The organism is Selenomonas sp. oral taxon 920 (assembly GCF_001717585.1).
GTDB lineage: Bacteria > Bacillota > Negativicutes > Selenomonadales > Selenomonadaceae > Centipeda.
This window is the reverse complement of record NZ_CP017042.1, coordinates 2,270,001-2,327,671: the sequence shown is the minus strand read 5'-3', so window position 1 is coordinate 2,327,671 and position 57,671 is coordinate 2,270,001. Positions and strand designations below refer to the sequence as shown.

Annotated in this window: 47 protein-coding genes and 1 riboswitch; of the genes, 31 read left to right on the top strand and 16 right to left on the bottom strand. The window is 59.8% G+C overall.

All coding sequences use genetic code 11. From position 1 onward, the window contains the following. Positions 1-86: 86 nt before the first annotated feature. Positions 87-362, bottom strand: coding sequence for a hypothetical protein (locus tag BCS37_RS11105; RefSeq protein WP_006696457.1), 276 nt, complete (start codon positions 360-362; stop codon positions 87-89). A gap of 32 nt (positions 363-394) precedes the next feature. Continuing rightward, positions 395-619 (bottom strand): V-type ATP synthase subunit D, encoded by a 225-nt coding sequence (locus tag BCS37_RS11100; RefSeq protein ID WP_069181464.1) that lies wholly within the window; start codon positions 617-619, stop codon positions 395-397. Positions 620-711: 92 nt separating this feature from the next. Here BCS37_RS11100 and BCS37_RS11095 point away from each other — a divergent pair, with 92 nt between their 5' ends. The 23 genes from BCS37_RS11095 to hypE all read left to right on the top strand — a co-directional run bounded on the left by BCS37_RS11095 (position 712) and on the right by hypE (position 26,282). Continuing rightward, positions 712-2,511: a MutS-related protein gene (locus tag BCS37_RS11095; RefSeq protein WP_069181463.1), complete on the top strand. Its 1,800-nt coding sequence runs from the start codon at positions 712-714 to the stop codon at positions 2,509-2,511. A 111-nt stretch (positions 2,512-2,622) separates the two neighbouring features. Next, positions 2,623-3,573, top strand: a complete 951-nt coding sequence (locus BCS37_RS11090; protein ID WP_069181462.1) for a YybS family protein — start codon at positions 2,623-2,625, stop codon at positions 3,571-3,573. 44 nt (positions 3,574-3,617) lie between these two features. After that, on the top strand, positions 3,618-5,630 hold the full coding sequence (locus BCS37_RS11085; RefSeq protein ID WP_069181461.1) for a DHH family phosphoesterase: 2,013 nt from the start codon (positions 3,618-3,620) through the stop codon (positions 5,628-5,630). After that, positions 5,602-6,045 (top strand): 50S ribosomal protein L9, encoded by a 444-nt coding sequence (gene rplI, locus BCS37_RS11080; protein ID WP_069181460.1) that lies wholly within the window; start codon positions 5,602-5,604, stop codon positions 6,043-6,045. The genes BCS37_RS11085 and rplI overlap by 29 nt, the downstream gene beginning before the upstream one ends. Before the next feature lie 214 nt (positions 6,046-6,259). Continuing rightward, the gene (locus BCS37_RS11075; RefSeq protein ID WP_069181459.1) at positions 6,260-8,407 is read left to right on the top strand and encodes a S16 family serine protease; all 2,148 of its coding nucleotides are present in this window, start codon (positions 6,260-6,262) and stop codon (positions 8,405-8,407) included. After that, on the top strand, positions 8,373-9,695 hold the full coding sequence (dnaB, locus tag BCS37_RS11070) for a replicative DNA helicase (protein ID WP_069181458.1): 1,323 nt from the start codon (positions 8,373-8,375) through the stop codon (positions 9,693-9,695). The genes BCS37_RS11075 and dnaB overlap by 35 nt, the downstream gene beginning before the upstream one ends. Positions 9,696-9,825: 130 nt before the next feature. Further along, positions 9,826-10,809, top strand: a complete 984-nt coding sequence (gene pfkA / locus BCS37_RS11065; protein ID WP_083205798.1) for a 6-phosphofructokinase — start codon at positions 9,826-9,828, stop codon at positions 10,807-10,809. A 34-nt stretch (positions 10,810-10,843) separates the two neighbouring features. Further along, a complete protein-coding gene (locus BCS37_RS11060) occupies positions 10,844-11,608 on the top strand; it encodes a ParA family protein (RefSeq protein WP_069181456.1) in 765 nt (254 codons plus the stop codon). Then, entirely contained in the window at positions 11,595-12,614 is a 1,020-nt protein-coding gene (locus BCS37_RS11055; protein ID WP_069181455.1) for a ParB/RepB/Spo0J family partition protein, read from the top strand. The genes BCS37_RS11060 and BCS37_RS11055 overlap by 14 nt, the downstream gene beginning before the upstream one ends. A gap of 37 nt (positions 12,615-12,651) precedes the next feature. Beyond that, positions 12,652-13,173, top strand: coding sequence for a DUF4446 family protein (locus BCS37_RS11050; RefSeq protein ID WP_069181454.1), 522 nt, complete (start codon positions 12,652-12,654; stop codon positions 13,171-13,173). Positions 13,174-13,271: 98 nt separating this feature from the next. Continuing rightward, complete coding sequence (locus tag BCS37_RS11045; protein WP_069181453.1) at positions 13,272-14,180, top strand: M23 family metallopeptidase; 909 nt, start codon at positions 13,272-13,274, stop codon at positions 14,178-14,180. 11 nt (positions 14,181-14,191) lie between these two features. Then, on the top strand, positions 14,192-14,950 hold the full coding sequence (locus BCS37_RS11040; RefSeq protein ID WP_069181452.1) for a hypothetical protein: 759 nt from the start codon (positions 14,192-14,194) through the stop codon (positions 14,948-14,950). Positions 14,951-15,027: 77 nt separating this feature from the next. Continuing rightward, positions 15,028-15,195, top strand: a riboswitch (molybdenum cofactor riboswitch). Between the two features lie 255 nt (positions 15,196-15,450). Further along, positions 15,451-16,539, top strand: coding sequence for a hydrogenase small subunit (locus BCS37_RS11035; protein ID WP_069181451.1), 1,089 nt, complete (start codon positions 15,451-15,453; stop codon positions 16,537-16,539). Beyond that, positions 16,536-18,449: a nickel-dependent hydrogenase large subunit gene (locus tag BCS37_RS11030; RefSeq protein ID WP_069181450.1), complete on the top strand. Its 1,914-nt coding sequence runs from the start codon at positions 16,536-16,538 to the stop codon at positions 18,447-18,449. The genes BCS37_RS11035 and BCS37_RS11030 overlap by 4 nt, the downstream gene beginning before the upstream one ends. 12 nt (positions 18,450-18,461) lie before the next feature. Further along, positions 18,462-19,145, top strand: coding sequence for a Ni/Fe-hydrogenase, b-type cytochrome subunit (gene cybH, locus BCS37_RS11025; RefSeq protein ID WP_069181449.1), 684 nt, complete (start codon positions 18,462-18,464; stop codon positions 19,143-19,145). A 289-nt stretch (positions 19,146-19,434) separates the two neighbouring features. After that, positions 19,435-19,677, top strand: coding sequence for a hypothetical protein (locus tag BCS37_RS11020; RefSeq protein WP_069181448.1), 243 nt, complete (start codon positions 19,435-19,437; stop codon positions 19,675-19,677). 1 nt (position 19,678) lies between these two features. Further along, positions 19,679-20,017: a hydrogenase maturation nickel metallochaperone HypA gene (gene hypA, locus BCS37_RS11015; RefSeq protein ID WP_006692431.1), complete on the top strand. Its 339-nt coding sequence runs from the start codon at positions 19,679-19,681 to the stop codon at positions 20,015-20,017. Positions 20,018-20,019: 2 nt separating this feature from the next. Then, positions 20,020-20,682: a hydrogenase nickel incorporation protein HypB gene (hypB, locus tag BCS37_RS11010; RefSeq protein ID WP_069181447.1), complete on the top strand. Its 663-nt coding sequence runs from the start codon at positions 20,020-20,022 to the stop codon at positions 20,680-20,682. A gap of 16 nt (positions 20,683-20,698) precedes the next feature. After that, on the top strand, positions 20,699-21,232 hold the full coding sequence (locus BCS37_RS11005; protein ID WP_069181446.1) for a HyaD/HybD family hydrogenase maturation endopeptidase: 534 nt from the start codon (positions 20,699-20,701) through the stop codon (positions 21,230-21,232). Continuing rightward, a complete protein-coding gene (hypF, locus tag BCS37_RS11000; protein WP_069181445.1) occupies positions 21,229-23,556 on the top strand; it encodes a carbamoyltransferase HypF in 2,328 nt (775 codons plus the stop codon). Before BCS37_RS11005 ends, hypF begins: the two co-directional genes overlap by 4 nt. A 383-nt stretch (positions 23,557-23,939) precedes the next feature. Further along, entirely contained in the window at positions 23,940-24,179 is a 240-nt protein-coding gene (locus BCS37_RS10995) for a HypC/HybG/HupF family hydrogenase formation chaperone (RefSeq protein WP_069181444.1), read from the top strand. Continuing rightward, entirely contained in the window at positions 24,176-25,285 is a 1,110-nt protein-coding gene (gene hypD, locus BCS37_RS10990) for a hydrogenase formation protein HypD (protein ID WP_069181443.1), read from the top strand. The genes BCS37_RS10995 and hypD overlap by 4 nt, the downstream gene beginning before the upstream one ends. After that, positions 25,275-26,282, top strand: coding sequence for a hydrogenase expression/formation protein HypE (gene hypE / locus BCS37_RS10985; protein WP_069181442.1), 1,008 nt, complete (start codon positions 25,275-25,277; stop codon positions 26,280-26,282). The genes hypD and hypE overlap by 11 nt, the downstream gene beginning before the upstream one ends. A 340-nt stretch (positions 26,283-26,622) precedes the next feature. Here hypE and BCS37_RS12120 read toward each other — a convergent pair whose 3' ends face one another. Continuing rightward, positions 26,623-26,787, bottom strand: coding sequence for a hypothetical protein (locus tag BCS37_RS12120; RefSeq protein ID WP_173862603.1), 165 nt, complete (start codon positions 26,785-26,787; stop codon positions 26,623-26,625). Between the two features lie 255 nt (positions 26,788-27,042). Between BCS37_RS12120 and BCS37_RS10980 the strand changes: the two genes are divergently transcribed. The 6 genes from BCS37_RS10980 (at position 27,043) to csaB (ending at position 36,098) form a co-directional block, all read left to right on the top strand. Continuing rightward, on the top strand, positions 27,043-27,963 hold the full coding sequence (locus BCS37_RS10980; RefSeq protein ID WP_069181441.1) for a LysR family transcriptional regulator: 921 nt from the start codon (positions 27,043-27,045) through the stop codon (positions 27,961-27,963). A gap of 123 nt (positions 27,964-28,086) precedes the next feature. Then, on the top strand, positions 28,087-30,729 hold the full coding sequence (gene secA / locus BCS37_RS10975) for a preprotein translocase subunit SecA (protein ID WP_069181440.1): 2,643 nt from the start codon (positions 28,087-28,089) through the stop codon (positions 30,727-30,729). Between the two features lie 321 nt (positions 30,730-31,050). Further along, on the top strand, positions 31,051-32,157 hold the full coding sequence (gene prfB, locus BCS37_RS10970) for a peptide chain release factor 2 (protein ID WP_069181439.1): 1,107 nt from the start codon (positions 31,051-31,053) through the stop codon (positions 32,155-32,157). 12 nt (positions 32,158-32,169) lie between these two features. Next, positions 32,170-32,844, top strand: a complete 675-nt coding sequence (locus tag BCS37_RS10965) for an LmeA family phospholipid-binding protein (RefSeq protein ID WP_069181438.1) — start codon at positions 32,170-32,172, stop codon at positions 32,842-32,844. Positions 32,845-32,854: 10 nt separating this feature from the next. Then, the gene (locus BCS37_RS10960; RefSeq protein WP_069181437.1) at positions 32,855-34,906 is read left to right on the top strand and encodes a DUF5693 family protein; all 2,052 of its coding nucleotides are present in this window, start codon (positions 32,855-32,857) and stop codon (positions 34,904-34,906) included. Positions 34,907-35,000: 94 nt separating this feature from the next. Then, entirely contained in the window at positions 35,001-36,098 is a 1,098-nt protein-coding gene (gene csaB, locus BCS37_RS10955; protein ID WP_069181436.1) for a polysaccharide pyruvyl transferase CsaB, read from the top strand. A 380-nt stretch (positions 36,099-36,478) separates the two neighbouring features. Here csaB and BCS37_RS12305 read toward each other — a convergent pair whose 3' ends face one another. From BCS37_RS12305 to trpS, 12 genes are all read right to left on the bottom strand, one after another. Next, positions 36,479-37,198 carry a L,D-transpeptidase gene (locus tag BCS37_RS12305; protein ID WP_237142712.1) on the bottom strand — a complete coding sequence of 240 codons (720 nt, stop codon included), beginning with the start codon at positions 37,196-37,198 and terminating at the stop codon, positions 36,479-36,481. Between the two features lie 17 nt (positions 37,199-37,215). After that, on the bottom strand, positions 37,216-37,737 hold the full coding sequence (locus tag BCS37_RS10945; RefSeq protein ID WP_069181435.1) for an SH3 domain-containing protein: 522 nt from the start codon (positions 37,735-37,737) through the stop codon (positions 37,216-37,218). Between the two features lie 213 nt (positions 37,738-37,950). Then, the gene (aepY, locus tag BCS37_RS10940; protein ID WP_069181434.1) at positions 37,951-39,063 is read right to left on the bottom strand and encodes a phosphonopyruvate decarboxylase; all 1,113 of its coding nucleotides are present in this window, start codon (positions 39,061-39,063) and stop codon (positions 37,951-37,953) included. Next, a complete protein-coding gene (locus BCS37_RS10935) occupies positions 39,060-41,228 on the bottom strand; it encodes a sulfatase-like hydrolase/transferase (RefSeq protein ID WP_069181433.1) in 2,169 nt (722 codons plus the stop codon). The genes aepY and BCS37_RS10935 overlap by 4 nt, the downstream gene beginning before the upstream one ends. Continuing rightward, entirely contained in the window at positions 41,228-43,330 is a 2,103-nt protein-coding gene (locus BCS37_RS10930) for a sulfatase-like hydrolase/transferase (RefSeq protein WP_069181432.1), read from the bottom strand. Before BCS37_RS10930 ends, BCS37_RS10935 begins: the two co-directional genes overlap by 1 nt. A gap of 17 nt (positions 43,331-43,347) precedes the next feature. Then, positions 43,348-45,453 carry a sulfatase-like hydrolase/transferase gene (locus tag BCS37_RS10925; protein ID WP_069181431.1) on the bottom strand — a complete coding sequence of 702 codons (2,106 nt, stop codon included), beginning with the start codon at positions 45,451-45,453 and terminating at the stop codon, positions 43,348-43,350. Positions 45,454-45,480: 27 nt separating this feature from the next. Then, complete coding sequence (locus BCS37_RS10920) at positions 45,481-47,640, bottom strand: sulfatase-like hydrolase/transferase (RefSeq protein WP_069181430.1); 2,160 nt, start codon at positions 47,638-47,640, stop codon at positions 45,481-45,483. A gap of 25 nt (positions 47,641-47,665) precedes the next feature. After that, the gene (locus BCS37_RS10915; protein WP_069181429.1) at positions 47,666-48,760 is read right to left on the bottom strand and encodes a 2-aminoethylphosphonate aminotransferase; all 1,095 of its coding nucleotides are present in this window, start codon (positions 48,758-48,760) and stop codon (positions 47,666-47,668) included. 3 nt (positions 48,761-48,763) lie between these two features. Further along, on the bottom strand, positions 48,764-49,471 hold the full coding sequence (locus tag BCS37_RS10910) for a class I SAM-dependent methyltransferase (RefSeq protein ID WP_069181428.1): 708 nt from the start codon (positions 49,469-49,471) through the stop codon (positions 48,764-48,766). Beyond that, positions 49,471-50,766: a phosphoenolpyruvate mutase gene (gene aepX / locus BCS37_RS10905; protein ID WP_069181427.1), complete on the bottom strand. Its 1,296-nt coding sequence runs from the start codon at positions 50,764-50,766 to the stop codon at positions 49,471-49,473. The genes BCS37_RS10910 and aepX overlap by 1 nt, the downstream gene beginning before the upstream one ends. 98 nt (positions 50,767-50,864) lie before the next feature. Further along, positions 50,865-51,584 carry a phosphocholine cytidylyltransferase family protein gene (locus tag BCS37_RS10900; protein WP_069181426.1) on the bottom strand — a complete coding sequence of 240 codons (720 nt, stop codon included), beginning with the start codon at positions 51,582-51,584 and terminating at the stop codon, positions 50,865-50,867. Beyond that, positions 51,584-52,594, bottom strand: coding sequence for a tryptophan--tRNA ligase (gene trpS / locus BCS37_RS10895; RefSeq protein WP_069181425.1), 1,011 nt, complete (start codon positions 52,592-52,594; stop codon positions 51,584-51,586). Before trpS ends, BCS37_RS10900 begins: the two co-directional genes overlap by 1 nt. A 159-nt stretch (positions 52,595-52,753) precedes the next feature. On the opposite strand from trpS, the gene BCS37_RS10890 reads away from it, so the two are divergent. Both BCS37_RS10890 and BCS37_RS10885 read left to right on the top strand, forming a co-directional pair. Continuing rightward, positions 52,754-55,018 carry an anaerobic ribonucleoside triphosphate reductase gene (locus BCS37_RS10890; protein ID WP_069181424.1) on the top strand — a complete coding sequence of 755 codons (2,265 nt, stop codon included), beginning with the start codon at positions 52,754-52,756 and terminating at the stop codon, positions 55,016-55,018. Between the two features lie 88 nt (positions 55,019-55,106). After that, a complete protein-coding gene (locus BCS37_RS10885) occupies positions 55,107-55,859 on the top strand; it encodes a nucleoside/nucleotide kinase family protein (RefSeq protein ID WP_237142711.1) in 753 nt (250 codons plus the stop codon). 376 nt (positions 55,860-56,235) lie between these two features. Here the strand turns inward: BCS37_RS10885 and clpX are convergent, their stop codons facing one another. Then, complete coding sequence (gene clpX / locus BCS37_RS10880; protein WP_069181423.1) at positions 56,236-57,528, bottom strand: ATP-dependent Clp protease ATP-binding subunit ClpX; 1,293 nt, start codon at positions 57,526-57,528, stop codon at positions 56,236-56,238. Positions 57,529-57,671: the final 143 nt, after the last annotated feature.

The window sequence follows — 57,671 nt, the reverse complement described above, 5'->3', positions numbered from 1 at the left end:
ACTGAATGCGTCCGTGATTCCCCTCGCGGACGAGCACACGACCGCTTGCGTAACGAGGCGTTCTGCGAGGAGCACGCGAGGATGCCTTACTCCCGATAGGACTTTACATCCTCGGGGAAGGCGTAGATCTCGCCGACGGTGTCGAGCTCGCCCGAGAGATAGCGGTCGATGTCGTCCACGTCGATGTAGAGCTTGCACTCGATGTCGAGATAGCCCTGCTCGCGTCCGTCGGAGAGGTCGCGGATCGCCATGAGCTTCTCGCGGAGCTTCAGGAGGTCGGTGCGCGTCGCGTGCACATCGAGGCGCAGCTGCGGCACGCCGTATTCTTTGAGGACTTCATCCATGGTCATGCGTTGTGACATTGTATTTTCCTTTCGTTTTACCGAGAATCTGACTATTTGTCTTTTATACTATCCAGTGATGCTGAATTTTGACTGAATGCTTCCGCAGAGGCTGTGTTCCCGCGCTGTTTTCGCAGGGCGAGGAGGGCAGCGGTGAGAGCACGCTTCTCGTGAAGGCAGCTTTCGTAGTCGAGATCGCCTATGGCGCACTGCATCCGAGCATCGAGGGCGCGCACCGCCGACTCCGTACGCCGTATGGCATCATTCAGATCAGACATGGCGCTTCCTCCCTCTGTCGTATTGTAGCAGTTTTGGGAAAAATTGTCTACATTTGCCTATCAACCTATGGTATAATGAGAATTATTGCAAAATGAGAAGAGGTTTCGCTTTGAAGAAGCTGTTCTATGAGAACGTACGTGAAAATACGCTCGCGCTCGAGCGCTCGCAGAAAGTACAGCGCACGCGCTTCATTCTTGCGCGCACGCTTGTCTTTCCCGCGATGCTGATCGTTCTGATTCACGGTTATGATATGGGCTCGGCAGCAGAACTCCTGATCGGCGGGTTTCTGCTGCTGCTCTTTGCCGTGCTTGTCGCGCGGCATCGGAAACTGGAGCGCCTGCTCCTTCTGACGAAGGCATACCTCGCGGTGACGGCGGGCTACCTTGAGCGCTTCTCGGGTGCGTGGAAGACGCTGCCCGAGGATGGTGCCGCCTATGGGAAGGAGAAGCGGCCGCCGGATCGGGATCTGCATATCTTCGGCACGGCATCGCTCTATCAGTACCTCTGTGCGGCGCGGACGCAGGCAGGGCGGGAGCGCCTTGCGGCGGCACTCACGGCAACGCCGCGTGATCTCGAACGGACGCGGCGGCGGCAGGCGGCGGTGGCAGAGCTCCTCGCACATCCTCTGCTCTGCATCGAACTGGAGGCGCGCGGGGCGCGCCTGCCTGACGGGCACGATACGCGCGCGCTGGCGGAGGAGTTTGCACAGCCCCTCAAAGGTTCATTAAAGCTTATCTCTTGTATTGGCATTGTATTTGCAGTCGCCTGCACGATATCGTTTCTCTGGGCGGCTTTCCTGCACGGCCCGTGGGCACTGCCGCTCATACTCTTCATGTTCAACCTGACGGTCGCGATGGCGTTCTATCCGCGTACCCAGCGCGAGCTCGCGCCGCTTGGCCGTATGGCGCGTGAGCTCAGGCTCTACGGCAGGATTTTCTATGCCCTTGAGCGTGCTCCGCTGCGCGGGGAGGCATTCGCGGCAGTGCTTGCGCCGCTCTTTGCGCCCGTCCGTGCGCGGCAGGCACAGAGCAGACTGACGACGCTCGCCCAGTGTGCGGCGATGCGGCGGAACTTTGTCTTTTTCGTCCTTGCCAACGGACTTCTCCTCTGGGATCTGCACTGCATGGCGTATTTCTCACACTGGCGCATCCAAGCGGGGGCTGCGGCGGCGGGGTGGCTGAAGGTCTGGGCGGAGGTGGAGGTGCTGCTCTCGCTCGCACGGATCGGGCATACACGTGAGGTGCACGCATTTCCACGATTCATCGACGGAGATGCACCGCAGCTCATGGCAGAGGGCGCGATGCCGCTCGTGATTCCCGAAGAGGCGGCGACGCCGAACGATGCGCACCTCACGGCGGGCACGCTCGTCATTACGGGATCGAATATGTCGGGCAAGACGACGTATATGCGTACGCTTGGCTCGAATGCCGTACTTGCATACGCCGGCGCGCCTGTATGTGCAAAGTCCTTTGCGCTGACGCCGATGGCGGTCTACACGTCGATTCAGATCAGTGATGATCTCGCGGGCGGGATTTCGACGTTCTATGCCGAGCTGCTGCGCATCAAGAAGATGATGACGTACAGCAAGCGCTGCAAGCCGATGCTGATTCTCATCGACGAGATCTTTCGCGGGACGAACTCCGCCGACCGCATTGTCGGTGCGCGCGAGGCGATCCGCCGCCTGACACTGCCGCACGCGATCACGATTGTGACGACGCATGACTTCGAGCTGTGCGACCTCGAACGCGAGGGCGTTCCTGTGACGAACGCGCATTTCGAGGAACACTATGAGGGGGACAAGATCCTCTTTGACTTCAAGATTCGCGAGGGACGCTGCCGCACGACAAACGCGCAGTACCTGCTGCGGATGGCGGGCATCATGGGGGAGTGAGGGAGGCGCTTGTTGCTTGCTGTCGTGACATCCCTTGTAAAATCTGCTATAATAGGGAAGACTTTTACATAAGGAAGAGAATACGGCAAATTACCGCTGAAAGGATATGGAATGAGTGAGCAAGGTGCAAGACCCGCCGCAACGGCGGGGGTAATGACCGCTGCTGCGGTGGTCTATGCGCTCGCGGCGATCTATCTGCCCATGCTGACAATGATGATGGGGCTGCTCTGGCCGGTCTTTATCGCTCTTGTTACAGTGCGTGAGGGGCTCCGCTGGGGCATGCTCGCAGCTGCGGCATCACTCCTCCTGACGATGCTGTTTGCGACGCCGGTGACGGGGGCGTTTTTCGTGCTCTCGTTCGCGCCGACGGGACTGGTGCTCGGGGCGCTCTTCCGGCGTGGAGCAGACCCCATGCGTGCACTCGTGGGCGGTGGACTCGCCTCCCTTGCCGGGAAGGCGGCTGCCGCCGGAATGATGTTCCTCATCTTCGGGCTGAACCCGTTTGACATCTCCATGGCAAATGAGACGATGGACGAGACGCTTGCGGTGTACCGCTCCCTCGGCATGAACGAGGCACAGCTGGAGGAGACGCGCGCGGCATCGGCGCAGGTGCTCGAGTTGTTCGTACTCATGCTGCCAGCGCTCTTTCTCGGCAGTTCCGTGATCGAGGTGACGGCGTGCTTTGTCGTTCTGCGCAAGGTGCTCCACCGTCTCGGAATTCCTGCGGCACGGCTGCCCGCATTTACGGAGTGGCGGCTGCCCGTATTCTTCTCCTACCTCTTTGCGTTCTCCCTGATCGGCATTTACTGGGGGACGACACGCGATATTGCGTGGCTCTATCAGGCGGCACTCAACGGATATCTGATCTCGTTTATTGCGGGACTCGTGCAGGGCATCTCCCTCATGCAGTTCCTGATGCAGCGCTTTCAGGTATCGTCCTTTGTGCGCGTTCTGATCTATGTATTCATTGCTCTGAACGGTTTTATGGCACAGATCATCTCGTGGACGGGGCTGTTCGATATCGCAGTCGACTATCGGAAAAAATTTCGTAAAAGCCAATAAGCAATACTTTGTATATACATTATCCATATAAAGAAGGTGTTTCTATGCCGCGGAATCTATCCGCGTGGATCGATCTCACGATCCATCTGATCGTCATGCTCGCGCTTGCGCTCGTGACGTTCTGCTATAATTCCTACGTTGGAGCGTCGGCACTCCTCGTCTGGGCGCTTCTTGCCGCATTCGCGTGGGAACGTTGTCGAGACAGAGAACGGCGATTTGATCGCTACTGTACGGGCATTATCCGCAATGTAAACGATGTGATGAACTATGCCGTGGATCGGCTCCCGCAGGCAATCCTCGTTGTGGAGAAGGAAGGACATCTTGAATGGTGCAACCGGCAGGTCGCGGAGTATCTTGGCGGCGTGAAGCCGGAGCAGGGAACGCCGGTGGCGGACTTCTGGCAGGATTTCAAGATCGAGGGCATCTGGGGGACGGAGGGCGAGTATCGCTTCGCACATGAGGGACGCACCTATCATGTCTATCATCGTACGGTGCCGACACCGCCCCAGATGGATCCTCTGATGGCGTTCTATGTCGAGGACGAGACGGAGCTCGCCGATCTGGAGAAACGGTTTCACGCGAGCCGGACAGCGCTCCTCTACATTCAGATTGATAACTATGACGAGATCATGCAGGGGCAGACGGAGACAGAGCGGTCCATGCTCCTGCTCGCTGTGCGTGAGCGTCTGGATGCGTGGATGAACGCCCTTGGCGGGTTCATGCGGAGCATCTCCGACGGCGAGTTTGTCGCGCTGCTCGACCGCGCATCCCTTGACCATGCGATCGCGGAGAAGTTCGATATCCTCGATCAGGTGCGCAAGATTGTCAACTCGAAGGGGCTTCCCGTGACGCTTTCCATCGGGCTCTCGCTTGCGGCGGAGCAGTCGCTGAAGGAACTCGGCGAGGAGGCGGAGGCAAAACTTGACCTTGCACTCGGGCGCGGCGGCGATCAGGTTGCGGCGGTCATCAGCGGCAAGACGCAGTTCTTCGGAGGCAAGGCCAAGGCGGTAGAAAAGCATACACGCGTCAAGGCGCGCGTAGTGGCACACGCGCTGCGCGACATCATGGAGAGCGCGGACGAGGTCTATGTCATGGGTCACCACAATGAGGACTATGACTGCTTCGGTGCGGCAATGGGAGTTGCGTGCATGGCGCGCGCACTCGGCAAACCTGTGCACATTGTGCTCAGCGATATGAATGAGGGTATTGACCGCATTCTCGACATGGTGGGGAAAGATGAGGCGTATGACGGACTCTTCGTTCGTCCCGGCGATATTGCGGGGGTCGCCTCACTTACCGCTCTGCTCGTGGTAGTGGATGCGCACATCCCGCACATCCTCGCCGATCCGACGCTGCTTGACCGCATTCCAAAGATTGTCGTGATCGATCACCACCGCCGCAGCGAGAACTTCGTCAAGAACCCGCTGCTTGTCTACATTGAGACAGCATCGAGTTCTGCGAGCGAGCTGGTGACAGAGCTGTTGATGTACTTCGGTGACAGCGTCCGACCGACGCGTCTCGACGCGACGGCGCTCTACTCGGGCGTTGTGGTGGATACGAAGAATTTCAGCGTCGGCGCGGGGGTTCGCACATTTGACGCAGCGGCATATCTCCGGCGCGCAGGTGCAGACCCCGTGCTCGTGCGGGCGCTGTTCCAGAGCGACTATGAGACGACAGTGGCACTCGCGCGCGCCAAGGCGAATGCGGAGTATTTCCCCGGCGGCCTGATCGTCGGGAGCATCCCCGAACGTCTGCCGAACGGGCAGATCATTGCGGCGCAGGCGGCAGACGGAATGCTGCGCGTGGACGGAGTGCGGATGAGCATCTACGTATTCCAGCTGCCGGGCGATGTCGTGGGCATCAGTGCGCGCTCGACGGGCGAGATAAATGTTCAGGTGATTATGGAGGCCTTCGGCGGCGGCGGGCACGCGAATGTGGCGGGCGCGCAGGTGAAGGGCGTACCGATCTCTGTGGTGCGCGGCAATGTCGTCGAGCGTGCGAGGGCATATATAGAGGAGAGTGACCAAAGTGAAGGTAATACTGCAGGCGGACGTTAAGAACATCGGGAAAAAGGGCGAGATCGTGGAGGTTGCGGACGGCTACGGGCGCAATTTTCTCCTGCCGAAGAAGCTGGCACTGCCCGCGAGCAGTGAGAACGTGAATGTCGCGAAGGCACAGGCGGGAGCGAAGGCGCGAAAAGATGCGATGGAGGTCGATGAGGCAAAGCTTATGGCGGCGCAGCTCGAAAAGGTTGCGGTGGAGATCCCCGTGCGCATCGGTGAGAACGGGCGCCTCTTTGGTGCGGTGACGGGTAAGGATGTCGCCGAAGCGCTGAAGAAGCAGAATATCGATATCGATCGCCGCAAGATCACAATTCGCGGTGAGGTCGTGGGCGAGGGCCTCTACGAGGCAGTCATCAAGGTGCATCCGAACATCTCCACGACGATCAAGATTCATGTGAAGAAGGAATAGACACGGTGTCGAGTCCCCTTCACAAACGCCTCGCTGCACAAGCGATCGGGTGCTTGCTCGACTAGATTGGCTGCAGGGGATCCCCTCAGTATATGTCACAGCGGTCAATTTTCCTGTATCGATGTTTACGTTGGGCAGAACGGCACAACAATTTCATCCAATGGGCTGATGAAGGCAATCTTCATCAGCTTTTCTCACCAAAGGAAACATTTCTATGTCATTTTTTAAAGATTTATTCGGCAGCGACGGCAAGAAGGAAAAGCCGCCCGAGCTTGCCCCCGAGGCGCGGATGGATGCGGAGATTGCCGCGATCTTTCGCATGCTCGCGGACACGATGGGGACAGAGCGTCTCGTCATTCAGGCGGGCAAGATGAATGCAATGTCACTCATGCGGTCGGAGAACCGTCGTGAGCGTGTGCTTGCCCTCATGCGGATTCTCGAAGAGGATCCGCTGCTCTCCCCGCCGCCGTCCGAGGCGGAGATTCCGGAGATCTTGAATCGTATGACGGAACAGCTGGCGAGCATCCTCGCACGGCGTGATCTTGAGGACCGCATTGAGCGCAAGGTGAATGAGAAGCTCGAAAAGGATCATGAGGAGTACGTGGACGATATCCGCCGGCAGGTGATCTCGGAGGAGAGCCCCGGCACGGAGTCGCCGCATGACAAGAAAAAACGTGAGGATCTGGAGGCGCTCGAGAATATTCACCTCACGCAGTCGGTGATGGAACTTCTGCGTCCGCAGAGTTTTGATGAGATCGTCGGGCAGGAGCGTGCCGTGCGCTCGCTCATGGCGAAGCTCTCCTCACCCTATCCGCAGCACCTCCTCCTTTACGGCCCGCCGGGTGTGGGCAAGACGACGGCGGCACGTCTCGTGCTTGAGGCGGCGAAGAAACGTACCGTATCACCGTTCGCGGAGCACGCACCGTTTGTGGAGACGGACGGGACGACGCTGCGTTGGGATCCGCGCGACATGACGAATCCCCTGCTCGGCTCCGTGCATGACCCCATCTATCAGGGCGCACAGAAGAGCCTCGCGGACAGCGGCGTCCCCGAGCCGAAGCCCGGCCTCGTGACGGATGCGCACGGCGGCATTCTCTTCATCGACGAGATCGGCGAGATGGACGAGATGCTGCAGAACAAGCTGCTCAAAGTCCTCGAGGATAAGCGTGCATACTTTGAGTCGGCGTACTACGACCCTGACGACAAGCGCGTGCCGCCCTACATTCAGAAACTCTTCGAGGAGGGGGCACCGGCAGACTTCGTCCTCATCGGCGCGACGACGCGCGAGGCGGATCATATCAATCCCGCCCTGCGCTCGCGCTGTGCGGAGATCTACTTTGAGCCGCTGACCCCCGCACACATTCGGACGATTGTGGAGAATGCGGCGCAGCGCTTGAATGTCTCGCTTGCAGAGGGGGCGGCGCAGCTCATCAGTGAGTACACAATCGAGGGGCGCAAGGCGATCAACATTCTTGCCGATGCTTACAGTCTCGCACTGAATCGGCTTGCGGATGCGGAGATTGAACAGATTGTTTCACGTGAAACAATCCGGCAGAAAGAACATCCTTCTGACGAACTGAAGGAAGACACTGCTTCCTCTGAGGAAAATGCTTCACGTGAAACAGTGGAATCCCCCGTAGAGGGCGCATTGGAGAAAACGAACGATGTTTCACGTGAAACAACAGGACCGCACCTGCTTGTGACCAAGGACGACATCTACGAGGTTGCACAGGTCAGCCGCCTCTACCAGTTCGGGCGGAAGAAAGCGTCGGATACGTCTGCGGTCGGCAGGGTGTTCGGCCTAGGCGTTTCAGGTTTCCTCGGCTCGATTATCGAGATTGAGGCGGTAGCATTTCCCGCCGCAGAGGCAGGGAAGGGGACAGTACGCTTCAACGAGACGGCGGGCAGCATGGCGAAGGACTCTGTGTTCAATGCTGCGTCGGTCATGCGCCGACTTACGGGGCACGACATCCACGACTACGACATCCACGTCAACGTGATCGGCGGCGGCAACATCGACGGCCCGAGCGCGGGCACGGCCATCCTTGCGGCAATCGTAAGCGCGGTGACGGGGGCGGCGATTCGTCAGGATGTGGCGGTCACGGGGGAGATCTCTCTGCAGGGAGAAATGAAACCGGTCGGCGGTGTGTTCGAAAAGGCCTACGGTGCACGACAGGCAGGAATTCGCACGCTTATCATCCCGTGGGAGAACAAGAAGGACATCCCCGAGGAACATCTGGGGCTTGTGATCCATCGCCTGAAAAAGGCGGAGGAGGCATTCGCCGTCCTCTTTGCAGATGAAACGTGGAAGGAGAAAGGAGAATCTCATGGCGGAAGGACGCATTCCACCGCAGAGCATTGAGGCCGAACTCTCCGTGCTTGGCGCGATGATGCTGAAGCCTGCGGCGGTCACGCAGGCGATCGAGCTGCTGCGCGCGGATGAGTTCTATCGGCAGGCACACCGCGCCGTATTCGAGGCAATGGAAGGGCTTGTGAGGGACGGTGAACCGGTCGATATCGTTACTGTCACCGAGTCGCTGAAGAAGAGCGGCCTGCTTGAACAGGTCGGCGGCATTACGTTCCTCGCAAATCTGACGAACAGCGTGCCGAGTACGGCGAATCTCGCGCACTATGCAAAGATTGTGAAGGAGAAGGCGATCCTGCGCTCCCTCATCGATGCGAGCACGGAGATCGCGGGTGCAGCATACGAGGCGAGTGAGGACATCGCAGAACAGCTCGATGATGCGGAACGGAAGATCCTCGCCATTGCAGGCGGACAGACGACGGGTGCGTTTGTTCCGATCAAAGATGTAGTCTTTGATGCCGTGGATCGCGTGAGCGAGCTTGCAAAAGCAAAGGGGGGCATCACGGGACTCTCCACAGGGCTCCAGACACTTGACTCCGTGACGCGCGGACTGCAGAAGTCCGACCTCATCATCGTCGCTGCCCGCCCCGCGATGGGAAAGACGGCGTTTGTCCTCAACCTTGCAACACATGTCGCACTACAGGGCGGAACGGTTGCGTTCTTCTCGCTTGAAATGCCGCGCGAGCAGCTGATGCACCGTATTTTCTGCGCCGAGGGACAGATTGACGCAACGCGCCTTGCCCGCGGCGAGCTCGACGATGAGGAGTGGGAGCGCCTCGTCAAGGTTGCCGACCGCATGATGAAGACGAATCTCTACTTCGACGACACGAGCAGCACGACTGTGCTCGATATTCGCACGCGTGCACGCCGCCTGAAGGCAGAGCACGGGCTCGACCTCATTGCGATCGACTATCTGCAGCTCATTCAGGCGCCGGGGCGTGCGGAGAACCGCACCCTCGCCGTTGCGGAGATGACGCGCTCGCTGAAGGTTCTTGCGCGTGAGCTCTCCGTGCCGATCGTTGTGCTCTCGCAGCTCTCGCGCGCTACGGAGGGACGTTCGGACAAGCGCCCCATGCTCTCCGATCTGCGTGAGTCCGGTTCCATCGAGCAGGATGCGGACATCGTCATGTTCCTCTACCGTGAGGACTACTACAACCAGGACACGGAGAACGCGAATATCACGGAACTCAGCATAGCGAAGCACCGCAACGGTGCAACCGACACGGTGAAGATGTTCTTTCAGAAAGAGTATACGCGCTTCCGCGATCTCACACGAGAAGGATAATCGACAGATTTGTTTCACGTGAAACATTTTAGCACCATCCCCTCAAAAAAGAGGGGATTTTTTTTGCTATTTGTGCTATGATGAGGAGAGTACGAAAGAATGGGTATGCGTTTATTCACGCATTTTACAAATGGGCAGGGGAGGAAGAGTCGTGTTAAAGAGCATTGCAATCATGACGAGTGGGGGCGACAGCCCGGGGATGAATGCTGCGGCGCGCGCGGTTGCGCGCACGGCGCTCTACGAGGGCGTGAAGGTCTGGGGCATCAATGACGGCTACCACGGCCTGCTCGAAGAGGACATGAGGGAACTGGAATCCAAGGACGTAGGCGACATCATCCAGCGCGGCGGCACCTTCCTCGGGACGGCACGCTGCAAGCGCTGGCAGACGCCGGAGGGACGCCGCCTCGGTCATGAAAACCTCATCAAGCGCGGCATCGAGGGACTCTGCGTGATCGGGGGGGACGGCTCCCTGCGCGGTGCACAGCTGCTCTCGGAGGAGTACGGCTTCCCCATCGTCGGTCTGCCGGGCACGATCGACAACGATGTCTGGGGCATGGATTACACGATTGGCTGTGACACGGCAGCGAATACGATCATTGACGCAATCAACAAGCTGCGCGACACAGCATCGGCACACCGCCGCGTGATCGTGCTCGAGGTCATGGGGCGCGGCAGCGGCTGGCTCGCACTCGTTGCAGGCATCTCGGGCGGCGCGGAGTACATCCTCGTGCCCGAGGAGAAGTTCGATCTGCAGCAGATCACGGACAGTCTCACGAGTGCCTACGAGCACGGCAAGCGCTACATCCTCATCGTCGTTGCCGAGGGCGCGGCGAGCGGGCAGGAGGTCTGCGACTACATCGCCAAACACACGGACATCGAGACACGCGTCTCCGTGCTCGGGCATATTCAGCGCGGCGGCTCGCCGACGGTCATCGACCGCGTGCGTGCCAGCCAGCTCGGAGAGCAGGCGGCGCTCGCACTCATCTCGGGGCTCTCGGGCGTTGTGTTCGGCTACAGCAAGGGCCATGTTGTCTCGGTCAACCTCTACGATGCGGTGAACAACAAGAAGGCACTCGACCCCGAGTATCTGCACCTCGCGAAGGTGCTGTTCTAAAACATTTCCACACTTCCGAAGAAAGGATGATCCCGTGGCAAAGATCATTGCGATCGCCAGTCAAAAGGGCGGCGTCGGAAAGACGACAACGGCAGTCAACCTCGCCGCCGCTGTTGCGCGCGCGAAGCGCCGCGTCCTGCTTGTTGACATCGACCCGCAGGGAAATGCGACGAGCGGCTTCGGCATCGACAAAAACATGCTGATGTCCACGACATACCGCGTCCTCATCGAGGGGCACAGCCTTCGGGAGTCAATTGTCGCCTCGGACTACCGCGTACACGTCCTGCCCGCCAACGTTGACCTCGCGGGGGCCGAGGTGGAGCTGGCGGAGCTCGAACGCCGCGAGACACGTCTGCGGGATGCACTTACCGTAGTGGAGCATGACTACGACTACATCTTTATCGACTGTCCGCCGTCGCTCGGCTTTCTCACGTTGAATGCACTCGCGGCGGCACACGCTGTCCTCATCCCCATCCAGTGTGAATTTTACGCGCTCGAGGGCGTGGCGCAGCTGATGAACACGATCACACTTGTGCAGGAGAGCGTCAACCCCGCACTCCGCGTGCAGGGCGTCGTCATGACCATGTACGACGGTCGGACACGGATCGCGACACAGGTTGTCGACGAGGTAAAGGGCGTCTTTGGCACGGCACTCTACAAGACATTGATTCCGCGCAACGTACGCCTGTCGGAGGCACCGTCCTTCGGGCAGCCCATCACCTCCTACGATATTACATCGCGCGGAGCGGAGAGCTATATTGCACTTGCGAGGGAGGTTATGAAGCGTGAAGAAGGCTAAGACAGGCGGCCTCGGGCGCGGCCTCGGGGCGCTCGGCCTCGGCAGAAACGCGCTTGCGGGCGGGCAAAAAAAGACGGAAACCATCGCCCCGGCAGAGGCGCAGGTGCAGACACCCGCGCCCGCATTGTCCGCGAGTACTCCCGCCGAACTCCCTGTGGATGCGATTCAGCCGAACCGATTTCAGCCGCGGCGCGAGTTCGATGAAGCAGCACTCGAGGAGCTGCGCGAGTCCATCGTGCGGCACGGGATTCTTCAGCCGCTCTCCGTTCGTGCCGTCGGCGACGGAAAGTATGAGCTCATCGCGGGCGAACGCCGCCTGCGTGCGGCACGCCTTGCAGGGCTCGGCGCCGTGCCCGTCGTTTTTCGCACGGCGTCGGATGCAGAGCTTGCAGAGATGGCACTCATCGAGAACATTCAGCGCGAGGATCTTAACCCGATCGAGGAGGCACGTGCCTACGAACGGCTCTTGACCGAGTTCCGTCTCTCGCAGGAGGAGCTTGCCCGCCGCGTGGCGCGCAGCCGCTCGGCGATTGCGAACAGCGTCCGCCTCCTGCGGCTCGCGGAGGAGGTACAGGCATTCGTTGCGAACGGAGTCCTCACAATGGGGCAGGTGCGGCCGCTTCTCACCCTCGACACGCCCACACTCCAACGTGAGGCAGCGGAGTACATCCAGGAGCACGAGCTCTCTGCGCGCGGCGCAGAGGCACTTGTCAAGCGCCTCGTCAAGGATCCGAACGCCCTTAAAAAGACGGCGGAGCCGGCAAAATCGGCACGCACGCCGGACATCTTCGTCCGCGAGGCGGAGGAGCGCCTGACACGAAGCCTCGGGACGAAGGTGCGCATACAGGAGGGGCGCGAAAAGGGAAAGGGAAGGCTCGAGATCAGCTATTTCTCGATGGATGACCTCGAACGCCTCCTGAGTCTGCTCACAGAGACCGAGGGCGCGGGGAAAGAGGACAAACGCGCTGCCCTGCGCGCCATCTCCACGCAGAACTTCACGGTGTGATGCTCCAAGAAAATGTAGGGAAGAAGGGTAGAAAGCATTGTTTCTAAACAATCTCGTTAACTATATTGCATCGCATGCGACGGTACTTTTGCTGACCTGCATGCTGCTGATACTGATCTTATTGATACTGGTTATCTACACAATGGTGCGTCTCTCGACGATGCGGGCGCGGTACCGCGAGATGATGCGCGGCTCGCAGACGGAGAACCTCGAGGGAATGCTGATCCAGCACATTCACGAAGTGGAGAAGGTCTCCGCGATCAACACGCGCATCCTCGAGGAGAACGAACTGATCCGCCAGTTCATCCGCAAATCTCTCGTACGCACTGCGATGGTGCGTTTCCGCGCGTTCGAGGACATGGGGGGCGATCTCAGCTATGCTGTCGCCATGCTCGACGCGAACAACGACGGGATCATCTTTTCGAGCATCTTCGCGCGTGCGGACTCGCGCAGCTACATCAAGCCGATCAAGGGCGGCTCCTCGGAGTACCCGCTGACGGACGAGGAGAAGGGCGTGCTGCGGGAAGCGATGGCGCAGCCGCTGCCGATCCAGTATTGAAATAGCACAGAAAACCTGCTGAAACTCAGCAGGTTTTCATTTTGTTCGGCTAGGATAGGGCGAAGGAAACGGACCACATCATAGCATAGGAGAACAGCTTGAACGAAGAAAAACGCTATAAAATCCAATTCATCGACAGCGAGGAGGATGTGACGCGCACTGTGCGCCTGTCGCTCCGCTCCCTACGCCTGATTGCCGTGGGGGCGGGCGCAGCGGTCGCCGTGCTCGCTGTCGGCGCGGTGCTCTCCATCTACACGCTGATGAACGGAGAAATGCACGCGTCTGAGACGGCACAGCTGCGCGAGGCGAACCGCATCCAACAGGAGCAGATCCTGCAGGTGTCGAAAAAGGCATCCGCCCTCCAACAGGATCTTGACAGTCTCCGCCGCGCCGAGGACGGGCTGCGTGCCATCGTCGGTGCACCGCCCGCCGCGGCGGACGAGACTGTGCAGGAGGGAACGGTCTCGCCGACGGGCGGAGAGCAGCATGCGCCGACCACGGCGGATCTCTCCGAGGCACTTGAGATGATCGAGGAGCGTCTCGGTACGCGCCGCTCGTCCATCGACCTCCTCGCCGAGACCATGCGCAGGGAGTTCCCGGGGGCGGCATCCTATGCCTCGGACAGCGCACCGCACACGATGCCCTCCATCTGGCCGGCGGCGGGCTACGTCAGCTCGCCCTACGGTCTGCGCTTTGGCGGTACGGAGTTCCATCAAGGGATCGACATTGCCGCCGATATGGGCACGCCCATCGTTGCGACCGCTGACGGCATTGTCACGGCGGCAGGGTGGAACGGCGGCTATGGAAACATGGTCGATGTGGACCACGGCGGCGGCATTGTGACGCGCTACGGGCACGCCTCCGCGCTCGCCGTGACGGTTGGACAGCAGGTGCGGCGCGGTGAGGTCATCGCCTATGTCGGCTCGACGGGACGCTCTACGGGACCCCATGTTCACTACGAGGTGCGCGTTGATGGGCAGCCCGTCAACCCCGCAGGATATTTATAAGGGAGAATGCTATGAAATCCTTCATTTGTATGATTGCCGCAGGACTTTTTCTCCTGCCTGCATGGGGCGTGAGCGCGGAGAAGAAGGATATCCACGAGGTCATGATGGCAGAGGAGCACCACGGGAGCACCGCGCCCGCAGAGCGTGCATCGGACGAGGAGAGCGTCCTGGACGAGGAGATGGACGAGCTGGGGGATGAGCCTGCCGGTTCGCACGATGAAGACGGCACACTCCGCTCTGTGCCTGAGGGGCCAGCAGCACAGGATGCTGCCGAGGAGCAGTCCGCACCGCAGGACGGTGGGCACGGGATCGGCATTGCTCCCGTGGCATCCGACGCTGCCTACGGCGCGGCGACGGCGATCGAACCCGTGACGCTCGCGGACGGCGACTGGGTCTTTATCGAGGGGGACGAGCGGCGCGGCTGGTTCTTTGACCGCGCGAAGATGCGGCGCAATGGCGATGGGAGCATCTCCTACTGGCAGCTCATCCTCTACAATGACCTCGGCAAGGCGCAGTTCGTGAGTGCAATGCACGACGAAGCGTACCGCAATGTTGGCTACACACTTCAACGGCGCGTGCTCGACCCGAAGAAAAACACGATCCGCACCTACGAGATCATCGCCTATGACACGGAGAATGCGGTCATTACGGACAGTGCGCGTGACGGGCACGCCGCCGAGATCCGCCCGCACACGATGGCGGCGAAGGAACGCGATGCCGTGAAGAAGGCGGCGAAGAAACGGAACATCAAAAATAAATCACACACATGATGAGAATAAATATCAGATATTGACAGTACGGCAATTTCCTGTTAAAATTAACAAATAATTAAGGAAGAGCCTGCAAAGCTCTTTCACGTTTCCGAGCAAAAATATCTAAGGGCACCATTCCTATGATATTGCGCCTGCGCTGCGGGATTCTCCCAAGATGCGCACAGGGTACGGGCAGAAATGCACGCGCCTTTCCGTCGGGAGGAATCGCCTCCCCATTGAAAAGGAAGCGACAGAATTGCCGTCACAGGGCTGTTTCATGCGTCTGTTTCAGGATGTGCAGATGCGGCGTATATGGCTGTGTTAAGGGGCTGTCTGTCATGCCTTTGGGTGCGGGGGACAGCTTTTTTTGCGTGCAAAAAACGAACGCAAAATTAGTTTTCGTACTGCACAAAAGTGTATTTCTTTTTTGATGGGATGGGTGTATAATTATAAAAATTTTCTATAACTATGAGCAATAATTATCAATTATAAATGGTGTATTGGTTAGGAGGATTCATGTGAGTAAAAGGGAGAGCTTATGGGAGGCCTATCTCGCAAAGGGCATGAGCCGCCGCAGCTTTTTGAAGGGCTGTGTGACGCTCACGTCCCTGATGGGGCTGAGCACGGACATGATGACGAAGGTCGTCGAGGCGGCGGAGACGAAGCCGCTGCCGGTCGTGATCTGGCTGCATGGGCACGAGTGCACGGGCTGCGATGAGTCCTTCATCCGCTCGGGTGCGCCGCTTGCATCCGATCTCGTACTGAACAGCATCGCGCTTGAGTACAGCCATGTCCTGAGTGCGGGCTGCGGTGAGCCGTTCGAGGAGCACCTCGAGACGACGATCAAAAAGTACCACGGGGAGTACATTCTCGCGGTCGAGGGCGCGGTTGCATCGGGCGCGCACGAGTATACCTGCATGTCGGGCGGACATCCCTTCTCGCATACGCTGAGGCGTGTCGCCGAGGGGGCAAAGGCGGTCATCGCCTACGGGACGTGTGCGACGGCGGGCGGCATCCAGGCGGCTGCGCCGAATCCGACGGAGTCCACGGGCATTCGCTCGTTCATTGGTTCAAAGCCCTACATCGCCGTGCCCGGCTGCCCGCCGATCCCCGAGGTCATGACGGGCGTCGTCATGCATGTCGCGCTCTTCGGTACGCTGCCCCCGCTCGACGGGGAGGGACGGCCGCGCCAGTTCTACGGCAACCGCATTCACGACACTTGCTACCGCCGTCCGTTCTTCGATGCGGGCATGTTTGCCGATCGCTTCGACGATGCGGGGGCAAAGGCGGGATGGTGTCTCTACCACCTCGGGTGCCGAGGACCTGAGACCTACAACTCCTGCGGCAATCTGCGCTGGTATCAGGGGATGTCGTACCCGATCCAGTCGGGTGCGCCCTGCATCGGGTGCAGCAATGCGAATTTCTGGGACGATGCACCCTTCTCGAAACGTCTGCCCGAGTATGACGGCATCGATGTGGATATGGTCGGTGCGGGTCTTGCCGTCGCTACGGCGGTCGGTGTCGCGGCACACGCGGGCGCGAGCCTTGTGCAGAAGAAATGCCACGAGAAGCAGCTCGAAAAAGAGGGAAAGCAGGTGCATGAATGAAACACGTTGTTGTCGACCCGATTACGCGCATTGAGGGACATCTGCGCGTTGAGATCCAGGTGGATGAGGCGACGGGCAAGGTCACGGATGCCATCTCCTCCGGTACGGCATGGCGCGGCCTCGAGCTCGTCATGAATGATCGCGACCCGCGTGACGCATGGGCATACATCCAGCGCATCTGCGGCGTCTGCACGTCGTCCCATGCGCTCGGCTGCCTACGTGCCGTGGAGGATGCGTTCGGCATCACCATCCCGAAGAACGCACACTATATTCGCAACATCATCGCGGCGTGTCTCGGACATCAGGACCACATCATCCATTTCTACCATCTGCACGCCCTCGACTGGGTCAGCCCGCTCGAGGCGCTCAAGGCGGATCCTGCGGCGACGGCGGCACTCCAGAATACGGTGCTCGCGACCTACCGTCTCCCCTTTCGCGGTCCTGCGGGGCTCGAGACGGAGGCATACCCGCATGACGTACCCGTATCGAATCCCGAGTACTATGCGGCGATCAAGGCGAAGGTGCAGAAGATCGTGGAGAGCGGCCAGCTCGGTATTTTCTCCGCGCAGTGGTGGGATCACCCCGACTATCAGATGCTGCCGCCCGAGGTGCATCTGATGGCGATTTCGCACTACCTCGAGATGCTGGACAAGCAGAAGGATCTCGTCGTACCGCACGTTGTCTTCGGCGGCAAGAACCCGCACCCACACTATGTGCTGGGCGGTATGCCCTGCTCCATCTCGATGGAGGACGGCAATGCGCCGATCAACACGGCACGCCTGGCGATTGTCGACCGCTCGATCCAGTCCGCGCGCCACATGATGAACGACTACTACCTGCCGGACGTGCTCGCCATCGGGCATCTGTATGTGCAGAAGGGCTATGTCTCGGGCGGCGGGCTCGCGAAGGAGCGCGTGCTCGCGTTCGGTATGTTCCCGCAGGAGCCGTTCAGCGGTGCGACAAACGGCGATTTCTTCAGCAAGCTGCTCGTACGCTGCAACGGCGTCGTGGAGAACTTCGCGGGCGGCGTGATGCAGGCAAAGGTTTATGACTTTAAGATGGAGGATGTCTCCGACCCCGAGGTCATCAGCGAGAGTGTTGAGCACGGCTGGTACGAGTACAGCGGCGGCGACAGCAAGGGTCTCCATCCGTGGGAGGGCGAGACGAAGCCGCACTACACGGAGCCGAAGGAAGGCACGAAGACGGAGTGGAAGGCGCTGAACGAGCAGGGCAAATACTCGTGGCTCAAGACGCCGAAATGGCGCGGCAAGCTCTGCGAGGTCGGTCCGCTCGCGCGTTACATCGTGCTCTACACGAAGGCAAAGCAGGGGCTGCTCGGCGACCTCACGTGGGCGGAGCAGATGATCGTCGACCAGATCGACGCGGTGACGAAGGTGCTCGGCGTTCCTGCCGAGGCGTGGCTGCCCTCGACGGTTGGCCGCACGGCGGCGCGTGCGCTCGATGCGCAGCTGCAGGCGGAGATCAGCAAGTTCTTCTTTGACAAGCTCGTCGCGAACATCAAGAGCGGCGACACGCGCGTGGTGAACAACGACAAGTGGGATCCCTCGACCTGGCCGAAGGAGGCAAAGGGCGTTGGCTTCTACGAGGCACCGCGCGGCGGACTCAGCCACTGGGTCGTCATCAAGGACGGCAAGGTCGCGAACTATCAGGCGGTCGTGCCGACGACGTGGAACGCCTGCCCGCGCGATGATGCGGCGGGACACGGCGCATACGAGATGTCGATGATGGATACGCCCGTGAAGATTGCGGACAAGCCGCTCGAGATCGTGAAGGCGGTGCGCTCGTTCGACCCGTGCATGGCGTGCTCGACTCACCTCTTTAACGCGAAGGGGGAGAAGATCCGCGTCGTCACGACCGACCCCTACGCCGGCGTGCGCGTGGACGAATAGGGGGCGATCCGCATGAAACAAGAAGAACGCAAGGAGTACTACCTCTTTAGCCCCTTTCTGCGCATCTTTCATTGGCTGATGGTCATTGCGATCATCGTGCTCTTTATCACGGGGTTCCTCATTACGAAGCCGCCCGTGATTCTTGCCTCCGAGCCGACGAATACGCCGCTCCTGATGAATCTCGTGCGCAACATCCACTTCATTGCGGCGTTTGCGTTCTGTGCGGGCTTCATCGGGCGCGTCTACGGCTTTATTATCAATCGCGGCGACCGCCTTTTCCCGCATTTCTGGAAAAAGCAGTACTATCTGGATGCGTGGGAGGTCGTGCAGCACTACATTTTCCTGCGTACGTCTCATCGCCCCTTCCTGCGCAACCCTCTGGCGCGCGCAGCATACGCGGGGCTGTATGTGATGGTGGCGGTCGAGGTGCTGACGGGCTTTGCCATGTACTACATGACGGAGCCGTCGGCGATTGGCGGCATCCTGTTCGGCTGGGTGAACCGTGTCCTCGGGAACGAGTTCATGTCGCATTTCGTGCATCACTATGCAGCGTGGGCGATTATGCTGTTCGCGATTGGGCATTTCTACCTCGTCGTCCGTGCGGAGTTCATGGAGGGCGAGGCGGAGGTCTCAAGTATGTTCGCAGGGTCGAAGCTGCTGCGGCATACGGCGGCGGACGCGCAGGATGTGGAGTAAATCTTTGGGAGCGTTTCTGCGTGTCCAACGCGAACGCTTAGTTGCGCAAGCGATCATGTGCTTATTCGCCTAAATACCGGCGCACTTCTTAAACGCGCTGCGCTTGGACGAAAGAAGTACGCCGGGGGCGAAACGCACATTTTACTCGCTTGCTCCACTAGGGTTCGCTTTTGGACAACGCGTCGCCTCCTCTCTCACGACGGGCGTCTTGGGCAATCAAGGCAGGCCTGCCGATGGGGACTTCTGTGACGCAAGTGACTACTCTCGTTAGAATATAAAGGAGCAACATATGTGTAAAGAATGCGGCTGCGGGCTCGCGGAGAGTACGACGCATTTACAGTTTTTTGTCAAGGGCTATACGGCGGAGAATGCTGCCGCCGTGGAGAAGGCTCTGCTCGGCCTTGCGGGTGTGCTCTATGTGCACATCCACACGCACGACGGTGAGACGACGGTGGACTATGACCCGGCAAAGACGAAGATGACGGAACTCATCAGCACCTTTGCTGCACACAATCTCTCGGCGGAGCTCTAGGATGCACGAGATGGCGATTGCCGAGGGCATCCTTGACATCGCCCTCACGCACGCACGGGACAATGATGCGCAGCGCATCGAGCGCATCCACCTCCTCCTCGGCGAGCTCTCGGGGGTGGAGACGGAGGCGCTGACGCTTGCCTTTCGGACGCTCGTGCGCGGGACCATGGCGGAGACGGCGGCACTGACGTGGACGCGCATCCCCCTTGCGGGACGCTGCCACGACTGCGGCAAAGAACGCGCACTGCGCCCGCAGGACTACCTCTGTCCCGACTGCGGCGGCGGGATGGAGTTCACGCATGGGCGCGAGATGCGCGTCGACTATATAGAGATGGAATAGGTATGAAGGTAGTTGTAAAGGCGGACATCCTCGGGCGGAATGAGGCGACGGCGGCGGAGAACGCGGCACTCTTTGCGCGGCATGGCATCTACGCGCTGAATCTCCTCGGCTCGCCCGGCTGCGGCAAGACCTCGCTGCTCGAGCAGACGCTTGCGGCGCTCGGCGGGGAGCTGCGCATGGCGGTCGTCGAGGGAGATCTCTTCACGACGAAGGATGCGGCGCGGATCGAACGCTGCGGCGCACCCGTCGTGCAGATCAACACGAGCGGCGGCTGTCATCTGGATGCGGCGATGGTCGCGGCGGCACTTGGGAAACTGGATTTGTCCGCGCTCGACCTCCTCGTGATTGAAAATGTCGGCAACCTTGTCTGTCCCGCCGAGTTTGCGCTCGGCGAGGATGCAAAGGCGGTCGCGCTCAGCATCACGGAGGGCGACGACAAGCCGCTGAAGTACCCGCTCATTTTCAAGGAGTCGGCGGTGGCTCTCCTCAACAAGGTGGACATTCTGCCCTATACGAATTTCGATATGGAGGCGGCGGAGCGCGACATCACGGCACTCCATCCCGGCATTGCCGTGCTGCCCGTCTCGTGCCGTACGGGCGAGGGGCTCCCCGTGTGGTATGACTGGCTGCGCGCGCAGGTGCAGGCGAAGAAGAAACAGACGTGACAATAGGAGGAAGGCGATGAGCGTAATCGATGACCAGTTGGTTGCGGTGGCGCCCGTGACGGTGCTCGGCATCGGCAATATTATTTTGCGGGACGAGGGCTTTGGCGTGCGTGCCGTGGAGTATCTGGAGGAGCACTTCCACTTTCCGCACGATGTCCGTCTGCTCGACGGCGGGACGCTCGGCCCCGAGCTGCTGCATTTCGTCACGGGGACACAGAAGCTGCTCATCCTCGATGCGGTCGCGGGCGACGCACCTGCGGGCACGGTCTACCGCTTTGAGGACGACGCGGTGATGGCGCATTTTCAGGAAAAGATGTCTTCACATGAAATCGGGATTCAGGATGTGCTCGCGTGGCTGACGGTGACGGAGCGGGCGATTCCGAACGTCGTTGTGCTCGGAATGCAGCCGTACGAGGTGACGGCGGGGCTCTCGCTCAGTCCGGAGATGGCGGCGGCACTGCCGCACTTTGCGCATCGTGCGGTGGAGGAGCTGGTACGCTGGGGAATTGTTCCCGCAGAGCGTCCGAAACAGAGCCGGCAGAGCGCATGAGCGCGCATCAGGGCGGCGATTCCATACATCCTGCGGGAGGCGCGCGTACAAGGCGCGCTTTTCGTGTCTCAGGGATTGTGCAGGGCGTGGGGTTCCGCCCCTTTGTCTATCGGCTTGCCGTGAGGTACGGACTGGCGGGATGCGTGTGGAATGACAGCGCGGGTGTCGGCATCGAGGCGGAGGGGACGGCGGCGGCTCTCGATGCGTTTGCAGAGGACGTGCGCGCGGAGGCTCCGCTTGCGGCATCTGTAACCGCTGTGACATTCGAGGAGGTCTCGCCGACGGGGGCACAGGTCTTTCAGATCCTGCCGAGCCCTGCGGGAACGGTCGCGCGGACGCTTGTCTCACCCGACCTCGCGGTCTGTGCGGACTGCCGCCGTGAGATTTTGTCCGATGAAAACAGGCGGCACGGCTACGCCTTTACGAACTGTACGAACTGCGGCCCGCGCTACTCGATCATCCGCGGCGTTCCCTATGATCGTCCGCTGACCTCGATGGCTTCGTTTCAGATGTGTGATGCGTGCCAGCGCGAGTACGATGACCCCGCTGATCGCCGCTTTCACGCCCAGCCGAATGCGTGCGCGGATTGCGGCCCCGCCTATCGTCTCCTCGTCGATGGGGCGGCGCAGGAGGGCGATCCGTTCGCGCGGGTGCGGGAGATTGTCGCGGCGGGCGGCATTGTTGCGGTCAAGGGCATCGGCGGCTATCATCTCGCGTGCGATGCGCGCAGTGACGCGGCGGTGCGCCGCCTGCGGGCGAGGAAGCACCGTGAGGCGAAGGCACTCGCCGTGATGGCGGGGTCGATGGAACTGGTGCGGTCGCTGTGTGTCGTCTCCGAGGAGGAGGAGCGGTGGCTCATGTCTCCTGCCGCGCCAATTGTGCTGCTTCGTCGGTGCACGGATGCGTCGGATGCTGTCGCACAGAGCGCTGCGCCGGGGAATGCGTACCTCGGCGTGCTGCTGCCGTATGCCCCCGTGCATCTGCTTTTGCTCGCGGCAAACGACCTCTGGGTGATGACGAGTGCGAACCTCAGCGGTGCGCCGATGATGTGCGAGGATGCGGCTGCCGTGCGGGGGCTTGCGGGAATTGCGGATGCGATTCTCGTGCACAATCGGGAGATCGTGCACCGCGTTGACGATTCGGTGATGCGCATGACGGCGGGCGGACGGCAGATCATCCGCCGCAGCCGCGGCTTTGCGCCGACACCGCTTGCGCTGCCGTCTGCACGGGAATGCACGGTGCTCGCGGGCGGCGCAGAGCTGAAGAATACGTTCTGCCTGACGCGCGGGGCAGAGGCGTTTCTGAGCGAGCATATCGGCGATCTGATGGAGCGTTCTGTACTTGCGTCCTACGAGGCGACCATCGCACATTACGAGCAGTTCTTTGCGGTGCGGCCGGAGGTGCTTGCAGCAGACCTCCATCCTGCCTATCTCTCGGGGCAATACATGACGGCGCGTGCCGCACGGGAGGGGCTTCCGCTCGTGCGCGTGCAGCACCATCACGCGCACATTGCTGCGGTGCTCGCCGAACACGCCTGTCATGAGCGCGTGCTCGGTGTCGCGCTCGACGGGACGGGGTACGGCGATGACGGTGCTTCGTGGGGCGGGGAGTTTATGGCTGCGGATTTGGCAGCCTATGAGCGGTGCGCCCACTTTGCCTATATCCCCCTGCCGGGCGGCGACCGAGCGGCCGCAGAGCCGTGGCGGCTCGCGCTCTGGGTGCTCCACGGGATGTACGGGGCAGAGCTTGCGGCGCATGCACCGCGCTTTGCGGCTGCACTTCCCGCAGGATGGGAACTGCTGATGCAGGCGACGGCGGCGGGGGTGAATGCACCGCCGACCTCGAGCGCGGGGCGGCTCTTCGATGCGGCGGCGGCACTGCTCGACATTTGCCGCGTAAATGTGTACGAGGGACAGGCGGCAATCGGACTGGAACTCTGTGCGCGGCACGCACGGCGGGCGGGCGTTGTGCTGCCGTATCGTATGAACTGCGCGTCTGTGTCGATGACGGTGGATTTTTTTCCTGTGCTGTGTGCGCTGGCGGACGGCGCAGAGGGGCTGACGGCGGAGGAGCGTGCGGGACGTGCGCTTGACTTCCATGTGACGATGGCGGCGGCGGTCGCGGAGATGCTCGGCATTTTGGCAACGCGGACGGGACTTCGCACGGCGGTGCTTTCGGGCGGTGTGTTCCAGAATGCGCTGCTGCTGGAGAATCTGCTCACGCGTCTCGGCGATTTCCGTGTGCTCCTGCCGCACAACGCCCCGCCGAACGATGGCGGCATTGCGTATGGGCAGGCGGCGGCGGCGCTCGCACGGATGGGATGATAAAGATGATTGGAGTTTTTGATTAGCCTTTGTGCGTGCCCGTCGCGAACGCTTAGTTGCGCAAGCGTTCGTGCGCTTGTACGCTTAAATACCGTCGGACTTCTTAAACGCGCTTCGCTTGAACGAAAGAAATCCGACGGGGCGTACCGCGCACTTTTCCCACTTGCTCCACTAGGGTTCGCTCAGGGCATCGCACTGCGGAGGCTTACCCCGATTGCCGTCAAAGCCTCCCCTGCCCGGCGAGGCGTAACGATGCCGCAATATTAGCCTCCCCCGTTGCTACGGGGGAGGTGGCACGCGTCAGCGTGACGGTAGGGGCACTTTGAACGTGCAAGGATACGTTTTGATAGAGATGGAATCCAACAAGATTTAGAGGAGAAACTATGTGTTTAGCAGTTCCTGCAAAAATCGTTGACATACAGGATCAGCTTGCCTCGGTGGAGGTGAGCGGAGTGCGCCGCGCGGCAAGTCTCATGCTGCTGCCAGAGGCGACGGTGGGCGACTATGTGCTCGTCCACGCGGGCTTTGCGATGCAGATCGTTGCGGCGGAGGAGGCGGAGCGCATCGAGGCTCTGCGGGCGGAGATGCACGGTGCGCCGCGTACGGTGGAGAGCATCCCATGAGGAGCGCACAGGACACGCGGCAGGCTGCCTCGGAGATCGTTGCGGATCTGCGCCGCATTCTCGCGGCACGGAGCAGGAGCATCCGCATTATGGAGGTCTGCGGCACGCACACGGTTGCGATTTTTCGCGCGGGACTGCGGCAGATTCTGCCCGAGGGCATCGAGCTGGTCTCGGGGCCCGGCTGCCCTGTCTGTGTGACGGCGGACGACTACATCGACGCAGCGATTGCGTATGCGGGGATGGAGGATGTCATCATCACAACGTTCGGCGATATGCTGAAGGTGCCGGGTACGCATTCAAGCCTTGCCGAGGTGCAGGCACAGGGCGCGGATGTCCGCATCGTCTACTCGCCGCTCGACGCGCTCACGGTCGCAGCGGAAAATCCGAGCAAGCAGGTTGTATTCCTTGCCGTCGGATTTGAAACGACCGCGCCAACCGAGGCTGCGGCGGTGCTCGCGGCTAAGAAGCAGGGGCGCGGGAACTTCTTTTTGCTCTCCGCGCAAAAGCTCGTCCCGCCCGTGATGCGTGCGCTCCTCGATGGCGGGGAGACGCGCGTTGACGGCTTCCTCCTGCCGGGACACGTCTCGGTGGTGACGGGGACGGATGCCTTTGACTTCCTCGCGCAGGACTACCATATCCCCGGTGTTGTGGGCGGCTTTGAGCCGCTCGAGATTCTGCGTGCTCTGCAGATGATTGTGCATCAGATCGGCGCAGGGGAGGCGCGCGTCGAGAACGCATACGAGACGGTTGTGCGGCGGGAGGGCAATCCGGTCGCGCGTGCGGCAATCGAGCGTGTCTATGAACCTGCGGCGGTGCGTTGGCGCGGGCTGGGTGAAATCCCCGCCTCGGGGCTCGTGATGCGGGAGGAATATGCGGCGTTCGATTTTGCCTGCGTACGTCCGCTCGCGCTTGCGGCGGTCGGGGATGGGCGGAACGGATGCCGCTGCGGCGAGGTGCTGCGCGGTGCAATCGTGCCGCGTGACTGTGCGCTCTTTGGCAGGGCATGTGTGCCGGAGCACGCGATCGGCCCGTGCATGGTGTCGGTCGAGGGAACGTGTGCCGCATGGTATAAATATGGGGGAGGAAAATTCCGCTATGGAGCATGAGGTCATCACACTCGCGCACGGTGCGGGCGGACAGCTTAGTCACGCGCTGATGGAGGAGGTCGTGCTGCCGGAGCTCGGCAATACGATTCTCAATACGCTGCATGACGGTGCCATCCTGCCCAGTGCGGGACGCGTGGCGTTCACCACGGATTCCTACGTCGTGCAGCCGCATTTCTTCCCCGGCGGGAGCATCGGGCGGCTTGCCGTCTGCGGGACGGTCAACGATCTCGCGATGACGGGCGCAGTCCCGCGCTGGCTCTCGCTCGCGGTCATCCTCGAAGAGGGCTTCCCGATGGAGACCCTGCGCCGCATCGTGCGCGACATCCGCACGGCGGCAGAGGAGGCGGGCGTTCTCATCGTGACGGGCGATACGAAGGTTGTGCCGCGCGGCTGCGGCGACGGCATCTACATCAATACGGCGGGCGTCGGGGAGATGATCGAGGGTGTGGACATCGCGCCGACGAACATCAAGGCGGGCATGGACATCATCGTCTCGGGCACGCTCGGCGACCATGCGGCGACCGTCATGGCGGCGCGGCATGACCTGACGCTCCCGCCCGAAATACAGAGCGACAGTGCGCCGCTCTGCCATCTGACGGCGGCGATGCTCGCGGCGGCACCGACGATTGCCGTGCTGCGCGATCCGACGCGCGGCGGCGTGGCGGCGTCGCTGAACGAGCTTGCGGCGGCGGCGCATGTCGGCATCCTGCTGGACGAGGCTGCGATTCCCGTGCATCCCGCCGTGCAGGGAGTCTGTGACATCCTCGGATTCGACCCGCTCACACTCGCGAATGAGGGGAAACTCCTCGCCTTTGTCCCGCCCGAAGACACAGAACGCGTACTCGCGGTGATGCGCGCTGACCCGCACGGACGCGCGGCGTGTGTCATCGGACACACAACCGCAGAGGAGGCGGGCACCGTGGGGCTGCGCACCTCTCTCGGCGGCATCCGCGTGGTGGACCTGCCGCTCGGGGAGCTTGTGCCGCGCATTTGCTGAATATCCGCTGAGAATTCGCTGTGGCGCAGGGGAAACTTGTGGGGGCGATACTCCGCAGCAAACCCTAGTGGAGCAGGCGGAATCGAGGGTACGTTCTGGCCCTGCGGATTTTAACCGTTCAAGCGAAGCGCGTTTGGAATCCGCAGGTATTTCAGCAGATAAGTGCCCGAGCGCTTGCGTAACGAGGGGGCTGCGAGGAGTATTGCCCCCTCAAAAAATATTTCCGCGCACGAAAAAAGCGGACAGTGGTCAGCTGCCCGCTTTCTTTTGAGAATCGATGAGAACCTAGCCTTTCTCCCGATTCCTCCTTTTTATTCATCTGTAGTAGGATGATAAAAAGCTACTTCGTGAGATGCACATCGGGAATCTCGACATCGTGATGTGTGTCGGGATCGACATTCGAATATACGCCCGGCTTCGTCTCGAACGACTTCAGATTGTCCGCGTTTGCCTCGAGCATATCCTCGATGAAGCGTTCCACTGCATCTGCAAAATATACTGCCATCGCAATTCCTCTTTTCCATATCTATGCCTGCGCCGCAGCGCTCTTATTACTAGGCTTACCTTAGCACTTTTTCTGTGCAGAGAAAAATATTTCTTCATGATAAAATAATAGGCTGGCACTATAAAAATATTTTATCTTATCTGTGACATTTTTACTGTTCGAATCCGTTCATATATAGTAAACTAATAAGCAGCATAGCTTTTTTAAATTGTAAGGCGAGTTCTTTCTGCTTCCTGTGTAAGAGGAGATGATCCGATGACGTTGGTACAAATGCGATATTTCTATGAGGTCTGCCAATGGCAGAACATCACGAAGGCGGCGGAGCATCTCCATGTCTCGCAGCCGACCGTGACGGTCGCCATGCAGGCGCTCGAGGCGGAGACGGGGCTGAACCTCTTTCACCGTGAGGGACGCAAGATCACGGTGACAGCGGACGGAGCGAAGCTCCTCGGCAAGGTCTCCTACATCCTCACGGAGGTCTCGCGCCTCGATGATGAGATCCGCGACATGGCACACCGTCATGCGAAGGTGCGCATTGCAATGCCGCTGCAGCTCGGCGTCGTCTTCCTGCCGCACATCCTCGGCGGCTTTCGCCGCGAGCACCCCGAGATCGAACTTGAGATCATCGAGACAGGCGGCGTGAGTGCGCTCCAGATGGTCGAGGAGGAAAAGCTGGACTTCGCCCTGACAAATTACACGGTCGATTTCAGCACGCGTCTCTCGTACGCGAAGCTCTTTGATTGTGAGTGCACCTTCGTCACACGTCCCGATCATCCCTTTGCGGGGTGGCACTCGCTCAGCATCACCGACCTGCGGGATGAGCCGCTCGTCATGCTCGACAGCAATTTCTTCGTCGATCGCCTTGTGCAGGATGCCTACGGGCGCGCGGGCGAGAAGCCGAATGTCATCCACTACTCGCCGTATCTGCACACGGTCAAGAACCTTGTGCACGCGGGGATTGGCTCGACCTTCCTCGCACGGCCGTCCGTGCTGCCGACGGACAACTTCGTCCAGATTCCATTGCTCGATCCCATCTTCATCAACAGCGGTCTCGTCACGAAGAAGGGGCGCCAGACCTTCGACGACGTACGGCTCGTCATGAACTACCTGCGCGGGCTGACGAAGGAGCTGCTCGGCGGGAAGAAGAAAGATTCTGACCAGCGTACAATGAAATAGAGCCCTAGCCCCCGCCTTGCAACATTTATTATGCAAAGGCGGGGGCTTTGTGTTATAATGAAACGAATATTGCCTTTCGACAGGACATCGTGTTATATCATACATACAGGAGTGTGAAACCGCTTGTTTGGAATATCTTCGATTCTTAAACGCTTTCTCGGCGACAACAACGACAAGGAGATCGCACGCTACCGCGAGATCGTCGAGCAGATCAACGCGCTCGAACCCACGATGGCGAATCTCACGGACGACAAGCTGACGGGCTATACGCGGAAATTCCGCGAGCAGCTTGCAGAGGGCGCGGCAATGGAGGAGATTCTCCCCGAGGCGTTTGCCGTTGTACGCGAGACCTCGCGCCGCGTGCTCGGCATGCGTCATTTTGACGTGCAGCTCATCGGCGGCATCTGCCTCCACGAGGGGCGCATCGCCGAGATGCGCACGGGCGAGGGCAAGACCCTCGTCGCGACCACGGCAGTCTACCTCAATGCGCTCGAAGGCAAGGGCGTCCACGTTGTCACGGTCAACGACTACCTCGCACGCCGCGACAGCGAGTGGATGGGAAAGCTCTATCGCTATCTCGGTCTCTCCGTGGGGCTTATTGCACACAACATGGACTTCCCCGAGCGCAAAGCCGCGTATGCGGCGGACGTGACGTTCGGAACGAACAACGAGTTCGGCTTTGACTACCTGCGCGACAACATGGTGCTCTCCGAGGGGCAGATGGTGCAGAGACCGCTCCACTATGCGATCGTGGATGAGGTGGACTCCATCCTCATCGACGAGGCGCGTACGCCGCTCATCATCTCAGGGCCGGGGACAAAGTCCACGGACAACTACCGCGTCATGGCAGAGGCGGTGCGCCACCTCAAGGAGGGCGAGGACTACACGGTCGACGAGAAGCAGAAGACCGTCGCGCCGGCGGACAGTGCCGTGCCGAAGATTGAGAAGATCGTCGGCATCACGAATCTCTACGCGCCCGAGAACATCGAGCTCTCGCACTGCTTTACGGCGGCACTGCGCGCAAAGGCACTGATGCACCGCGACCGCGACTACGTGGTGCGCGATGATGAGATCATCATTGTCGATGAGTTCACGGGCCGCCTCATGGAGGGGCGCCGCTACTCGGACGGTCTTCATCAGGCGATCGAGGCGAAGGAAGGCGTGAAGATTCAGCGTGAGTCGCAGACGCTCGCGAGCATCACCTTCCAGAACTACTTCCGTATGTATGAGAAGCTCGCGGGCATGACGGGCACGGCAAAGACCGAGGAGAACGAGTTCCTCAAAATCTATAACCTGCCCGTCATTGTCATCCCGACGAACAAGCCCATCCAGCGCATTGACGAGCCGGATGTGATCTACAAGACAAAGGCGGCAAAATACCGCGCGGTGGGCAATGCGGTCAAGGAGATCCACGAGACGGGCCAGCCGATCCTCATCGGTACAACCTCGATCACGCAGTCCGAGGAGATGTCGAACGTCCTCAAAAAGAACGGCATCCCGCACGTTGTCCTGAACGCGAAGTTCCACGAGAAGGAAGCGGAGATTGTCGCGAATGCAGGGCAGAAGGGTGCGGTCACAATCGCAACCAACATGGCGGGCCGCGGCACGGACATCAAGCTCGGCGAGGGTGTTGAGGCACTCGGCGGACTCTACATTGTCGGCACGGAGCGCCACGAGTCGCGGCGCATTGACAATCAGCTGCGCGGCCGTTCGGGGCGTCAGGGCGACCCCGGTGCATCCAAGTTCTTCCTCTCGCTCGAGGACGATCTGATGCGTCTCTTTGCCTCCGACCGCATCGCAGGCATCATGGACCGCCTCGGCATGGAGGAGGACGAGCCGATCGAGCACGCGATCATCACACGCTCGATCGAGCACGCGCAGAAGAAGGTCGAGGCGCGCAACTTCGACATCCGCAAGCACGTCCTCGAGTATGACGATGTCATGAATCAGCAGCGCGAGGTCATCTACGGCGAGCGCAAGAAGATTCTGCTCGGCGAGAACCTGCGCGAGAACATCCTCGCGATGGTGAAGCATATCATCAAGGACGAGATGACGCAGTACGCGAACGAGAAGCTCTATCCCGAGGAGTGGCAGCTGGACGCGCTCATCGAGGACGCAGAGAAGGTCTACGCGCCGCAGGGGCGGCTCAAGAAAGAGGAGCTCGAAGTGCTCGCGCGCGACGAGATCCAGGAGGAGCTCGAAAAGGTCGCCGAGGAGGGCTACCGCACGCGTGAGCTGATGTTCGGCGAGGAGAATATGCGCGAGCTCGAGAAGGTCGTCATGCTCCGCGTCGTCGATCAGAAGTGGATGGATCATCTCGACCATATGGATATGCTGCGTGAGGGCATCAACCTGCGCGCGTACGGGCAGCGCAACCCGCTTGTCGAGTACAAGATCGAGGCTCTCACGATGTTCGAGGAGATGGAGGCGGCCATCATGGATCAGATCGCCTCCCTCATGTACCATGTAAGCATCGTCACGCCCCAGGCTGCGGCCGCCGCAGCCCCTGTGGCGGAGGACGGTACGCCGCGCCCCGCTCCAGTGGTGGACGAGGGGGCACAGCGGCGCGCGGAGCAGCTGCTCGCACGCGAGCGCTCGAAGCTCGAGGATCACCTCTCGACCGCCCGCGCCTCGCACGGCGATGAGTCCGTGCCTGCTGAGGCAAGGGCGGAGAAGGGCGAGGACGGGAAGAAGGTCGGGCGCAACGATCCGTGCCCCTGCGGCAGCGGGAAGAAGTATAAGAACTGCCACGGGAAGGATAAATGACAAGGGATCGCGGAGTATGCCCAACGCGAACGCTTAGTTACGCAAGTGATCGCGTGCTTATTCGCCGAAATACCTGCGGACTTCTTAAACGCGCTGCGCTTGAACGAAAGAAGTACGCCGGGGGGCGAGTCGCACGCTTTACTCACTTGCTCCACTAGGGTTTGCTTATGAGCATCCTGCCGCATTCCACCGAATACGAAAGCCTCCCCCGTCGGTACGGGGGAGGTGGCGAACGGAGTGAGCCGGTGGGGGCGCTTTGAACGGTTCGTTGTTACATCACGTTGAACAGGAAACAGGGATTTACATTTTAAGGAAAAAACAATGCTGGAAGATCTGAAACCGATACTGAATGATCTGGGCGAAAAGCTCGATCAGATGCGCATCTCTCTGGAGATCCCCGCGAAGGAGGAGAAGATCGCCGAGCTCGAGTACAAGATGGGTGAGCCGTCCTTCTGGGATGATGCGGCGGCGGCGCAGAAGCTGAATCAGGAACTCGCCGCGCTGAAGGGCGGAGTTGATACGTACCGTGACCTTATGGCGAAGTACGAGGACGCCGAGACCCTGTATGAAATGGGCATCGAGGAGAACGATGCCTCGATGGAGGCGGACATCCGCGCGGAGCTGACCCTTATTTCCGAGGGCCTTGAAACGCTCCAGCTCGAGGTCCTGCTCTCGGGTGAGTACGATGCGAACGATGCCATCCTGACGCTCCACGCGGGCGCGGGCGGCACGGAGGCACAGGACTGGACGCAGATGCTCCTCCGTATGTACGGCCGCTGGGCGGAGCGGCACGGCTTCACCGTCGACACAGCCGACCTGCAGCCGGGCGACGAGGCGGGCGTGAAGTCCGCAACGCTCTTTATCAAGGGGCACAATGCGTACGGCTTCTTGAAGTCCGAGAAGGGCGTTCACCGCCTCGTCCGCATCTCGCCGTTTGACTCGCAGGCGCGGCGGCACACGTCGTTCTCCGCGTGCGATGTCATGCCCGAAATTGATGATGCTGTGGAAGTTCCCATCAATATGGACGATGTGCGCGTCGACTACTTCCGCGCGAGCGGTGCGGGCGGGCAGCACATCAACAAGACCTCGTCTGCCGTGCGCATGACGCATGAGCCGACGGGCATTGTCGTGCAGTGCCAGAATGAGCGCTCACAGCTCCAGAACAAGGAGCAGTGTCTGAAGATGCTCCGCGCAAAGCTGTTTGAGCTGGAGCAGGAGAAGAAGGAAGAGGAGATCGCGAAACTCGAGGGCGTGCAGCAGAAAATCGAGTGGGGCAGTCAGATCCGCTCCTATGTGTTCCAGCCGTATACGATGGTGAAGGACGTGCGCACGAACGCCGAGACGGGCAACGTGCAGGCGGTCATGGACGGGGACATCGATCCCTTTATCCGTGCGTACCTGAATGCGAAGGCAAATCACGAATTCTAAGGAGTAAACCTCATGCAGAAAGTATCTGCTGTTATTCTCATGCTCGTCGCTGTGCTTGTCTGCGGCATCTTTGCCCTGCCGCGCGCGGTTACGACGATCGTGACGGACAGTCTGCGTGCGCGCACGGGGGCGGAGGAGGTGCAGATCTCCATCACGGACAGCCCGCGTCTCATCTTCGGTGAGATCGGCGCGATGGACGGCGTACTGCGGCAGGGACGCATCGGGAAGGTGTTTGTGCGCGAGCTGACCGTCACGGGCACGAACCTGCGCTTTGACATGAGGCAGCTCCTCTCCGAGCAGCAGCTTGTCCTCACCGCAGCGGAGAGCGTCGAGATGCGCGGCATCGTCGATGCGGACGCGATTCGCGAGCTCATTACGAATGCAGCGGATAAATTCACCGACGTTGCCGTCACGGTGCATCCGGGAAGCGTCCTCACAACAGCAAAGACGCGCGCGTTCGGACAGACCTTTGAGGTCACGATTGAGGGAGGCTTCTCCATTGTCAGCGGCGACCTCTACTACAAGGCACGCCGTATCTCTGCGCGTGGGATGGGGCTGAATGTGCTGAGTCTCGATGGGCTCTTCCCAGATGTGCTCGTTGCACGCGCCGACACGCTGCCGTTCGGGCTCGCGTTCCAGACCGTCGAGGCGAAGGACGGCGTGGTTATTCTGACGGCGGGGAAATAAGGAATTATACATGAAGAAATTTCACTATCATCCGATCCTCTTGGCGGCGATCCTCGTCGGCTTCATCGCGAGCCTCGTGATCGGCATGGAGCGCCACGCTGTAGAGGAGAACTCACGCACGGTGGAGCTCGCCGTCGACTACGAGGGCCTGCTCGAGCTCGCCGCGCGTGAGGGACTGCCCGCAGAAGATGTGCTTGCCCGCGCCAAGGAGGTGGGCATCACCTCGCTCGCTGTCTACGAGACGACCTTTGAAAAATTCAACAAAAACGGAAAGGCAAACGCAGTGCAGGGAGCGGATCTCCTTGCCGCCTACCATACGGGAACGCTCACCGACCCGCGCTGGCGTGCGCTCGTCGAGGAAGGCAAGATTGTCGGTACGGAGATCTACGTTGTTTCGCATGACCCCGTGACCTATGCCGAGCTCAAGGAAGATCTCCTGCGCCGCTTCGGCGCGGCGCGTGTCACCGTGTATACGGTCGGCGCGGATGAGGTCCTCGCGGTCAAGGATCATTACGAGGCATTCGAGAAGCGCAACATCGGGCTGCCGTCCGATGAGATGCGTGCCGTCAACGCGGCGGGCTTCGACGTGATCGCACGCCCCTCGAACTACCATGCGTGTACGCCGGACGATGTACACGCTGTCTTTGCACGCATGGACGGCATCGCTGTGTCGGATATCGTGTTCTCGGGACAGGAGTGCCTCGGTGCGCCGCAGGCTCTCCAGACGACCATCGACGAGATGAAGGCACGCCGTCTGCCCCTCGGACTGATCGAGGGCGTGACTCAGCTCCAGTTTTACAAACAGCAGGGCATGGACGAGATCGCGGCGGGCGTCGGCTACGGCAGCGTCGCACGCCTTTACTCCATCCCGAAGGACGAGCTGAAAAAGCTCAAGATCGATGCCGCCGTCGAGCGCTGGGTGACGACGGATGAGGAGCGCAACATCCGCATCAATCTCCTGCGCATCTACGAGGAACCCGCGCCGAATATGAGCCTCATCGAGACGAACATGAAGTACTTCGCGGACACGCGTGCCGCGCTCGAATCGCATGGGTTCAAGATCGGGCGGGCGGGCATGTTCGCCTCGTACGAGCCATCCTCCATTCTGCGGGCGCTCGTCATCATGGGCGTCGCTGCGGCGGGCGTGCTCTATCTCTCGCTCGTCATTCCCGCGCTGAATCGTCGGCGGAAGGCTGTCCTGCTCTTCTTCGTCGCTGCGGCACTCATCTCGATGATGCCGGTCCTGATCGGCGCGGGCAGCAAGGTGCGTGTTGTCGCGGCTCTCGCGAGTGCAAATCTCTTTCCGACGCTTGCCGTTGTTGCACTGCTCGACCTCCTGCGCGGGCGGCGCTTCCAGAAGGGCGCGCCGACGTGGCGCATCCTCGTTGCAGGGCTCGTGCTGCTCGGCATCACGAGCGGGCTCTCCATGATCGGTGCGTCCTATCTCTCGGGTGCGCTCGCGGATACGCGCTATCTCCTCGAGTTTGACATCTTCCGCGGGATCAAGCTGACCTTTGTCCTGCCGATGATCCTCGTCGCCGCTGCCTTCCTGCAGCGGTTCGACATCTTTGATGGGCAGTTCGATGCCTCGGCGGGCGTGTTCGGACAGCTGCGGGAGATTATGGCGACCCCCGTGCGCGTCGGCTCGCTCCTCGGAGGACTCGTCCTCATCGGGGCGCTCGTTGTTTTGGTTCTCCGCAGCGGGCACACCTCGGGGATGCCCGTGCCCGGCATCGAGCTGAAGATGCGTGCGGCGCTTGAGCAGCTCTTCTACGCGCGCCCGCGCACAAAGGAGTTCATGATCGGTCATCCCGCGTTCCTGCTCGCCATCTACGGTGCGGCACAGCGGTGGCGGACGTGGATCGTCTTTGCTCTTGTGCTTGCGGCGACCATCGGACAGGGCTCGATGGTTGAGACCTTCGCGCACATGCGGACACCGGTGGAGATGTCGCTTGTGCGCGGCATCGGCGGGGTCTTCCTCGGCGGCGCAATCGGCGCGGTGCTCGTGGCGCTCGTCGCGGCATGGAATCATCTCTTGGAGCGTGTGCGGAAAGCGGTCTGAATTTGTGCGTGCACGCCCTTGCAAGGGCGAAGGGGCGCTTTGAGCAATAAAGGAAGATCGTCATAGGAATGGGAAATGGAGGGCATTCTACCCGATGAAGCGGATCGTTGTATCGGGGTACTACGGGGCAAAGAACGCGGGCGACGAAGCCATGCTCGCGGCGATGCTCGAGGTGCTCGCGGATTTGGACCCGGAACTTCATATCACCGTCATCAGCGCCGATCCTGCAGACACCGAGCGACGCCACGGTGTGCACGCGGTAGGTTCCCTTGATGTGGGCGGAATCCTCGGTGCGATGCGTCGTGCCGACCTCCTCATCAGCGGCGGCGGCAGCCTCCTGCAGAACGTCACGAGCCGCCGCAGCCTTTACTACTATATGGGCATTATTTTGCTCGCACTGCTTCTTGGGAAAAAGGTCATGCTGTATGCGCAGGGGATCGGCCCTGTCACGGGGCGTTTTGCGTGCCGCTCGATGCGCTGGCTCGGCAACCGCGTCTCCCTTATCACCGTGCGTGACGAGGGCTCGATGGCAGAGCTGCGCCGCCTCGGCATCACGCGGCCGCCGATGGAGTGCACGGCAGATCCCGTGCTCGGCATTCATCCCGTCGGACGGGAGGCAGGGCGCGCCATCCTCAGCCGCTATGGCGCGGACGGCGCAAAGCCCGTTGTCGGCATCTCCGTGCGCGACTGGCAGGGCTGGCAGCACTACAAGGAGATCCTCGCCGAGATCAGTGATGCCATCGTGCGCGAACTGGACGCGCGCGTCGTCTTCCTCCCCATGCAGTATCCCGAGGACGTGCGCACGGCAAAGACCGTCGCCGCATGGACGAAAGAGGAGTGTACCGTTCTCGCGGATGAGTACAGCACGAGCGAGCTCCTCTCCCTCGTCGCCAACATGGATCTGATGATCGGCGTACGCCTTCACGCACTGATCTTTGCAGGCGTGATGGGCGTTCCCATGATCGGCATCTCATATGATCCGAAGGTCGATCGCTTCCTGCGTTCCATCGGCGAGAAGCCTGTCAATGACCTGCAGGACATCACGACTGCGAGCGTCCTGAAGGAGGTGCGCCGCAAATGGGCGGCGCGGCACGACTTTACGGCGGCAAACGCCGATCTCCTCACACAGATGCGGGGACTCGCGGCGCGCAACGCAGAGCTCGCGATGGGGCTTGTGCGGGGGAAAGGGTAGTGTGTATATTTTCTACTTGTCAATCGCTAAGGGAATTGCTATAATAAAAGCAGAAAGAAACGCCCTATGCGGCATCTTTCCGAAGTTGCGAATTGTTTTTGAACAACCGCTCACTTGGCAGAGTGGGCGGCTACTTTTTTGTTATCGCGAGTATATAGCCTGTGGCAACGATTAACAACAAAATCGCACCGATTTCAGACATCTCACTCACCCCCTTTCGGGGGAAAGACACCGCCGCGGGATTTCTCCCGCCCAGGACGTTTCGTCTGCATTATACACGGGATTATGTAAAAATACAAACGAATTTTCTGCAACGTAGGCAGAATGAAGCCGCATCCAATCATTTCTATGAGAGGATGCGGCTTTTGTCGTATATCTTGTTACTCCTCAATCGTCACCTGCATACCGACGTTTACGTGTTCCTTGAGCGCGCAGAGATCCTCATTGTTCATGCGGATGCAGCCCTCGGAGGCGCGCGTCCCGATGCTCGCGGGATCGTGCGTGCCGTGGATGCCGATGCCGTCCCATGCGCCTCCTGAGAGCGCAGACGTATCGAGACTGATGAAGTACGGGCCGTATGCGCCCTCGATCTCGCCCTTGCCGTCATGGAAATCATGCGTCCAGTAGGAGGAGTCAAGCACCTCGTCGATGGGGAAGCTGCCGTTGGGGGTCTTCATGTCGCCGCTCACGCGCTTCTGTCCCGCGTTCTTGCCGAGCGCAATCGGCCATGAGTTTACGACGTCGCCGTCTGCGAGGAGATAGAGACGGAACTCGCTCTTCTTGATAAGGATGCTCGTTCCGGCGGGTGCCTTTTGGGCCGGCTGGGACGGCGGCTCTGCAGGCGGCTTTTCCTCTGCAGCAGAGGCGGCCTCAACAGGCGCTGCTGCGGCTGGCGGAACTTGTGCCGATGTGTCCGCAGGGGCAGGGGCAGACGAAATGGCAGGAGCGGGGGCTGTGGGCTTCTCGTTTGATGGGCTCAGGGAGGTGTATGCCCCATAGGCGAACGCGAGGATCAGTACGCAGCCGAGCAGAGCAAAGAGCCTCGTATTGCTACGCTGTTTGCGGCGTATACGGACGGAGCGCAGATCATTTTGTCGCATTGTGCGCGCTCCTTTTCTTAAATCTTCTTGCAGAAGTCGGCAGAGACCCAGCCATCGGAGCCGTTGGCCCGGCGCACATAGTACCAGCCGTCTGTGCTCCCGATGAGGGAGAGGTACTCGCCGTTGTCAAAATAGCCCAGGATTACATCGTTTGTGCTCGGGCCTTCGCGCATCCGCACCTCCGTGCCGTGAATCTGACCATGCGTGTTCGGGGGGAGGAGGAACATCTCATGCCGCAGACTGTCAACGACAATGCGGGGCTCCGGAGATGGCGGCGCCGCAGGAGCTGATGCCGGCGCCGGTGCGGAGGCCTGCGTCTGCGATGGCGTGAGCGCAGAGGCCTGCGTCTGCGTTTGGGATGGTGCGCGCGTCTGCGCATCGCTCTGAGCAGACGACTGCGCCGCATCCTGGGTCGTCGCTTGCTGCGGCGGATTTTTGGCATCGCCGTTCCAATCATCCATCAGCTTGCTGATGGGATTGGAGCACCCGGCGGTGCAGAGAAGGAGGGCGGTCATTCCGATGAGAAGCAGGGGGCGCATGGGGGCATCTCCTTTCGCTGTGACAGGTCAAATGATTCATATCGATTTATTTCTTTTATTTTATCTAAGTTTACTGCAAAAAGATAGCTGTCACATAGTACAGGGTCAATCGTCCCTGTTTTTGGAGAAACGCATATTTTTTCAGGTGCAGAGCAGTGCGGCAGATATGAAAAGGCTGGAGAGCAAGGGCAGTCCTCTCCAGCCTTTTGGCGCTTACCGCAGCGTTTCCATCAGTGCTTCTTTATTCTCGTGCGGCGTCGTTGTCGGACGTCCCAAGTCCGCGCGGGAGCCGACGGCGGTGCGCACCTCGAGAAAGGTGAGGGCGCGCGCATCGTGCAGCTGCAGGAGGGCATGCGTGAGTTCATCCGCCGTCTGTGCCGTCGGCAGCACATGATAGCCGAGATTTTCGGCGATGGCGGGGAAACTGATGCTGCTCGCCGCCGTCGGTGCGCCGCCGACGCTCTCGTGTGCCTCGTTGTTGAGGAGGATGTGCATGAGGTTGGGCGGGGCAGCTGCGCCGATGGTCGCCATGGCGCCCATGTGCATGAGCGCCGCACCGTCGCCGTCGAGCGCGATAACGCGGCGATTCGGGCGGTGGATGGCGATGCCGAGCGCGAGCGCGGAGGCATGCCCCATCGAGCCGACCGTGAGAAAGTCATGTGCGTGATCCTCGCCGCGCGTCGCGCGCAGCTCGAAGAGCTCGCGCCCCGTCTTGCCTGTGGTTGCAACAATGACGGCATCCCCTGCTGTATCCAGAATGCGTGCGATTGCCTCCTCGCGGCGCAGGGCATAGTTGTTTGCATACGTGCGCTTTGGATACGAGAGTGCACCGTCCCGCACGAGGAGCGCGCACTGTCCGCCGCGCTCACGGTGTGAGGTCTGCTGTTCCATCCATGCCGCAATCTTGGCGGGTGTCGTGTCGCGCGTGAGCACGATCGTATGCACGCCCATCGTTTCCAGCAGCGGCAGACTCAGCCGCCCCTGCACGAGATGCTGCGGCTCGTCATGCAGATCGGGCTCGCCGCGCCAGCCGATGACAAAGATGCAGGGAATTCCGTAGACCTCCTCGTGCAGCAGGGAGAGCAGAGGGTTGACAATGTTGCCGAGCCCGCTGTTTTGGAGATAGACGAGCGGCGTCTTTCCCGTCGCAAGGTGATAACCTGCCGCAAGCGCTGCCGCACTGCCCTCGTTTGCCGCAATCATATGCGCGGGGCTGTTCGCCCCGTACGTGTCCATCAGATAGTCCACGAGCGGGCGCAGCTTCGAGTCCGGCACGCCCGCAAAGAACTCCGCGCCAAGCGCAGAGATGAGTTCGCTTACGTTCATAGGTGCTCCTTTTTGTCCTTTCCAAACCACTCTGGCCTTGCCGCGTGCATCTCCGGCCAGATCTCACCGTTGTTTGCAAGCACTTGTACAATTTTACGTGCACGCGGGTAGAAGAAGGCGCGCATCTCCTCGCTGTCCCGTTCGTATCCGTGTTCAAGTTCATGGGCGCGCGGATAGATGGCGACCTTGGCATCGGCGAAGTTTGCTGTTCCATTCTCATTGAGTGGGCCTGCTGTCTCGAGGCGCAGCGTATGTGTATGCGTGCGCACGGCGAGTTTGTATGTCTGCCCAGGGAACATAGACATGCTGATCGCGGCATCGCGTTGTCTGCCACCAAAGACGGCGGGCAGATTGCCGTCGATGTCCTCGGCGACGGGGAATCCTGTCAAATGGCCCAAGGTCGGATAGATGTCCGCAATACTCGTCAGCTCATCTGTAACGATCCCCTCAGGAATTCCTGCGCCGCGCATCATCCAGACGGCACGCGTCGAATTTTCACCAATAACATCGATCACACCGTTTGTCGGTGCAGAAAATACCGAGTTTCCGTGATCGGAGTAGAGATTCACGATATACTCATCTGCCGCGAAATGCTCCTCGACATAGGAGAGCAGACAGCCGATGCTGCGGTCTGCATGGCGGAGACTCCGCCAGAACTGTTCCTGATAGATCGCGAGTTTCGGCAGACGGACACTTGCGATGCTCTCGTCGAGTTCAAAGAGACGATCAGAGAGCGGCAGTTGTGTCTCCACCGATGGATGGAACTTGAAGCCTTTTGCATTCCACGGGTGTACGTCGGTCGTATGCAGATAGAGAAACTGATCTGTCTCGCGAAACGCCTCGATCTGCATGATCGCGCGATCAACCATCTCCGCAGACGGGAGCTTCCACGCACTCACGTTCAGCATGTCGTAGCCGCGCAGTGCGCCGCAGTAGACGCTGTCGCTTGCGCCCATCGGTGCTGCAGCATAGTAGCCGAGATCCGACATACACTCCGAGAGCGTCATAAAGTCCGGTGGGAGCTCGTGGCTGTCGCGTTCGTGAAAGACCTGTGTGTGATGCGGATAGCGTCCCGTCTCAATGACGGGGAGTGCGGGATAAGTGCACTCCGACGTGGAGAAATGCTGATCGAAGATCACGCCGCGCGCAAAGAAGCGTGCAATATTCGGCATACAGTCGGGGAAGCGGGCGCGTGCCACATTCCATGAAAGCCCGTCAACGAGGATGTTCAGCACGAGTCTATGCCGCATGGGGCTGTGACCGAGACGAATTGGCAAGCCAACAACATATGGGGAATCGTCCGCCGCTTTGAGATGTGTCGTCTCCGAGAGCCGGAAGTGACTGAACGCCCATTTTCCGAGATATGCCGTTGCGGGGGGAAGGGTCTCGGTTTTTACTGTGAGTTCCTGTAGGTTTTTCGTACCCGCAATGGGGAGGATGACCTCCGTCCCCTGCGGAATTTCGATTGTTGCCGCACCGCATACCGTCTGCGCCTTTTGCAGCTGAAAGGGGAAGTCGCGCTGCATCTTGTCGACGAATACCCCGGTGTGGCGCACCTCCTCGATGAGCGCACTCTTGTCAGAGAGAAAGGCGTTCTCGACATAGGTACCGACCCAGTGACGTACACTTCCCGCAGGAGGCGTTAGCGGCAGATGTTCGCCGACAAAGGCATCGAGGTCAAAGCGAAGCCCGCCCCCCTCATCGAGCGCTGCACGGCTCTGTGTCATCGGCGCACCCGTCCCGAACCCCGCCGCGACGGAGAGCCGATTCAGTCCCTCCGTTCCGCCGCGGACGGTAAGCTCTATGGGGATATCGGGGGCAAAATGCAGCCCGTAGGCATAGCCATACATTGTGAGGGCATCCAGCGTACGCCCGAGGCAGGTGTAGATCTCCGCGAGCAGCGTCCATATCTCATAGTGTACCGGACGGCGGCGATAGGCTCGCTCTGCACAGACAAGAGCTGCCGCAGTGTCGTCATGATGCAGGAGATAGCGCGCGGCGAAGATATCCGCATTTTCGGCATCCGGAGACTCCTTCCGATAGGAGGCGAGAGCAGCAAGAAAACCATCATCGTATTCCCCGCGCTCTGCACGTGCGAGCAGAGCGTAAAAGAGCTGGCAGGCGCGTTCATTGCTCTGCCAGAATACCGTGCAGTCGTGCATCATTATATTTCCTCCGGCAGAGGGAACATTTCCCCGTTATTCCCAATACACTTTAGGAATTCCCGCACACGCGGGTAGAAAAATGCGCGCAGTTCAGGGCTGTCCACCTCATGCCCTGCAATACCTTCATGTGCACGAGGATAAATCCCCGCCTTTGTTCGTTCAAGATCGGCAGTACCGCTGAGCGAGACGACATCCATTGTCTCGAGACAGAATGTATAGTATTGTGCACGCGCTGCAAGATGATAGTGCTTGCGCGGGAAGAGGGAATTGCTGTAGGCGATCTCGCGTCCTGTGCCGCCGAAGAGCTGCGGCAGGACACCGTCCACATTGTCGCCGACCGGAAACCTAAGCAAATGGGCAAGTGACGGATAGATGTCCACGGCACTCGTCAACTCATCCGCAACAATGCCCTCCGGCACCCCTGCGCCGCGCATCATCCACGCTGCGCCCGTTAATTGAGCGTCCACGATATAATGTGTCGGGCTGAAGATCGGCACACCGTGATCCGAGTACAGGCTGACGAGATAGTCCTCAGGAGCATAATGCTTCTCAATATAGGCGAAGAGTGCACCGAGCGCACGATCCGTATCGTGTATCGCCTGCCAGAATGCGGTTTGGTAAAATGCGCTTGGACGCAGGTATGGACTCGTAACCTTCTCCTTTGAGCCGGAGAGACGTCCCGCAAGCGGCAGCTGCATTTGCGCAGAGGAGGAAATTTGGAATATTTCGCCGCCCCACGGGTGCACATCGCCGAAGTGCAGGAAGATAAAGTGATCCGCCTCGTGACATCCATCCAGATAGCGGATCGTGCGCTCCACACCTTCATAGGCATGGAGGCGGTAGGGCGAAACAACGAGACGGTCGTACCCGCGCGTCACTCCGTTGTAGATGCCGATACCGTCGCCCATAAGGCTCGTTGTTGTGTAGCCTGCATCACGCGCACGCTCAGCAATGGTGATATAGTCCTCGTTCAGTTCGATCGCTGCCCACTCACTGAATACACCCGAATGTTGGGGGTACATTCCTGTTTCGATTGTGGGAAGTGAGGGATAGGTGTACTCGAGTACAGAGAAATGCTGGTCAAAAATCGTACCGCGTGCAAAGAAGCGCGCAGTCTCAGGCATATGTTTGGCAAATGACGAGCGAAGCACCTGCCACGGCAGGGCATCCACGAGGATGTTCACGACGAGTTTCTTTCGTGCAGGGCTGTGTTCGAGACGGATCGGCGTGCCGACGATAAAGTCCTCTGCCGACGAGAACTGAGTATCTTCGTTCAGACGGAAAAAATTTGGCGTTGCGGAATTCAGCCAAATGCAGTCATCTGCTGCTTCTGTTTTTGCAGTGAGGACCTGCTCGTTTGCAGTTCCAAAGATGGGGACAATCGCCTCGGTACCTGCTTCAATCGAGATGGTTGCTTCTTTTGGCGCGCGTGTACCGCGCATGATGTCGAAGGTAAAATCCCCGCCGACATTGCCCGCCAGTCCATCCGCGTGGGCAATCGTATGCATCAGCCAGCGCTTATTGCCATGGATCTCCTGCTCTGTATACGCCCCGACATAGTAGTGTGGTGCAATATGATGCGAGACAGGAAGGAACTCCTCGAAGAAGACTGTGGACTCTGCCGTCAATCCTGACTCTGGTGAAAAGTGCATACGGCTGAGTGCATAGGGGGCATAGTTTGCCTTGCCTGTCGCACGCGAGAGGCGGTCGAGGACTTCCTTCGTCAATACAGAGGAGGGGACATCGAGAGAGATGGGCATATGGAAGAAGTTCAGCGGATATCCCTGCATGACGAGCGCATCCGCATAGCGGCGGGCAGCCGCATAGGCGCGCGACAGCACAGACCAGATCCGCGGCTCGACGGGACGGCGGTGAAAGGCGCGCTCGCCGCAAAGGATGGCATTCTCTGCATCACCGTTCGCAAGCAGATATTCTGCAGCAAAGATATCCGCGCGTTCACTATCCTCTTCCTCCCGATAGGCAGCGAGCAATGTGAGGAAATCATCATCGTAGGCATCAGCCTCTGCACGTGCAAGAAGATCGTAAAAGAGCTCAGCGGCGTGTTTGTTGTTTTGGTGAAATACGGTGAAGTTGCTGCTCATGACACGCCTCCTCGTGATTAAAAACGTTCCCCATTGTTTGCAATCTCCCGTACGAGGTCCCGTGCACGCGGATAGAAGAATGAGCGCAGCTCTGCGCTGTCGGCCGCATGGTCTTTCTCGAGCTCATGTCCGCGCGGATAAATGCCGACAGCTGCTCCTGCAAAATCCACGGTCCCATCCGTTTCCGTAAAGCCTTTCGTCTCAAGGCGCAGGGCATGTGTCGCTGTGCGCACGGCGAGCTTGAATGTCTGTCCTGGAAATTGAGAGTAGGAGCATACTGTATCGCGCTCCCTGCCGCCGAAGATGGCGGGCAGATTCCCGTCGATATCCCCAGCGACGGGAAAACCGCACAGAGTACCCAGCGTTGGATAAAGATCCACGATGCTTGTCAGTTCATTCGTGACAACCCCTTCCGGGACACCCGCGCCGCGCATCATCCACGCAGCCATTGTTGAGTTCTCTCCGATGACATCGAGCTCCGTGCCCTCCACGCGCGGAGTAAAGACCGAACTGCCATGATCGGAGTAGAGGCTGACAATATATTCATCGTCCGCATAGTGACTCTCGATATAGGAGAGAAGCATGCCGATATTGCGGTCAACATCTCTGAGACCTGCGCGGAACTGCGCCTTGTAGATCTCAAAGTCCGGCAGACGTACACTCGCCGTCTCCTTCTCCCACGCAAAGAGACGGTGCGCAAGCGGCAGGCGCGTCTCCACCTCGGTCGCAAAGTTGAACGCCATCGCATCCCACGGATGCACATCGGAAAGATGGAGGAAGGTGAAGAGATCCGCCTCGCCGAATGCCTCGATGTGATGGATTGTTCGTTCTGCACCGAGGCGGGAGGGTTGTTGCCATACCGTCGAAATCAGCCGATCGTAACCGCGCATCGTACCGTTATAGATGCCGTCTGTCGCTAATATGGGGGCGGAGGTGTAGTAGCCGAGATCCTTCATGCACTCGGCAAGCGTCAGGAATGCAGGCGAGAGCTCATGACTTGCCTCACCTTGAAAGAACTGCGTGTGATGCGGGAAGCGTCCCGTCTCGATAGCGGGCAGGGCGGGATAGGTGTACTCCGATGTGGAGAAATGTGCATCAAAAACTGTTCCACGTGCAAAGAAGCGAGCGATATGCGGCATCCATTCGGCAAAGTGACCGCGTACAACATTCCACGGGAGCGCATCGACGAGAATATTCAGCACGAGCTTATGGCGATGTGTGCCGTGTCCGAGGAGGATTGGCGTACCTGCGGCAAATGGCGCATCCTCCTCGCATGTCAGCGTCGTCGGTTCGGAGAGCCGTATATAGCTGTACGACCATTTGCCGAGGTAGGCAAGCTGATCTGCGTGCGACGGCGTGCTGACAATCAGTTCCTGCACGGGCTGTGTTCCGGCAATAGGGAGGAGTGCCTCACGTCCTTCCGGCACATCGATCTGTACGGCGCCGCGTACCTCCTGCGCCTTCTGCAGGTCAAAGGGGAAATCGCGGCAGATATTGTCTTGGAACCAATCCTTTGTACGGGCATCCGCAATCATATATCCGCGATCCGAGAGAAAGCCGCCGTCGGCATAAGTTCCGACCCAGAACGGGGCGCTTCCCTCCGGCACCGTGACGGGAAGGTACTCCCCGACAAAGACATCTGGATGGAAGGTCAGCGTATCGTTTTCGATGACGGCGCGCCTCTTTGCAAGAGGTGCGTCAATGCAGCCAATCATTGCACGTGTGAGACGGGCAAGTGCCGCCGCATCCGCATGCGGCAGGGTGGAGGGTATCGCTGTCTGCTTAAAGCGATGGAGATAGGCATTAAAAATCGAAGCATTCAGAGCATCCCCCAGCGCTGAATGTATGACAGCAAGCAGCCTCCATGTCTCGTTGTGCACAGGGCGAAGCGCATAGGCTCGCTCAGCGCAGAGGCGCGCATTCTCGGTATCGCCGTGATGCAGGAGGTACTGCGCAGCAAAGATGTCTGCATGGGCTGGGTTCGTTCCTGCCTCCCGATAGGCAGCAAGTGCAGCAAGAAAATCATCATCATATGCTCCGCGTTCCGAGCGTGCGAGGAGATCGTAAAAGAGTGCGGCGGCAGTATCGTTGTTTTGCCAAAATACGCTGAAATCGTCCGTCACGTTACGTTCCCTTTCCCTCGTTCAAAGTTATCCGAACCACTGCGGGCGAGCTGCACGCATCGCGGGCCAGTGTTCACCGTTGCTTGCGATCGCGCGCACGAAGTCCCGTGCGCGCGGGTAGAAGAACGCACGCAGCTCCTCGGAGTCGAGCCGATAGCCTTCCTCAAGCTCGTGTTCGCGCGGATAGATGCCGACCGTTGCTCCTGCAAGGTCCACACGCCCGTCCTCGTCGACGAACTCCTGCGTCTCAAGGCGCAGCGCATGATCGCGCGTGCGGACAGCAAGCTTGAATGTCTGCCCCGGGAACTGAGACGTGGAGCAGACCACATCGCGCTCCCTGCCGCCGAATACGGCGGGGAGATTGCCGTCACTGCACGCGGCGACGGAGAAGCCGCACAGATGGGCGAGCGTCCGCTGGATATCGACAATGCTCGTCAGTTCATTTGTACGCACACCCACGGGCACGCCCGTGCCGCGCATCATCCATGTCGCGTTTGAGACGTATGTGCTGATAATGTCCAGCTTGTCCGAGGTTTCCTTGTTGAATATGGGAACACCGTGATCCGAGTAGAGGCTGACAATGTACTCGTCGGCGGCAAAGTTCTCCTCCAGGTAGGTGAGGAGAATGCCGATGTTGTGATCCACCTGACGCACGCGTTCCAGATACTGCTCCTGATAGATGCGCATATTGGTCAAAAAGACGCTTGCCGTACGCTCTGTGTGGTCAAAGAAGCGGTCGGCGAGCGGGAGATGGGTCTCAACGTTGGTGTCGAATTTATAGCCGAGACCGTCATACGGGTGTATGTCATTGACCGCAAGAAAGAGGAACTGATCGACCTCGTCGAAGGCTTTGAGCTGGCGCAGGACGTGGTCCACGCCATCGACCGAATTCTGAATCCATGTGGAGAGCACCGCGCGGTCATAGCCGCGCATAACGCCTTGAGAGAGCCCCTGATCGGCCCCCATCGGGATGGCACAGTAGTAGCCGAGTGCCTTCATGTGCTCGGCTGTGGTGGTCATCTCTGCGGGCAGCTCGCGTCCGGCATTTACGTTGAAGATATGTGTATGATGGGGATAGCAGCCGGTCTCAATGGCAGGGAATGCCGAGAGGGTGTGCTCTGAGGTCGAGAAATGCTGATCGAAGATTGTGCCGCGTGCGAAGAATTTGGAGATGTTTGGCAGATGGGTCGCGGCGTAGGGACGAACGACCGCCCAGGATAGAGCGTCGACGAAAATATTCAGGACGAGCTTGCGCCGCACGGGGCTGTGTTCGAGCAGGATCGGGGTGCCGACGGCATAGGCATCCTGTGCATCGGCATACAGCTGTGTGGTCTCGTTCAGACGAAAGAAGCTGAACGCCCACTTGCCGAGATAGATATCCCGTGTCCCCATGGAGGGCGTTGTGACAGAGATTCGTTGGTCGGGGACCGTGCCCGCCAAGGGGACAATTGCCTCCCGTCCGGCGGGAAGCGCGATCTCGGTTGTGCCGCGCACCTCGCTTGCCTTTTGCAGGTCAAAGAAGAAGTCGCGGTGGCCGTAGCGTGTGAACCATGCAGTATGCCGTGCCTCAGTGAGCATATAGCTGTGATCGGACAGCCCCGTGTTCTCTGCATAGGCGGCACTCCAAAAGCGTGCGCTGCCCTGTGGCATCGTTATGGGAATCTCCTCACCGATGAATACGTCAAAGCGGAACCCGAGCCCCGGGTTCATCAGATAGGCGCGGCTGGTTGAGGTCGGGGCGTTCAGGCTCTTTCCCGTGGCGAGCGTCAGTCGGCCCAAGGCTTCGTTTTGAATTTCCTCGGTCAGACTGAGATCGAGGTCGATTCCCCCCGTGTCCGCACCTCGATAGAGCCCGTAGGCGTAGCCCTGCATCGTGACAGCATCGAGCTCCCGCCCGAGCTGCTTGTAGGCGGCGGCGAGCACGCGCCACACCTCGAGATTCAGGGGCCGCTTTTGAAAGGCGCGTTCCCCGCAGAGCGCGGCGTTCTCAGCGTCGCCGTGATGGAGGAGGTACTGCGCGGCGAAGATGTCCGCGCGCTCCGAGTCTGGTGCAGCCTCCCGATAGGCAGCGAGCTGTGCCAGAAAATCATCATCGTATGCCCTGCGCTCCGAGCGTGCGAGGAGGTCGTAAAAGAGAGTACGGGCGCGGTCGTTGTTTTTCCAGAATACCGTGAAATCGTCCTGCATTTCTCCCTGTCCCCTTTGCAATCAGTTACGCCCTCAGTGCTTCCTTAAATACGCGGAAAAAGCCTCGGATGTCTGCCTCATCAATGGCGCCGAGGGCGCAGAGGCGGAACGTCGCCGAGGTTTGCATCTTACCGGGGTAGATGGTGTAGCCGCGCTCATAGCAGTAGTCGTGTACGCGCATGAAATCAAAGTCTGCCGATGGATATTCCACGGCGACCACGAGTCCCGACTGGATCGCGCGCGGGATGGCTTCCTTCAGCCCAAGCTCTGCAAGTCCCTCGTGGATGGCGTTGATCGTGCGCGTATGGCGTGCCCATTTTTTCGTTTCGCCCTCGGCAAAGTACTCCGTGAGCGCACGCCTTGCCGCATAGACCGTCTGCACGGGCGGGGTAAAGCGCATCTCGCCCGTCTGCTCGAACCCCTCGTACTGCATGACGAGATTCGTGTAGTACGAGCGCACGGGATACGCCTTTGCTGCCGCGAGCACGGATTTTTTCGCGAGGACAAAGGACAGCCCCGTCATGCCCTGAATGCCCTTTTGTGCCGAGGACATACACACGTCAATGTTCATTTCATCAACGCTGAATGGAATCATGGCATACGTTGAGATTGTGTCCGCGATCATGACGGCCCCGTATGCGTGGGCGAGTGCGCCGATCTCCTGCACGGGGTTTAGAATGCCCGTGCCTGTCTCCTGATGGGTTGTGTAGACGGCAGTGATGTCAGGATGCTCGATGAGCATGCGCTCGACCTCGGCGAGATTGGGCTGCCCGTCAATCGGAAACTTCAGGTCGATATGCGGCACGCTGTAGGCGCGCGCCATCTCTGCTGCACGTGCGGAGTATGCGCCGTTGTTGACGATGAGGAGCTTCCCCTCCGCAGGGACGAGCGAGCTGACACACGCATCCATGCAGATCGTACCCGAGCCGCAGAAAAGGACGGTCGTCCACTCCGTTTCATTTGCGTGGACGACCTTTAGTAGATCTGTGCCAAGCTCCCGCATGAGCTCGCCGAATTCGCGCTCGCGCGGGCAGATGTCGGGGACGAGCTGTGCCGCCTTGACCGTATCGGTCGTTGTCGCGGGACCGGGGTTGAGGAGAATGTTGCGTTTGATGTTCATAGCTTACTTCCGATACATAAATACATTGAATACAAACGGTGTGTTCCAGTAGTCCTCCATCTCGATGGCGGGGAAGTTGATGTTAAGATCGTGCGCGCGTGCGAAGTCCTCGAAGAACGCGCGGCAGTAAAAGAACTTTCTGAGCCCCTTGTAGCGTTCGTCATAGTCGGGGATTGTCGCACGGCGATAGGCGAGGAAGTCTTCTTCTTTGTCCGCATCGTGCAGGTCAATGAGACCGATGGCACCGGTCGTTTTTTCGAGCATACGAGTGAGGACGCGCTCTGCGAATTCCTCGCTTGGGAAATAGGAAAAGACGCTGTTCGAGAGAGCCGCATCGTATTTGAGCGCCGTGTCGAACGCATCTGCCTCACCGCAGGTGAGTTCACGCGCATCGGGGAGCACTTTACGTGCTGTTTCGACAAGAGGGGCAGCATAGTCCGTGCCGCCGACCGCAATGCCGTCGCGCTGCATGAGGTAGAGATTGGCCCCAGCGCCGCAGCCGACATCATAGACGCTCATACCATCTTTGAGATGCAGCAGCTCTTTGATGCGCCGCCCCTGCATCAGAAGCGAGTCCAGCGGAATGCCTCCGTCCACGACATCGAAGCCGTTGAGGCGCTTCAGTTCGAGAAAGACATCCTGCCAATCGCCCATGAGGGCATCGTCTGCCGCCTGCCGCCGGTTCCAGACGGCTTTCCATTCATTGCTCACTATACTACCTCGATCAGCCGGATGATGTCCTTGATCGGCAGCAGCGCACTGTCGATCTCGTGTGCGCGGTGGTGCGTGAGAATGGAACGTGCCGCGCCCTCCATGGCGGGGAATGCCGCACGCGTGAGTTGGTTCGCGTAGATGACGATGCGCACGCCGTGTGCCGCGAGCTCCGCTTCCGTGATTGTGTTGTAGGAGGAGGGGACGGCGACGATCGGGACGTTCGGATGTTTTGCGCGGAATGCGTCGCAGAACGCGATGACCTCGTCGGGAGACTTCGCGCGCGAGTGGATCATGATGCCGTCCGCGCCTGCCGCGACGTATCCCTCCGCGCGTTCCAGCGCGTCGTCCAGCCCCTTTTCGAGGATCAGGCTCTCGATGCGTGCGATGATCATGAACTCCTCCGTGCGCTGTGCCGCCTTGCCTGCGGCGATCTTCTCGGAGAAGTTCTCGATCGTGTCCTGTGTCTGCGCGACCTCTGTACCGAAGAGGGAGTTGCGCTTTGCGCCCGTCTTGTCCTCGATGATGACGGCAGAGACTCCGATGCGCTCCAGCGTGCGGACGTTGTAGGCGAAATGCTCCGCCGTGCCGCCCGTGTCCATGTCGAGGATGATGGGCTTCGTTGTGACCTCCATGACCTCGTTGATGGTCTGGATGCGGTCGGAGAGGTCGACCAGCTCAATGTCTGGTTTGCCGCGCGAGGTCGAATCACAGAGGCTTGAGACCCACATTGCGTCGAACTGGTCAAGCCCGCCGTCGTTCTCGACGACTGTCTTTTCGGCAATCAGCCCCGTGAGTCCGTTGTGCACCTCGATGGTCTTTACGATGGGGACGATCTCGAGGAGGCGGCGCAGCCGTCCGCGCCGTGCCTCAGGCATCGCGAGCTGCTCACGCATCTGCCAGTCGATCTTGCGCACCTCGGCATTCTCCGTATAGGGCGGCTCGATCAGCTCGCCGCCGTAACGCGCGAGTGCGGCGAGCACGTTCTTGCGGATCGACGACTCGGGTCCCTGCGCCCAGTTGCTCCCGTGCACGACGTAGTTGGGGCGCAGGCGATCAATGACCTCGTCGTACATGATGTGCTCCTGCACGATAACCTGTGTGACCTCGGGCAGTGCGCGGATCATCTCCATGCGCTCGGCGAGCGTCTTGGTCGGAAAGCGGTTGTAGCGAACCATCTCCGGATCGGAGAGCACGCCGACCGTGACCTCGCCCAGCTCTGCCGCCGCACGCAGGAGGTTGCGGTGTCCCGCGTGGATGATGTCGGTGCAGAAGCAAGTGTAAACATGTTTCATAGATTCCTTCTCCCTCTATCTCTATCTTTTGCGCTGGAGGATCGTATATCTGTGACTTGGCGAGGCGTTCGCATCGGGCACTCCGCCAAGCTGGACACTCAGCCCCTCTTTATCCGCGCCTCAAGCTCCCGCAGCTCCTCCACCGTGTCAATCTCCCACACGTCCGCGCGCGTGCATTCCCTGATATACACGTCGCATTCGCGCGGATGATATTTCAGCATGATCTCGTCCCAGTAGAGCTGACGATACTGTTCCTCGGCGTAGAGCGCATTTGCACATGCGGCGAGCCGCTCCCCGTCCGCCGCCGTCCAGTAGGACAGCCCGAGCATCTGATGGCAGGGGTGATCACTTTCGGTGTCAATATGTGTGATCCTGCCCGCCGCGTCCGAGTCGAAGCACCAGTCGTCCGCCTCTGCGACGGGGAATGCGATGTAGTTCGAACGCTCCTGTGTGGGCGTAATGACGGCAGGATTGGCAACGTAGAGATCGCCCTCGATCACGTAGCTGTCTGCGAGCAGCCCCGCACGTCCCGCGAGTGCGATGGACGAGATGTTGTTCGCCGTCTCCCAGTCGGGATTGTCGACAAACTGCAGGTGAGGGTACTTTGTGCGGAGCGTGTCGAATGCCGCGCCGCAATACCCCCGCACAATAGTAATCGACGAAATCCCCGCCGCATTAAGCGCATCTAAAATTGTCGCAATGATCGGCGTGCCGCTCACGGGCACGAGCGGTTTCGGCATATGGTCCGTCAGCGGTGCGAGGCGCGAGCCGCGCCCCGCCGCGAGAATGACGGCGCGTCTTACACGGTGTGTACCCATCAGCACAGCCCCATCTTGCGCATGGTTTTCCGCAGTGTCTTCTCCGCGATGTGCGCGGCACGCTCCGCGCCCTTTGCGACCTCCGCGTCGAGATACGCCTTGTCCTCCATCAGCCGCGCGTAATTCTCGCGGATCGGACGCAGTTCGTCCGCGACCACCGTGCCGACCGCCGTCTTGAAGTCGCCGTAGCCCCTGCCCGCGAACTCCGCCGTAATTTCATCGAGCGATTTGCCTGTCACGGCGGAGTAGATCGTCATCAGATTGTTGATGCCGTCTTTTCCTTCGCGGAATGCAACCTCCGCCTCGCTGTCCGTCACGGCGGACTTGAATTTTCTCAGGATCGTATTCTCGTCGTCAAGGATGTAGATCGTCGCCTTTGCATTCTCGTCCGACTTGCTCATCTTCGCCGTCGGCTCCGCGAGACTCATGACGCGTGCACCCGCCTTAGGGAAATAGCCCTCGGGCAGGCGGAACGTCTCGCCGTAGACGTGGTTGAACCGCGCTGCGATGTTCCGCGTAAACTCAAGGTGCTGCGTCTGATCCGCACCGACAGGCACATAGTCCGCCTGATAGAGCAGGATGTCACCCGCCATGAGGGCGGGGTAGGTAAAGAGCCCCGCGTTGATGTCCTCGGGGTGCTTCGCCGACTTGTCCTTGAACTGCGTCATGCGCGAGAGATCGCCGAACGGGCTGAGGCAGGACAGCATCCACCCCATCTGCGCGTGCGCGGGTACATGGCTCTGGATAAAGACGAGGCTCTCCTCGGGGTCAAGCCCGCACGCGAGCAGCAGCGCAAACGCCGCGCGGCTCGCCTTACGCCGTGCGGCGGGATCGTGGTACACCGTCAGTGCGTGGAGATCGGCGACAAAATAATAGCAGTCATACTCCTCCTGCAGGTGCCGCCAGTTTTTCACTGCCCCGAGATAGTTGCCGAGGGTGAATGTGCCGGTGGGCTGAATGCCGCTCAGGATAATCTTGCGGCGGGAGGTGACTGCGTCCTTTTCGTTCATGACGTTCCTTCCTTTGTTGTAGAATGTTTCTCCATTATATACCATGAGAGAAAGATAAGCAAAGCCACAAAAAAATCTTGCCAACATTCCTTCTCTCTGTTACAATATCTTCCGTACGATCAAGAACGAACCACAAGATATAGTATAAGGAGCACATTTATGACAGTAACGACCGTAACGAAGCGTGCAGGCCACGCCGTCCCCTATGACCGCGCGAAGATCCGCAACGCGATCGCAGCGGCGAGCAAGGAGTATGTCCACCCGATGACGGGCATCGAGATCGACGAGGTGACAAGCGCCGTCGAGGCGGCGTTTGGCGACCGCGCGCAGATCAGCGTCGAGGAGATCCAGGATCTCGTCGAAAAGCAGCTGCTCGTGCACGGCTTCCACGACATCGCACGCCGCTACATCACCTACCGTCAGCGGCATGCACAGCGGCGCCTTGCACAGAAACACCTGATGGCGAGCTACCGCGACATCTTCTTCGCGGATGCCGTCGACTCCGACCTCAAGCGCGACAACGCGAACATCAACACGGACGCGTCCATGGGCATCATGCTGAAGCTCGGCGCGGAGGGCGCGAAACACTTCGTCGACAACTACGTCCTGGAGGAGCGTTACGCCGTCGCCGACCGCGAGAACTTCATCCACATCCACGACAAGGACTTCTCGCTCATCACGTTCAACTGCTGCCAGATCGATCTGCTGAAGCTGTTCCGCGGCGGCTTCTCCACGGGGCACGGCTTCCTGCGCGAGCCGAACTCCATTCGCGCGTACGCGAGCCTCGCGTGCATTGCGATCCAGTCGAACCAGAACGATATGTTCGGCGGGCAGAGCATCAACGCATTCGACTATGCCATGGCGGACGGAGTAAAGAAGTCGTTTCGCAAGGCGATTGTGGAGGAGGCGTGGAAGGCGCTGCTCTACCGCCTTGGCCGCGGACATTTCACCCACGAGGCGTTCAAGAAGGCACTGCGTCACGAACTGGACTTCGCCGTCTGTGTCTATGCGGAAAGGCAGGACGACGAACGCGCAGAGCGGGCGCGAGCCGAACTCTCACGAGCCCTGCACGCCGTCTACAGCGCGGCGTTCGAGACACCCGTCGCGCAGGAACTCGAAGCAGACGCGCGCACCGTCTATCAACTCGCGTGCGAGAGCGTCGAGGAGGAGACACATCAGGCGATGGAGGCGCTCATTCACAACTTCAACACCCTCCACTCGCGCGCGGGTGCGCAGGTGCCGTTCAGCTCCATCAACTACGGACTGGACACCTCGCCCGAAGGGCGACTCGTCACCCGCGAGGTGCTCAGTGCCATCTGGCAGGGGCTCGGCAACGGCGAGACGGCGATCTTCCCAATCTCCGTGTTCCAGCTGAAGGCAGGCGTCAACTACAACCCCGAGGATCCGAACTACGACCTCTTTATCGAGTCCTGCCGCGTCAGCGCACGCCGTCTCTTTCCGAACTATGTCAACATCGACGCGCCGTACAACCTCCAGTACTACAAACCCGGCGACTACAACAGCTGCGTTGCGACCATGGGCTGCCGCACGCGCGTCATGAGCAACGTCAACGGCCCTGAGCAGTCGGGCAGCCGCGGCAACTTCTCCTTTACAACGATCAACCTGCCGAAGCTTGCTCTGGAGGCGAAGGGGGATCTTGACGAGTTCTGGAAACTCTACGATCACTACATTGATCTCTGCCACGACTACCTGCTCGACCGCCTGAAAATCATCGAGGACAAGCACGTCTACAACTATCCGTTCCTCATGGGGCAGGGGGTTTGGATGGACAGCGAGAAGGCGGCTCCCGTCGACTCCATCAAGGATCTCCTCAAGCATGCCTCGTACTCCATCGGCTTCTGCGGGCTTGCCGAGTGTCTGGTCGCACTCACGGGCAAGCACCACGGCGAGAGTCCCGAGTCGCAGGAACTCGGGCTCAAGATTGTCGGACATCTCAGAGAGCGCACGGACGCGTACACCGAGGCGGAACAACGCAACTGGACGACGTTCGGCACGCCGGCGGAGAGCACGGCGGGGCAGTTCCAGCGTGCGAACAAAAAGGCGTACGGCATCATCCCCGGGGTCACCGACCGCTCCTACATGACGAACTCGAGCCATGTGCCCGTCTACTACGACATCAGCGCGTACGACAAGATCCGCATCGAGGCGCCGTACCACGCGCTTGAGAACGCGGGGCACATCGCCTACATCGAGATGGACGGGGATCCCTCGAAGAACGTCAAGGCGTTCGAGAAGGTCGTCCGCGCCATGCACGACGCGGACATGGGCTACTTCTCCATCAATCATCCCGTTGACCGTGACCCCGTCTGCGGCTACACGGGACTGATCGAGAACGAGTGCCCGCACTGCCACCGCAAGGAGAGCTCCTTCGGCACCATGACCGTGCCGCGCATGAAGGACTAAAAAGAAACAGACGGAGAGTGTACCACAAACATCGCGTTTGAGGTGCACTCTTTTTTCTGCTACAATAACAAATAAAGGTGGGATTGCAGTGCATGAAAAGCGATGGCAAAGCTGCGCGATGACGGTCAACGGACTGCCGCAGCACATCCGCTACAATATAGATACGGTGGAACATCTCTTTCTGCCGCTCCTGCGCCGCCTCACGCAGATGCAGCGGCGTGCGGGACGGCGGGTCATCGCCTTTCTCGCTGCACCGCCTGCGACGGGGAAATCTACACTCCTGCAATTTTTGGAGCGGCTCGTGCGGGAGCACGCTGACCTCACGCAGATGCAGGCGCTCGGTATGGACGGCTTCCACTATCCGAACCGTTATCTGGAGACACATACCATCCTGCGCGACGGTGTGGAGATACCACTGAAATCCATCAAGGGCGCGCCCGAGACGTTCGACGTGCCTGCGCTCGCAGCAAAACTGTGTGCGGCGAAGAACGGGCGGACACTCTTCCCCGTCTATGACCGCCGCATTCACGATGTTGTACCCGATGCACTGACCGTGGACGCGCCCATCCTCCTCATCGAGGGCAACTGGCTGCTCTTGGATGAGGAGCCGTGGAGAGGCCTCCGTCCCCTCGCCGACTATTCCGTCCGTATCGACGCACCCGCCGCGTTCCTGCGGGATCGTCTCATCGCCCGCAAGGTGCAGGGGGGACTCTCCGAGGCGGAGGCGACTGCCTTCTGCGAGGCGAGTGATGCCCGCAACGTCGAACGCTTTGCCGCACATGCAGGTGCGGCGGACGAGGTCTGGCGCATGGAAGCGGACGGCGACTTCGTGCGGGTATAAATTTCCATATGAAAACTCCCACTGCGTTTACCAGGCGCAGTGGGAGTTTTGTCGTCCGTTGTGATATACTGAAGCTGCCACGGCCCTAACCAAGCCAATCCAGCAAGGAAGGGAGGGTGTCTCATGATGTTCTATGACTTTGTCGTATCTCTCCTGATCAGTATTTTGGGAAGTATCCTGGGGGCGCTGATCCTTCGACTGTTGAGGTGGTAGCGGAGAGCATCTCATGTGGCAGGCAGTTGATGCGGTCTAACCAACCGCAAAAGAGCGCCCTGCGGTAACCAGCCGCAGGGCGCTCTTTTTTATGGGTTGTCCATGACACTCCATGACTTCTATAAATACTATAGCACGCTTTTTAGTTTTTTTCAACCCTGATTTAGCCTGCCGCCGCATTCTCAATCACGGGGGCAGCCCCCTCGGTGATGCACTCCTGCGTCACGGTGACGCGGCGCGGCGCACTCTCGCGCGGGATGTCGAACATCACGTCGAGCATAACCTCCTCGATGATGCCCTTCAGGCTGCGTGCGCCGGTCTTGCGTTCAATCGCCTTCTTTGCGACCGCGCGCAGGGCGTCCTCGGTAAAGATGAGCTCGACGCCGTCCATCGCGAGCAGCTTTTCGTACTGACGCACGGGCGCGTTGATGGGCTCTGTGAGAATCCGCAGGAGTGCGTCCTCGTCGAGTGTCTCAAGCGTGCAGATCACGGGCAGGCGACCGATGATCTCGGGGATGATGCCGTACTGCATCAGATCCTCGGGCGTTACTTGGTGGATCAGCGTGTCAAACTCCTTTTCGAGCTCCTTGCCGCGCACCTCTGCACCGAAGCCAATGGCAACGTTGTCTTTGCGCAGACGTTTTGCAATCGTCTTCTCGATGCCGACGAATGCACCGCCGACGATGAAGAGAATGTTCTTCGTGTCCACCTTGATCGTCGGTGCCTCGGGGTGCTTGCGCTGCCCGCGTGCCGTGAACTCCACGACGCTGCCCTCGAGCATCTTCAGCAGTGCCTGCTGCACGCCTTCATGGCCGGGGTCGGCAGTGATGGAGTTGTTCGCGCCCGACTTGCGCGCGATCTTGTCGAACTCGTCGAGATAGATGATGCCGTGCTCCGCCTTCTCCACGTCCTTGTCCGCCGCGTAGTAGAGATTGCGTACGGCGACCTCGACATCCGCGCCGACGAAGCCCGCCTCTGTCAGACTTGATGCGTCCGTCACCGCGAACGGCACATCGAGCAGCTTCGAGAGGTGGGAGAGCAGCGCCGTCTTGCCGCAGCCCGAGGGACCGAGCATGATGACGTTCGACTTCTCGATCTCTGTGTCCTCACCCGTACTCTCGTAGCCGTACTTCATGCGCTTGTAGTGGTTGTAGACTGCAACCGCGAGAATTTTTTTCGCACGATCCTGCTTGATAATGTACGTATCCAAATATTTCTTGATGAGATGCGGTCGTGTCTTCTCGAGCACGTCGTCAAGCTGCATACGGAATGAGCTCCGTTCCTCGGAGGAGACGGAGGCATCGTGCTCATCGAGGAAGCGGTTGATCTCGCGCACACAGTCCTTGCAGATTGCAAAGCCCGTATTCGGATCGTAGATCGGCATATCGTATTGGTCGCGGACATCGATGATGCGCTTGCAAAAGCTGCACTGATGCTTCACCGGATTTTTCGACATTTCAAATTCCTTTCAGGAAGATTTTACAGATAAATTCTACCATAGAATAACACAGGAACGTGAAAGAAACAAGAATATTATAAGGAAGGAATGGGGGCGCTTGCATTCGCACCGCAGGATGATATAATGAGAGCAGTTGACGA

What these genes read in the sequence shown, in the direction of transcription:
- BCS37_RS12305 (WP_237142712.1), bottom strand. Translation starts at nt 37,198, where the DNA reads ATGCGACAAAATGATCTGCGCTCCGTCCGTATACGCCGCAAACAGCGT.
- aepY (WP_069181434.1), bottom strand. Translation starts at nt 39,063, where the DNA reads ATGAACGTAAGCGAACTCATCTCTGCGCTTGGCGCGGAGTTCTTTGCG.
- csaB (WP_069181436.1), top strand. Translation starts at nt 35,001, where the DNA reads ATGAAGCGGATCGTTGTATCGGGGTACTACGGGGCAAAGAACGCGGGC.
- BCS37_RS10960 (WP_069181437.1), top strand. Translation starts at nt 32,855, where the DNA reads ATGAAGAAATTTCACTATCATCCGATCCTCTTGGCGGCGATCCTCGTC.
- BCS37_RS10920 (WP_069181430.1), bottom strand. Translation starts at nt 47,640, where the DNA reads ATGCAGGACGATTTCACGGTATTCTGGAAAAACAACGACCGCGCCCGT.
- hypB (WP_069181447.1), top strand. Translation starts at nt 20,020, where the DNA reads ATGAAGGTAGTTGTAAAGGCGGACATCCTCGGGCGGAATGAGGCGACG.
- BCS37_RS10935 (WP_069181433.1), bottom strand. Translation starts at nt 41,228, where the DNA reads ATGATGCACGACTGCACGGTATTCTGGCAGAGCAATGAACGCGCCTGC.
- BCS37_RS10890 (WP_069181424.1), top strand. Translation starts at nt 52,754, where the DNA reads ATGACAGTAACGACCGTAACGAAGCGTGCAGGCCACGCCGTCCCCTAT.
- BCS37_RS11085 (WP_069181461.1), top strand. Translation starts at nt 3,618, where the DNA reads ATGCCGCGGAATCTATCCGCGTGGATCGATCTCACGATCCATCTGATC.
- BCS37_RS11040 (WP_069181452.1), top strand. Translation starts at nt 14,192, where the DNA reads ATGAAATCCTTCATTTGTATGATTGCCGCAGGACTTTTTCTCCTGCCT.
- BCS37_RS11105 (WP_006696457.1), bottom strand. Translation starts at nt 362, where the DNA reads ATGTCACAACGCATGACCATGGATGAAGTCCTCAAAGAATACGGCGTG.
- clpX (WP_069181423.1), bottom strand. Translation starts at nt 57,528, where the DNA reads ATGTCGAAAAATCCGGTGAAGCATCAGTGCAGCTTTTGCAAGCGCATC.
- BCS37_RS11030 (WP_069181450.1), top strand. Translation starts at nt 16,536, where the DNA reads ATGAAACACGTTGTTGTCGACCCGATTACGCGCATTGAGGGACATCTG.
- aepX (WP_069181427.1), bottom strand. Translation starts at nt 50,766, where the DNA reads ATGAAACATGTTTACACTTGCTTCTGCACCGACATCATCCACGCGGGA.
- BCS37_RS10930 (WP_069181432.1), bottom strand. Translation starts at nt 43,330, where the DNA reads ATGAGCAGCAACTTCACCGTATTTCACCAAAACAACAAACACGCCGCT.
- BCS37_RS11020 (WP_069181448.1), top strand. Translation starts at nt 19,435, where the DNA reads ATGTGTAAAGAATGCGGCTGCGGGCTCGCGGAGAGTACGACGCATTTA.
- BCS37_RS11005 (WP_069181446.1), top strand. Translation starts at nt 20,699, where the DNA reads ATGAGCGTAATCGATGACCAGTTGGTTGCGGTGGCGCCCGTGACGGTG.
- hypA (WP_006692431.1), top strand. Translation starts at nt 19,679, where the DNA reads ATGCACGAGATGGCGATTGCCGAGGGCATCCTTGACATCGCCCTCACG.
- BCS37_RS11090 (WP_069181462.1), top strand. Translation starts at nt 2,623, where the DNA reads ATGAGTGAGCAAGGTGCAAGACCCGCCGCAACGGCGGGGGTAATGACC.
- BCS37_RS11100 (WP_069181464.1), bottom strand. Translation starts at nt 619, where the DNA reads ATGTCTGATCTGAATGATGCCATACGGCGTACGGAGTCGGCGGTGCGC.
- pfkA (WP_083205798.1), top strand. Translation starts at nt 9,826, where the DNA reads ATGGGCAGGGGAGGAAGAGTCGTGTTAAAGAGCATTGCAATCATGACG.
- hypE (WP_069181442.1), top strand. Translation starts at nt 25,275, where the DNA reads ATGGAGCATGAGGTCATCACACTCGCGCACGGTGCGGGCGGACAGCTT.
- BCS37_RS10915 (WP_069181429.1), bottom strand. Translation starts at nt 48,760, where the DNA reads ATGAACATCAAACGCAACATTCTCCTCAACCCCGGTCCCGCGACAACG.
- hypD (WP_069181443.1), top strand. Translation starts at nt 24,176, where the DNA reads ATGAGGAGCGCACAGGACACGCGGCAGGCTGCCTCGGAGATCGTTGCG.
- BCS37_RS10995 (WP_069181444.1), top strand. Translation starts at nt 23,940, where the DNA reads ATGTGTTTAGCAGTTCCTGCAAAAATCGTTGACATACAGGATCAGCTT.
- BCS37_RS10965 (WP_069181438.1), top strand. Translation starts at nt 32,170, where the DNA reads ATGCAGAAAGTATCTGCTGTTATTCTCATGCTCGTCGCTGTGCTTGTC.
- BCS37_RS12120 (WP_173862603.1), bottom strand. Translation starts at nt 26,787, where the DNA reads ATGGCAGTATATTTTGCAGATGCAGTGGAACGCTTCATCGAGGATATG.
- hypF (WP_069181445.1), top strand. Translation starts at nt 21,229, where the DNA reads ATGAGCGCGCATCAGGGCGGCGATTCCATACATCCTGCGGGAGGCGCG.
- BCS37_RS10980 (WP_069181441.1), top strand. Translation starts at nt 27,043, where the DNA reads ATGACGTTGGTACAAATGCGATATTTCTATGAGGTCTGCCAATGGCAG.
- BCS37_RS11095 (WP_069181463.1), top strand. Translation starts at nt 712, where the DNA reads ATGAGAAGAGGTTTCGCTTTGAAGAAGCTGTTCTATGAGAACGTACGT.
- trpS (WP_069181425.1), bottom strand. Translation starts at nt 52,594, where the DNA reads ATGAACGAAAAGGACGCAGTCACCTCCCGCCGCAAGATTATCCTGAGC.
- BCS37_RS11075 (WP_069181459.1), top strand. Translation starts at nt 6,260, where the DNA reads ATGTCATTTTTTAAAGATTTATTCGGCAGCGACGGCAAGAAGGAAAAG.
- BCS37_RS10900 (WP_069181426.1), bottom strand. Translation starts at nt 51,584, where the DNA reads ATGGGTACACACCGTGTAAGACGCGCCGTCATTCTCGCGGCGGGGCGC.
- dnaB (WP_069181458.1), top strand. Translation starts at nt 8,373, where the DNA reads ATGGCGGAAGGACGCATTCCACCGCAGAGCATTGAGGCCGAACTCTCC.
- prfB (WP_069181439.1), top strand. Translation starts at nt 31,051, where the DNA reads ATGCTGGAAGATCTGAAACCGATACTGAATGATCTGGGCGAAAAGCTC.
- cybH (WP_069181449.1), top strand. Translation starts at nt 18,462, where the DNA reads ATGAAACAAGAAGAACGCAAGGAGTACTACCTCTTTAGCCCCTTTCTG.
- BCS37_RS10945 (WP_069181435.1), bottom strand. Translation starts at nt 37,737, where the DNA reads ATGCGCCCCCTGCTTCTCATCGGAATGACCGCCCTCCTTCTCTGCACC.